The 42,701-nt window shown below is 63.7% G+C and carries 31 protein-coding genes, 2 pseudogenes and 1 riboswitch; of the genes and pseudogenes, 11 read left to right on the top strand and 22 right to left on the bottom strand.

The window, feature by feature from the left end; all coding sequences use genetic code 11:
- Positions 1 to 385 precede the first annotated feature (385 nt).
- The 4 genes from ACYVL5_RS20380 to ACYVL5_RS20395 all read right to left on the bottom strand — a co-directional run bounded on the left by ACYVL5_RS20380 (position 386) and on the right by ACYVL5_RS20395 (position 4,888).
- Positions 386 to 682, bottom strand: coding sequence for a DUF1540 domain-containing protein (locus tag ACYVL5_RS20380; protein ID WP_460597410.1), 297 nt, complete (start codon positions 680 to 682; stop codon positions 386 to 388).
- 161 nt (positions 683 to 843) lie between these two features.
- Entirely contained in the window at positions 844 to 2,295 is a 1,452-nt protein-coding gene (gene pyk / locus ACYVL5_RS20385; RefSeq protein WP_460597411.1) for a pyruvate kinase, read from the bottom strand.
- Between the two features lie 267 nt (positions 2,296 to 2,562).
- Positions 2,563 to 3,147: a DNA-3-methyladenine glycosylase I gene (locus tag ACYVL5_RS20390; RefSeq protein WP_460597412.1), complete on the bottom strand. Its 585-nt coding sequence runs from the start codon at positions 3,145 to 3,147 to the stop codon at positions 2,563 to 2,565.
- Positions 3,134 to 4,888 carry a putative bifunctional diguanylate cyclase/phosphodiesterase gene (locus tag ACYVL5_RS20395; protein WP_460597413.1) on the bottom strand — a complete coding sequence of 585 codons (1,755 nt, stop codon included), beginning with the start codon at positions 4,886 to 4,888 and terminating at the stop codon, positions 3,134 to 3,136. The genes ACYVL5_RS20390 and ACYVL5_RS20395 overlap by 14 nt, the downstream gene beginning before the upstream one ends.
- A 133-nt stretch (positions 4,889 to 5,021) precedes the next feature.
- Positions 5,022 to 5,097, bottom strand: a riboswitch (cyclic di-GMP riboswitch).
- 506 nt (positions 5,098 to 5,603) lie between these two features.
- On the opposite strand from ACYVL5_RS20395, the gene ACYVL5_RS20400 reads away from it, so the two are divergent.
- Positions 5,604 to 6,422 carry a flagellin N-terminal helical domain-containing protein gene (locus tag ACYVL5_RS20400; RefSeq protein ID WP_460597414.1) on the top strand — a complete coding sequence of 273 codons (819 nt, stop codon included), beginning with the start codon at positions 5,604 to 5,606 and terminating at the stop codon, positions 6,420 to 6,422.
- 96 nt (positions 6,423 to 6,518) lie between these two features.
- On the opposite strand, the gene ligD is transcribed toward ACYVL5_RS20400, so the two are convergent.
- From ligD to ACYVL5_RS20415, 3 genes are all read right to left on the bottom strand, one after another.
- Positions 6,519 to 8,135: a DNA ligase-like domain-containing protein gene (ligD, locus tag ACYVL5_RS20405; RefSeq protein WP_460597415.1), complete on the bottom strand. Its 1,617-nt coding sequence runs from the start codon at positions 8,133 to 8,135 to the stop codon at positions 6,519 to 6,521.
- Between the two features lie 94 nt (positions 8,136 to 8,229).
- Positions 8,230 to 8,487 (bottom strand): type II toxin-antitoxin system RelE family toxin, encoded by a 258-nt coding sequence (locus ACYVL5_RS20410; protein ID WP_460597416.1) that lies wholly within the window; start codon positions 8,485 to 8,487, stop codon positions 8,230 to 8,232.
- The gene (locus ACYVL5_RS20415; protein WP_460597417.1) at positions 8,487 to 8,729 is read right to left on the bottom strand and encodes a type II toxin-antitoxin system Phd/YefM family antitoxin; all 243 of its coding nucleotides are present in this window, start codon (positions 8,727 to 8,729) and stop codon (positions 8,487 to 8,489) included. Before ACYVL5_RS20415 ends, ACYVL5_RS20410 begins: the two co-directional genes overlap by 1 nt.
- A gap of 145 nt (positions 8,730 to 8,874) precedes the next feature.
- Between ACYVL5_RS20415 and ACYVL5_RS20420 the strand changes: the two genes are divergently transcribed.
- Positions 8,875 to 10,341, top strand: a complete 1,467-nt coding sequence (locus tag ACYVL5_RS20420; protein WP_460597418.1) for a phytoene desaturase family protein — start codon at positions 8,875 to 8,877, stop codon at positions 10,339 to 10,341.
- A 30-nt stretch (positions 10,342 to 10,371) separates the two neighbouring features.
- On the opposite strand, the gene ACYVL5_RS20425 is transcribed toward ACYVL5_RS20420, so the two are convergent.
- Together ACYVL5_RS20425 and ACYVL5_RS20430 are read right to left on the bottom strand one after the other, a co-directional pair.
- Positions 10,372 to 13,779: a PAS domain S-box protein gene (locus ACYVL5_RS20425; protein ID WP_460597419.1), complete on the bottom strand. Its 3,408-nt coding sequence runs from the start codon at positions 13,777 to 13,779 to the stop codon at positions 10,372 to 10,374.
- 239 nt (positions 13,780 to 14,018) lie between these two features.
- Positions 14,019 to 14,384, bottom strand: coding sequence for a DnaJ family domain-containing protein (locus ACYVL5_RS20430; protein WP_460597420.1), 366 nt, complete (start codon positions 14,382 to 14,384; stop codon positions 14,019 to 14,021).
- 424 nt (positions 14,385 to 14,808) lie between these two features.
- On the opposite strand from ACYVL5_RS20430, the gene ACYVL5_RS20435 reads away from it, so the two are divergent.
- Positions 14,809 to 17,376 carry a PAS domain-containing protein gene (locus ACYVL5_RS20435; protein ID WP_460597421.1) on the top strand — a complete coding sequence of 856 codons (2,568 nt, stop codon included), beginning with the start codon at positions 14,809 to 14,811 and terminating at the stop codon, positions 17,374 to 17,376.
- A gap of 196 nt (positions 17,377 to 17,572) precedes the next feature.
- Here the strand turns inward: ACYVL5_RS20435 and ACYVL5_RS20440 are convergent, their stop codons facing one another.
- Positions 17,573 to 18,766 carry a sensor histidine kinase gene (locus ACYVL5_RS20440; protein WP_460597422.1) on the bottom strand — a complete coding sequence of 398 codons (1,194 nt, stop codon included), beginning with the start codon at positions 18,764 to 18,766 and terminating at the stop codon, positions 17,573 to 17,575.
- 270 nt (positions 18,767 to 19,036) lie between these two features.
- On the opposite strand from ACYVL5_RS20440, the gene ACYVL5_RS20445 reads away from it, so the two are divergent.
- Positions 19,037 to 19,540, top strand: a complete 504-nt coding sequence (locus ACYVL5_RS20445; protein WP_460597423.1) for a ferritin-like domain-containing protein — start codon at positions 19,037 to 19,039, stop codon at positions 19,538 to 19,540.
- A gap of 445 nt (positions 19,541 to 19,985) precedes the next feature.
- The gene (locus tag ACYVL5_RS20450) at positions 19,986 to 21,269 is read left to right on the top strand and encodes a GGDEF domain-containing response regulator (protein WP_460597424.1); all 1,284 of its coding nucleotides are present in this window, start codon (positions 19,986 to 19,988) and stop codon (positions 21,267 to 21,269) included.
- A 155-nt stretch (positions 21,270 to 21,424) separates the two neighbouring features.
- On the opposite strand, the gene ACYVL5_RS20455 is transcribed toward ACYVL5_RS20450, so the two are convergent.
- From ACYVL5_RS20455 to ACYVL5_RS20480, 6 genes are all read right to left on the bottom strand, one after another.
- The gene (locus tag ACYVL5_RS20455) at positions 21,425 to 22,120 is read right to left on the bottom strand and encodes an ABC transporter ATP-binding protein (RefSeq protein ID WP_460597425.1); all 696 of its coding nucleotides are present in this window, start codon (positions 22,118 to 22,120) and stop codon (positions 21,425 to 21,427) included.
- A complete protein-coding gene (locus tag ACYVL5_RS20460; protein WP_460597426.1) occupies positions 22,120 to 23,301 on the bottom strand; it encodes an ABC transporter permease in 1,182 nt (393 codons plus the stop codon). The genes ACYVL5_RS20455 and ACYVL5_RS20460 overlap by 1 nt, the downstream gene beginning before the upstream one ends.
- Positions 23,298 to 23,939 carry a hypothetical protein gene (locus tag ACYVL5_RS20465; RefSeq protein WP_460597427.1) on the bottom strand — a complete coding sequence of 214 codons (642 nt, stop codon included), beginning with the start codon at positions 23,937 to 23,939 and terminating at the stop codon, positions 23,298 to 23,300. The genes ACYVL5_RS20460 and ACYVL5_RS20465 overlap by 4 nt, the downstream gene beginning before the upstream one ends.
- A complete protein-coding gene (locus ACYVL5_RS20470) occupies positions 23,936 to 25,639 on the bottom strand; it encodes an ABC transporter substrate-binding protein (RefSeq protein WP_460597428.1) in 1,704 nt (567 codons plus the stop codon). The genes ACYVL5_RS20465 and ACYVL5_RS20470 overlap by 4 nt, the downstream gene beginning before the upstream one ends.
- A 201-nt stretch (positions 25,640 to 25,840) precedes the next feature.
- The gene (locus ACYVL5_RS20475) at positions 25,841 to 26,275 is read right to left on the bottom strand and encodes a hypothetical protein (protein WP_460597429.1); all 435 of its coding nucleotides are present in this window, start codon (positions 26,273 to 26,275) and stop codon (positions 25,841 to 25,843) included.
- A gap of 21 nt (positions 26,276 to 26,296) precedes the next feature.
- Complete coding sequence (locus tag ACYVL5_RS20480; protein WP_460597430.1) at positions 26,297 to 26,809, bottom strand: nitrous oxide reductase accessory protein NosL; 513 nt, start codon at positions 26,807 to 26,809, stop codon at positions 26,297 to 26,299.
- 447 nt (positions 26,810 to 27,256) lie between these two features.
- On the opposite strand from ACYVL5_RS20480, the gene ACYVL5_RS20485 reads away from it, so the two are divergent.
- Positions 27,257 to 28,900, top strand: coding sequence for a methyl-accepting chemotaxis protein (locus ACYVL5_RS20485; protein ID WP_460597431.1), 1,644 nt, complete (start codon positions 27,257 to 27,259; stop codon positions 28,898 to 28,900).
- 237 nt (positions 28,901 to 29,137) lie between these two features.
- On the opposite strand, the gene ACYVL5_RS20490 is transcribed toward ACYVL5_RS20485, so the two are convergent.
- Entirely contained in the window at positions 29,138 to 31,963 is a 2,826-nt protein-coding gene (locus tag ACYVL5_RS20490; protein WP_460597432.1) for a PAS domain-containing hybrid sensor histidine kinase/response regulator, read from the bottom strand.
- On the bottom strand, positions 31,947 to 33,110 hold the full coding sequence (ercA, locus tag ACYVL5_RS20495) for an iron-containing alcohol dehydrogenase (RefSeq protein ID WP_460597433.1): 1,164 nt from the start codon (positions 33,108 to 33,110) through the stop codon (positions 31,947 to 31,949). The genes ACYVL5_RS20490 and ercA overlap by 17 nt, the downstream gene beginning before the upstream one ends.
- Positions 33,111 to 33,379: 269 nt before the next feature.
- On the opposite strand from ercA, the pseudogene ACYVL5_RS20500 reads away from it, so the two are divergent.
- From ACYVL5_RS20500 to ACYVL5_RS20510, 3 genes and pseudogenes are all read left to right on the top strand, one after another.
- Positions 33,380 to 33,949, top strand: a pseudogene (locus tag ACYVL5_RS20500) (cache domain-containing protein); the annotation flags it as partial.
- A 294-nt stretch (positions 33,950 to 34,243) separates the two neighbouring features.
- Positions 34,244 to 35,053 (top strand): annotated as a pseudogene (locus ACYVL5_RS20505) (methyl-accepting chemotaxis protein); the annotation flags it as partial.
- Between the two features lie 63 nt (positions 35,054 to 35,116).
- A complete protein-coding gene (locus ACYVL5_RS20510; protein WP_460597434.1) occupies positions 35,117 to 35,359 on the top strand; it encodes a methyl-accepting chemotaxis protein in 243 nt (80 codons plus the stop codon).
- 185 nt (positions 35,360 to 35,544) lie between these two features.
- Here the strand turns inward: ACYVL5_RS20510 and ACYVL5_RS20515 are convergent, their stop codons facing one another.
- Positions 35,545 to 37,443: an MASE3 domain-containing protein gene (locus ACYVL5_RS20515; protein ID WP_460597435.1), complete on the bottom strand. Its 1,899-nt coding sequence runs from the start codon at positions 37,441 to 37,443 to the stop codon at positions 35,545 to 35,547.
- Between the two features lie 112 nt (positions 37,444 to 37,555).
- Here ACYVL5_RS20515 and ACYVL5_RS20520 point away from each other — a divergent pair, with 112 nt between their 5' ends.
- A complete protein-coding gene (locus ACYVL5_RS20520; RefSeq protein WP_460597436.1) occupies positions 37,556 to 38,206 on the top strand; it encodes a response regulator transcription factor in 651 nt (216 codons plus the stop codon).
- A 159-nt stretch (positions 38,207 to 38,365) separates the two neighbouring features.
- On the opposite strand, the gene ACYVL5_RS20525 is transcribed toward ACYVL5_RS20520, so the two are convergent.
- A complete protein-coding gene (locus ACYVL5_RS20525; RefSeq protein ID WP_460597437.1) occupies positions 38,366 to 40,411 on the bottom strand; it encodes a methyl-accepting chemotaxis protein in 2,046 nt (681 codons plus the stop codon).
- Positions 40,412 to 40,639: 228 nt separating this feature from the next.
- Positions 40,640 to 40,867 (bottom strand): hypothetical protein, encoded by a 228-nt coding sequence (locus ACYVL5_RS20530; RefSeq protein WP_460597438.1) that lies wholly within the window; start codon positions 40,865 to 40,867, stop codon positions 40,640 to 40,642.
- Between the two features lie 355 nt (positions 40,868 to 41,222).
- Between ACYVL5_RS20530 and ACYVL5_RS20535 the strand changes: the two genes are divergently transcribed.
- Positions 41,223 to 41,429, top strand: a complete 207-nt coding sequence (locus ACYVL5_RS20535) for a hypothetical protein (protein WP_460597439.1) — start codon at positions 41,223 to 41,225, stop codon at positions 41,427 to 41,429.
- 38 nt (positions 41,430 to 41,467) lie between these two features.
- Here ACYVL5_RS20535 and ACYVL5_RS20540 read toward each other — a convergent pair whose 3' ends face one another.
- A complete protein-coding gene (locus ACYVL5_RS20540; RefSeq protein WP_460597440.1) occupies positions 41,468 to 42,415 on the bottom strand; it encodes a response regulator in 948 nt (315 codons plus the stop codon).
- Positions 42,416 to 42,701: the final 286 nt, after the last annotated feature.

Genomic DNA, 42,701 nt, shown 5'->3' on the forward strand with positions numbered 1-42,701 from the left:
GCCTGACTGGAACTGGAAACGATTCTTCACGGCAGCCTCCTCGGATGGAATGTGCCGTGATTATATGAACCACCTACGACGTAATATGTCGCGCTTGTCTTCCAGCGGAAGATTGGCGCTAATCAGGTAGTGTTATGGCCGTATCCGGCAGACAAAGGATACCGAAGATGCGCTAAATGTCGATCCTCCCAGTTCCCCCTCGTACCGTCTCGAGGCCCCCCGGGAAGGGGGCCCGAGCGGGGTGAGGGCGCATCCATCTTCCCCGCCCCCCGCTCGCCCGAAGGGACGAAGGGGGGGAAGGGGGCGATCATCACCTGAAAGTAGACGAGTGAAAGGCGGAAGGGGGAGGCAGGGTAGCGGGAGCGGGCTCCCAAAAGGGCGGAGGTTACCTCGACTTGTAGGTCATGCAGTCCGGGTGTGACTCGTGTACCCCCACCTTCACGCCGGGCGCGTTGCATTCGAGTGATTGGTTGAAGGTGCAGTTTTCGACCTTGCAGGCACCGATCCCCCCCTGCACGTCGAGCAGGCCACCCTTCTGGTTGCCGTGCAGGTAGGTGTCGCAGCTCGGGCACGGATCGGCAGGACCACCCACCGTGATGGCCAGGGTGTGGCAGGCGTTATGCTTGTTGTATGAGCAATCGGTTACGTCGCACGAAACGATCTTGACCATGTTTTTCTCCATCAGCGTCTCCTTATCACCGCCCCCTTCACGCATAAGAAGTTTTTAACATTTGACCATGGATAGTCAAGGCGGCTTCCCCGCCGCCGAACCGATTTCTCGATGCGGCGGCACCAGTTGTTGCGCGTGGCAGGGAGATCGGCTGATGGGCACGGCAGGCGGTCCTACCCCTCCACCTGCCCGTAGAAATCGGGCATGCCGAGGCGGTGCACCTTCAAGAGGTTGGTGGTACCCGGGGCGGATAGCGGGCTTCCCATGGTGATCACCACCACGTCCCCCTTCTTGAACCCGCCGCGGGAAAGGACCGCCTCCTCGACCGACCTGATCTGCGCCTCGGTATCCCCCTCGATGTCGACCCTGAGCGACCTGACGCTGGCGTAGAGGGCGAGGCGGCGGCGGACCTTGGTGTTGGGGGTCACCGCCACGATGGGAACCGACGGGCGGTACTTGGAGACCAGGGCGGCGGTGCTGCCGGTCTGGGTGAAGGCCAGGATGGCGGCCGCGCTGACGCTCTCGGCGACCCGGCAGGCAGCCTGTCCGATCACCTCCGAGAGGTTCGGCGAATCCTCGTCGGTGAAGGTGCGGAAGACCTGCTGCTTGAGCGCGGGGTCCCCCTCCACGTCCCCGGCCACCTGGGCCATCATGTAGACCGCTTCCACCGGATACTTCCCGGAGGCCGTCTCGGCGGAGAGCATGACCGCATCGGTCCCGTCGAGGATGGCGTTGGCCACGTCGGAAACCTCGGCCCTGGTGGGGCGGGGATTCAGCACCATGCTCTCGAGCATCTGGGTGGCGGTGATGACCGGCTTGCCGGCCTGGTTGCAGGCACGGATGATCCGCTTCTGGATGAGGGGGACCTTCTCCGGATTGATCTCGACGCCGAGATCGCCGCGGGCCACCATGGCGCCGTCGGAGACCTCCAGGATGGCGTCGAAGTTGGTCACCGCCTCCGGCTTCTCGATCTTGGCGATCACCCGCAGGTCGGAATTGCGCTGCTTGAGGATCTGCTTGAGCTCTACCACGTCGGCGGGGTGACGCACGAAGGAGAGGGCCACGTAATCGAGCTCCTGCCGGATACAGAAGTCGAGGTCCTCGCGGTCCTTGTCGGTGAGGGCGGGGGTGGAGACGTTGACACCGGGGAGGTTCATCCCCTTGCGGTCCTTGAGGATGCCGCCGGTGATCACCTGGCAGCGCACGTCCTGGCCGTCGACACCGAGGACCTTCAGCTCCATGAGGCCGTCGTCGAGGAGGATGCGGTCCCCCGCGACCACGTCGTTGGGAAGCCCGCGGTAGATGGTGGGGATGGTGTTCCCCACGCCGAGGACATCGCGGGTGGTGACCACCACCTCGCTGCCGGTGACGAGATCGAAGGCGCCCCCCTCCATGAGCCCGGTGCGGATCTTGGGTCCCTGCAGGTCCCCCAGGATGGCGACCGCGCGCTGGTGCTGGAGCGAGATCTCACGGATGGTGCGGATCACTTCCGCCTTGTTGGCGTGGCCGCCGTGGGAAAAATTGAGACGGAAGACGTTGACCCCGGCCTGCATGAGGGCGTTGAGCCTTTCCGGCGAGTCGGAGGCTGGACCTACGGTGGCGACAATCTTGGTACGTCGTAACATACTGTTATGTCCCTTCATAAACATAAATTGCGGCTTACGCCGCTGGTGAAAAAGTACCTGAATTTGAGAGGAGAGGCAAACGCTTAATTACGAAAAAGAGCCGTACGATGAGCACAGACTAATCCGCATCGACAAAGATACCGTATACATCGGTGCCCGGCACCCTGCTGTCAATGGCGGGCCGACCTGCACGGCCTGTCGGCGTCCCGACCATGGAGGCCCCGAATTGTGCCACGCGGGGACCCAACCGAAGCCCCCCGATTACAGTTATCGCCGCAGCTCTTTCCACCTGAAACAGTCGGTGGTGTGATCGTTGACAAGGCCGACGGCCTGCATGAGGGAATAGCAGATGGTGGTGCCGACGAAGCGGAATCCCCGCTTCTTCAAATCGCGGCTCAAGGCATCGGAGAGGGGGGTGGAAGCGGGGACTTCGGAGAGGGTCCTCCAGGCGTTTTGGACGGGGACGCCGTCCACGAAGCGCCAGAGGTAGGCGTCGAAGGAGCCGAACCCTTCCCGGATGGCGAGAAAGGCGCGGGCGTTGTCCATGGTGGAGGAGATCTTCAGGCGGTTGCGCACGATGGAGGGGTCCTCCATCAGGCGGCGGAAGTCGGCCTCGCCGAAGCGGGCCACCGCCTCGGGATCGAACCCGTCAAAGGCGCGGCGGTACCCCTCCCGTTTTCTGAGGATGGTCAGCCAGGAAAGCCCGGCCTGGGCCCCCTCGAGGGTGAGGAACTCGAACAGCCGGCGGTCGTCGTGAACCGGCACCCCCCACTCGAGGTCGTGGTAATCCCGGTACAGCGGATCGCTGCCCGACCAGGAACAGCGCGTGATTTCACCCTCAGGCAGTGGCACGGCGGTCCACCTCGACCCTTTTGCGCAGCTCTTCGGAAGTCATGGGAGGGGCGAGGAAAAACCCCTGGGCGCCGTCGCAGCCGAGCTCCTTCAAAAACTGCAGCTGTTCGGCGCTCTCCACCCCTTCGGCAACCACCTTGAGCTTCATGCTGTGCCCCATGCTGATGATGGCCTCCACGATGGCCGCGTCGTCGCCGTCGGCCAACGATTCCCCGATGAAGGAGCGATCGATCTTGATGACGTCGATGGGGAAGTGCTTCAGGTAGCTAAGCGAGGAATAGCCGGTCCCGAAGTCGTCGATGGCAAGCTGCATCCCCATCTCCTTCAGGGCCCGCAGCGACTCGATGTTGCGGCTTGCCTTGGACATGATGACGCTCTCGGTGAACTCGAGCTCCAGGGAGGAGGGGTGGACTCCGGTCTTTTCGACGATGCGCGCCACCGAGGAGAGGAAATCGGGGTGGCCGAACTGCCGGCCGGAGATGTTGACGGCCACCTTCAACCCGCCCAGGGTCTCGGCCCAGGCCTTGGCCTGCAGGCAGGCGGCGGTCAAGACCATCTCGCCCAGGTCCATGATGAGGCCGGACATCTCGGCGATGGGGATGAATTCGTCGGGGGTAACGGTTCCGAACTGGGCGCTCTCCCAGCGCAAAAGCGCCTCGACCCCGACCAGGCGGTCGCTCTTCAGGTCCCACTGCGGCTGGTAGTGGAGGGAGAACTCGCCTAAGGAAAGCCCGCGCCGGATGCTGTTCTCCAACGCCACCCGGCGCATCCTCCTGCTGTTGATCTCATGGGAGTAGAACTGGCAGTTCCCCTTCCCTTCCTGCTTGGCGTGGGACATGGCGGAATCGGAGCATCTCAGCATGTCGTCGACCAAGTGGCCGTCGTCAGGATAGAGGGCGATGCCGATGCTCGCGGAACTGGCGATCTCCACCCCGTCGATGGTGAAGGGGGTGGCGAAGAGCGCCTGGAGCCTGCCGGCTTCGATGGCGGCGTCCTCCTCCCCGGAGGTGGGAAGCATGACCAGGAACTGATCGGTCCCCAGGTGCCCCAAGCCGTGCACCTCGCGCAGATGCACGGTCAGCCGGCGCCCGACCTCCTTCAGGAGCTGGTCGCCGAAGGCGTGCCCCCTGGTATCGAGCAGGTACTTGAAGTTGTCGAGGTCCAGGAAGAAGACGGCCACTCCGCGCCCGTTGCGGCGGGCGAGGTCCAGGGCCTTCTCCAGCCGGGTGAGAAAGAGCGTCCGGTTGGGGAGACCGCTGATGGGGTCGTAGTAGGAGAGCTGCTCGATCTGCTTCTCCGAGGCCTTGAGCCCGGTGATGTCCTCGCAGGCGGTGACTACCGCGATGCAGCGGCCGCGGGCGTTGCGAAGCGGGGTGGAATTTATGACGACCGGAAAGCGGGCGCCGCTTTTCTTGACGTTTTGGCACTCGAGATTGGTGATGGAGGTGCCGGCCAGGGCCAGCTGGCGGAAGATGACGGCGTCGCCCGGCTGCGAAAAGAGGTCGGCATCCTCGCCGAGGAGCTCGGCGGAGCGGTAGCCGTGCATGGCGGCCTGCACCGCGTTCACGTACAGGATCCTGCCATGCATGTCGGTCACCGTGATGCCGGTCTGGATGGGGAGGCACTCGATGGCCTTCATGAGCATGTCGAGGCTCTCCTGGTCCTGCTGGAGTTCCTTGAGATGCTCGTAGGCCCCCAGCATGATCGGAGTTTCCAGGTGCAGATTCGCGGTGTCAGGCATCGAGGTGCAGCTCCTGTGGTATTGCAGCCGGAGGGAGGGGGGAAACATCTGCTGAGGTGGCTGCCGCGACCGATGAGCCGGCTTTAATGCTCCATCAAAAAAAAAGGGTCGCCGCAATCCTTGTCAGAGATATTTCGGCAACCCGGCTGTCTGCGTGAGACCCTATGGCTTTCCGCCCCACCCTCGCGAGTGGTTTAGTATTATCGTGTATCTATCTGTGATGTATGAGACTTCGATTGCTATGACATAAAATTACCCGGAAAGTATTACCGCTGTCACCATTGTCGAAATTCTTATCACTGCGTTAAACCAGAACATGTCCGAAAAGTCAAATGAATTAAACGCAAAAAGTGCGGCAAACCCGCTCCCCGCCCGGCCTTCGGCGACTCCCGCCCAGGTATTATCGGTAATACTTAATGATACCTTCTCATATTCCCCACCGCACGTTAATCGATTCTATTAAGTGCTTATAAACACAAAGAAATCGGCGAAAAAACTCCTAAAGTAATTTTTTGACGCGGCGATAAGCAGTCCTGTATCGACTGCACGACCATCTGTCACGGCGGATGACAACCAGAATGGCGGTCTCCGTGATTTTGTTAGTGTGGCCCAAGGTACGCGACCGGCTTTGATCCAGTTTCTTTGACAACAGGCGCAGCACCAACACCAACCTCTGCCAAGAATGGCAGAGCAAAACCAAGAAAGGAGTATCACCATGAGCGTCAGCGACATCTCTCTCACCGCAGGCATGAGGACCAACCTTCTCAATCTCCAGCAGACCAGCCAGCTTTTGAACAGGACCCAGCAGAGGCTGTCTTCGGGCAAAAACGTCAACAGCGCACTCGACAACCCGACCAACTATTTCGCGGCACAAAACGCCAACCAGCGCGCCAGCGACCTTGCCGACCGCAAGGACGGCCTGTCCGAAGCGGTCCAGACCGTTAACGCCGCCAACGCCGGCATCACCGCCATCACCGGTCTGATCCAGGCAGCCAAAGGTATCGCCACCTCCGCCCTCTCCACCTCCGATACCAACGTGCAGTCCAAGCTGGCATCCCAGTACGACACCATCCGCAGCCAGATCGACAACCTGTCGTCCGACTCCGGGTACCAGGGCCTCAACCTGCTGAGCTCGGTCAACACCCTGACCGTCAACTTCAACGAGAAGGCCACCTCCACCCTGCAGGTCATCGGCTTCCAGGCCAACGCCACCGGTCTCAGCCTCTCCGGCGCCAGCAACAACTGGCAGACCACTTCCGACATCACCTCCGACTCGGCGAAGATGGACTCGGCGATCACCACCCTGAGGACCAACACCCAGACCCTGGCCGCCAACCTGAACATCATCACCACCCGTCAGAACTTCACCGACAGCATGATCAACACGCTGCAGACCGGTGCGGACAACTTGACCCTGGCCGACATGAACCAGGAAGGCGCCAACATGCTGATGCTGCAGACCCGTCAGTCTCTGGGCACCACCTCGCTCTCCATGTCTTCTCAGGCAGCCCAGGCAGTCCTCAGGCTGTTCTAAGCGCACGGAACGCAGATGCACCGATAAAAGGGTCCAGCCAGGAGGCTGGGCCCTTTTTCGTTTTCCTCACCTTTATTTCGGGCAGCGGCCCTCACTTCATCCCCCCTCGCCCCCATCGGGGGAGAGGGCCAGGGTGAGGATGGGCTCCAGCCGTACCTCGGCAGCGCTCTTGTCCATCCTGAGCCCCTTGAAGGAGGCATGACGCAATAGGCCACTCCCCGAGATCTCCCCGAAGGCCACCTCCGCCACCAGCTCAGGCCGCAGCCAGTGCGGGTTGCGGTATTCGATCCCGGAGGGGGGATTGTCGAAGGCCGGCTCCGGCTGCTCGTACTTTTCCAGCGTTTTCAAAAGCTCCCCGCTCTCCGACGGCCGGTAGCCGGTCTTGATCTTGCCGGCGAAGACGAGCCTCCCCTCCTGGTCGAAGTACCCCGCCAGCAGGGAACCGAACGGCCTTCCGGCACCTGATTCGGTGTATCCCCCGACCACGAATTCCTGGCGTTGGGCACAGCGGGTCTTCACCCAGTCCCGGGAGCGCTGGGAGACGTACTGCGAATCGACGCGCTTGCTGACGATCCCCTCGATGTTGCGGTCGCAGACGGCCTGGTAGAAATCCTCCCCCTGCCCCGTGACGTGATCGACGTACCGGATGGAACTGTCGGGGGGGATCAGTTCGGCGAGGAGCATCTTTCGTTCGGTGAGAGGAGCGCCGCGGATGTCGTACCCCTCGTAGTTGAGGAGGTCGAAGACCAGGTAGACGACGTTGCGGTCGTTGCCACCACGGAAGGCGTTCTGGAGGGCGTGGAAATCGGATTTTCCTTCGGAGGTGAAGACGACGATTTCGCCGTCGAGCCATCCACGGGAGAGCCTGAGCTTCCCGGCCGCGGCGGCCAGGGTGGGAAGCCGGTCGGTGAAATCGTACCCTTTGCGGGTATAGAAGCGGATCCCCTTCCCGTCGCGGTCGATACGGCACCCCATCCGGTAGCCGTCGTACTTGATCTCGTGCAGCCAGCCATCGCCGGGGGGAGGGCGGTCCACCAAGGTGGCGGCCTCGGGCTCGACGAAGTCGGGGAGGCTTGCTCCGGGGGGATGGCCGAAACCGGGGGGACTTTCCGGCGGGATCTCGCCCGCCTCGCTGCTCCAGAGCCGGTCGCGGTCGGCGGCCACCTCCTCGAGCGTGCGGCCGCTCACCACGCTGGTCGCCTGGGCCAGCACATCCTGCTGGGTGGCAAAGTCGTCCGGGTCCTTCACCAGGATCCATCTCTTCGACCCCGGCTCCTCGCGGGTCAGCGTCCAACTCCCCTTCAGCCGCTCGCCGTGCAGGATGAAGTGGAGCCGTCCGTGGTAGTAGGCGCCCTTTCCCCCCTCCAAAGGCTCCCAGGTCCCGCGGTCCCAGATCAGCACCGTACCGGCGCCGTAGTTCCCGGCGGGGATGACACCTTCAAAACCGGCGTATTCGATCGGATGATCTTCGACCTGGTTGGCCAACCTATGCTGGCCCGGATCGAGGGAGGGGCCTTTGCTGAGGGCCCAGCTTTTGAGGGCGCCGTGCAGGCGGAGGCGTAGATCGTAGTGCAGGTGCGAAGCGGCGTGCTTTTGGATCACGAAGAGGTTTTCGTCTCCCCCTTCGTTGCCCAAGGGCTCCGGGGTGCGGCTGAAATCCCGCTTCCGGCGGTACTCTTCCAGCGAGGCAAGTTTGGTTGATGGGTCACTCATGGCGTTTCACCGGCTCACCACGATTATACAACGGAAGAAGCGGCGGCCGGCGGGCCGGGATCGTAGGGTGAGCGTGGGGCACGAGGCGCTCGCCCTACGCTTTTTTGTACACCTCATCGTCGTTACGTTTTCCGCCCACGATGAGGCGCAACGCGCCCTCATTGACGTCGTAAACGACACGGTATTCACCGATATCGACGCGCAGAAATTGGTACCCCTTGAGTTGTTTGGAGTCGTGAGGAGTCGGATCTTGAAGCAAGGAGAAGATTTTTTGAACCACCTGCCGAAATTGCTTAGGGGGGAGTCGATCGAGGAATTTCTGCGCGTCCCGCGTCAATTCCAGACGCAGCATTACAACTTCTCCTTGATCCACGTCACAGCATCAGGTTCCGCTACCATCCCGCTGCCCAGCGCCTTTAAAGCCTGGTCGCCCCAGTAGCGATCCTCGAACTGAAGCAGGCGTTCGTACTCAGCGTATGAAATGAGAACAGCCACCGGCCGATCCTTTTTCTCGATCGCCACAGGCTCCTTCATCGCCATCTCCAGCAATTGACCGAACCGGTTCTTGGCTTCCGTCGCTGCAATCCCCTTCATAGCAACCTCCCTATTAGCTGTTCAAGCTAATCTGGTTATACCACTACCTTGACAGGCTAGGAAGGGAGTTCCAGCATATAGCCATAGGGCAAAAGATGGCGGGATGACTCGGTATGATCCAAGCGGCGGATAGCGGAGGCGTGCCATGACGGAGAAAGCGGCAAGCGGTGAGAGTCGCGGGCGTGAAGTGATCGTGGTGGGAGCGGGGCCCAACGGTCTGGCGGCGGCGGTCGAGATGGCGCGGTCCGGGTTCCGGGTCACCGTACTGGAGGCGGCGGACACCATCGGGGGCGGCACCCGGACCATGGAACTCACCCTACCCGGCTTTTGCCACGACGTCTGTTCGGCCATCCATCCCCTGGCCGCCAGCTCGCCGTTTTTCAACCAGCTCCCGCTGGCGGACTTCGGCCTCAGGTGGATCCATCCCGCGGCGCCCCTCGCCCATCCCTTCGACGACGGCACCGCGGCCATGCTGGAGCGGGACGTGGCGGTGACCGCCGGGACCCTCGACAAGGAGGATGCCGACGCCTACCATCACCTCTTCTCGCCCCTGGTGGCCGGTTGGGCCGATCTCGCCCCCGACATCCTGCGGCCGGTCGTGGGGGTCCCGAAGCATCCGGTCCTGATGGGGCGCTTCGGATTGAACGCCATCAGGCCGGCCGAGGGACTGGCCCGTGACGTCTTCAAGGGGAGCCGCGGCCGGGCCCTCTTCGCCGGGCTCTCCGCCCATTCCTTTCTTCCGCTGGACAAGCCGGGAAGCGCGGCGTTCGGCCTGGTTTTAGGGATACTCGGTCACGCGGCCGGTTGGCCGGTGGCGGCAGGGGGGTCGGCAGCCATCTCCCGGGCGCTCGCCGATTACCTGGTCTCTCTCGGCGGAGACGTCCGTACCGGCACCAGGGTCGCCTCCGTCCTCGACCTGCCACCGGGGGCCCTGGTGATACTGGACGTGACCCCGCGGCAGCTGTTGGAGATCGCCGGGAGCGGGTTCGACGACCGCTACCGCCGGCTGCTGGCGGCCTACCGCTACGGGCCGGGAATTTTCAAGGTCGACTGGGCCTTGGCGGGTCCGATTCCTTGGCGGGCAGGGGAGTGCGCGAGGAGCGCCACGGTGCACCTGGGGGGGACCCTGGAGGAGATCGCGTCATGCGAGCGGGAGATCTGGGAGGGGAAGCACCCGGTGCACCCGTTCGTGCTGCTGGCCCAGCAGAGCCTCTTCGATCCGGGACGCGCGCCGGAGGGGAAGCATACCGGCTGGGCCTACTGCCACGTCCCCAGCGGCTCCACCTTCGACATGACCGAGCGGATCGAGGCCCAGGTGGAACGCTTCGCTCCCGGCTTCCGCGAGCTCGTCCTGGCCCGGCACGTGCGGAACACGGCCGGCTACCAGGAGTACGACCGGAACTTCGTCGGCGGGGACATCAACGGCGGCGTCCAGGATCTCCGCCAGATGATCGCCCGCCCGGTGGCGGGGCCACGCCCCTACGCCACCCCCGATCCCGGCATCTTCATCTGCTCATCCTCCACCCCTCCCGGCGGCGGCGTCCACGGCATGTGCGGCTACCTGGCAGCCCGCTGCGCGATAGACAAAGAAGCCCACGGCAAAAAGGGGTAGCGGGAAGCGGGATGACAGCTCTCCGGCACCTCAGCCGTCCAGGATACTGCGGACCTTGGTGGCCAGCTCCGGGAGCGAGAACGGTTTCTGGATGAAGTGCACACCCGGCTCCAAAACCCCATGATGACCGATGATGTCTTCGGTGTACCCCGACATGAAAAGGCAGCGGACCTCAGGGCAGATTGAATTCACCGCGTCGCACAGTTCCCTCCCGTTTACCTCCGGCATCACCACGTCCGTTATCAGCAACCGTATCCGGTGGGAATTCTGGCCGGCCAGCGTCATGGCCTGGTCGAAGTTCCCCGCCGCCAGGACGAGGTATCCCTGCATCTCAAGGGTCTTGCCGACCACGCTGAGGATGGCGGCATCGTCCTCCACGAGCAGCACCGTTTCCTTGCCGAACGGGGCCTCCTTGACCGTGGTGTCGTCCCCATCGGCCGCGAGCCCGCCGGAATACCTCGGGAAGTAGAGGGAAAAGGTGCTTCCCAGCCCCGGCTCGCTGTAGACGTTGATAAAGCCGCCATTTTGTTTGACGATTCCAAAAACGGTGGCGAGCCCCAGCCCGGTTCCCGACCCCTGGGCCTTGGTGGTGAAAAACGGTTCGAAGATGCGGGCCTGGACATCCCTGCTCATCCCGCAGCCGTTGTCGCTCACCGCGATGCGGACGTAGTCGCCGGGAGTGGCCTCGAGGTGGCTGACGCAGTAGGTGGCGTCTATGGAACGGTTGGCGACCTCGATGGTGACGCGGCCGTTCTCCACGATGGAATCCCGGGCGTTCACGCAGAGGTTGGCCAGGAGCTGGTCGACCTGGGACGGGTCCAGCTTGACCGGCCACAGATCCCCCTTCGATTGCCAGTCGAGCCTGATGTTTTCCCCGATCAGCCGGGTGAGCATTTTGAGCATGCCGCTGATGACCACGTTGAGATCCAGCGCCCGCGGAGTGATCACCTGCTTGCGGGCGAAGGCCAGCAACTGGCGGGTCAGGTCCGCCGACTGCTCGGCAGCCTTCCGGATCTCCTGGAGCATGGCCTGCCACCGGGGAGGATCCTGTTCCACCTCGGCAAGATAGGTACAGCCGAGGATGACGCTCAGCTTGTTGTTGAAGTCGTGAGCGATCCCCCCGGCCAGGCTGCCGATCGATTCCATCTTTTGTGCCTGGTGGAGCTGGGACTCGAGCTCCCTTTTCTCGGCCTCCGCCGCCACGCGTGAAGAGATGTCCGCGAAAGAGACCACCGCCCCCGTGACCTCTTCGTCGTCTAAGAGGGCATAGGCAGAGTACTCGGCGGGGAAGGAGGAGCCGTCGGCGCGCCAGAAGACCTCGTCATCCACGCGGCACCCCTCCCGGGGGAAGTTCCTTTGGAATACGGGACACTCTTCCTCGGGGTACGGCGTGCCGTCGCTTCTTTTATGGTGAATGAGAAGGTGCATGTTCTTGCCGAGACAGTCACCCGACCGATACCCGAGCATGTCGAGAGCGGAGTTGTTGATGAAGATACAGTCGCCGGCCCGGTCGATGCCGTAAATCCCCTGGTCGGTGCTCTGCAAGAGGCTCAAGACCAGGTCCTTGCTTTTCCGCAACTCATCCTCGGCCTGCTTGCGCAGCATCGCCTCGCCGATATTCTCGGCGATGTCTTCGAGGATGTGGATCCTCTCGACCGAGAAGCTGTCCTTGCGGCGATCGTTCAACTGCAGCAAGCCGACGACCACTCCCTTGGCCTTTATCGGGATCAGGGCGACCGAGGCGTATCCCTGGTGTATGCATTCGTTCCTGGGATTGTCCCGGGGGTCTTCGTCGGCAGGTACGTCGAGAAAGGGTGCCGAGTCGTTGGTCCACGAACTTCCACGCTCGGTGAAGAGAGGGTGGGAGGGGTCGGTTTTTCCTGAGATGACGAGGCCGCAGGTGCACTCCAGGCAGATGTTCCCGTCGCAATCGCGGCATACTCCACCCTCGCGGGTTCTGGCCACCACCGAGTTCTCCTTCCGCACGAATTCGGGGGCGAACCCCTCCTGGTAGAAGTACGGATAGTCGTCCTCGCTTTGCAGCCTGATGCCGACCGCGTCGACGCCGGTGGCTGATTTCACCAGCCGTATCACCTGCTGGATGGCGGCTTGCTTGCTCTCCATGTCGTTGAGGGCGAGGAGGATATCCTGCCCCATGCGCCGGTAGGCCTCCGCCTGCCTGCGTGTGCTGATGTCCCTGGCGATCTTGGAGGCCCCGATGATGGCGCCCGAGGCATCCCGGATGGGGGATATGGAGACCGATACCGGGACGATCTCGCCGTCTTTTCTTCTCCGGTAGGTCTCGAAGTGCTCGATGATTTGGCCGTCGCCGATCTTGGCGAGAATCTGCCGCTCCTCGTCCCAGCGCTCCGGCGGGATGAGCACCGTCATCGACTGCCCGACCATCTCGAGCTCGGTATAGCCGAAGAGCCTCTCCGCGGCGGGGTTCCAACTGGTGATGATCCCGTCGATGGTCTTGCTTATGATGGCGTCGTTGGAGTACTCCACGATGGCGAGGATCTGCCCTTGAAGCTTCTCGGTCCGCAGCCGCTCACGCTCCGCCTCGGCCAGTTTCGACTGCGTTTCCGCCAGGGACTTCATGACACTGGGCCCCGACGAGCGATCAACCGGAATGGTCGAGGAAAAGTCACTTTGCCCCATCCTGGCGATATGGAAAGAGACCTCGTCCGGCGTCCCCCCCAGCGTTTCGTACACCGCCCGATAGGTACGCCACAGCATGAAGAGCAGCCCCCCGGTCACGCAGATGAACAGGTAACGCAGGAACCGCGCCCAGTTTGCGGCCTTGGTGATGGCGCCTGTCGTGCGCCGATCGACCATGAGGTAAAAGTCGTCAATGGGCCTCATGATACGGGCCTTCCCTTCATGGTAGCGCGGGTCATGCAGCATCAGGCGGGCGGCGACACGGTCGGCTTCCGCACGTGGCCCGGTCGATTCGGCCAGTCGCATCGCCTCGAGTTCCAGGGTTGCCAACCGGTCCGAATTGACCTTGGCCTCGGTCAGTTTCGCCATCTCCGCGTCCGAAAAGCCATTTTCGCGCATCAGCTCCAGCAGCGGGACCGACAGCGAGGAATTGGGGCGAGGCGCCTTGCCGTCACCGACCACGAGATCCCAGTAGATCCTGTTGTAGGCCTTCGGACGTGGCTTCACCCCGTTGCGGATGTCGAGGATGTCCCGGTAGATCCGTTTATACTGCGGGTCGAGGGTCAGCACGTAGGTGCGGGCAAACAGGGTGAGGTCATCCGAAGTCTGACGCAGTTCGTCGGCGAGGACGTAGGAATCGTAGCGCTCGGTGTTCGCGCGGTCGATTTCTTTTTCCGCATTGACGTACAGGATGAAGGCGACGATGAAGGGTATCAACAGGATCAGCGTCAACTGAAGGTTGCGGGTAAACCGACCCATGTTTTTTAAGGTGGGCATGCCGATGTTCCTCGCTGAAACAATCAACCGGCAGTTCGGCATCGATGAGAAAGTACGTCAGAAAGAAGAAAAGAGATGGGAGACTTCCAAAGGGAGCCCCGCAAGGTTGGATCGATCTTCGAGGGGAAAGGGTAACATCAATAAGCTGCAGGATCTGTCAGGAAACCTTGACACCCGTTAAGATTAGTTCCTGCCAATGGCGTTCCATGTAACAGTCCCCCGGGAGCCGGGGTGGGTGGTCACTTCGTCTTGTCCAGCATCTTCTCCTGGTACTGCGACAGGAGATCGAGGGAGATGGGGCGTTTGCGCATCATTTCCAGCTTCATCAGCTTGAAATTGAGCTCCCGCACCCTTTTGGTTTTCTCGGGGGAATCCTCCATCTCCAGTACGAGCCGCCTCAACGAGGCCACCTCGTTGGTCAGCTCCACCTCGGGAGGGACGCAGCCGGCGTTCTTGAGGATCTTGTACGCCATCCTCAACTCCTCCGGGACGGCGGAGAGATCCTCCTCGACCAGGGGCTTCCCCTTCCCCGGGAGGTTGTCGAACTCCCCCCGCTCCATCGCTTCCTTAATCCTTCTTTCCGCTATGCTCGCCAAGATGTCCATATCGGGATATTCGCATGCGTCCGGAAGCCGCGTCAATCCCTTCCTGCCACCCGGAAAGGTGAAGGGGGAAGAGCGGCCGGTGCCGCAATTGGTCCGCGAGTCCGGTGATTTGGCGGGCAACCGGGTCACATTTTTGACATCCCTGGCCACCGTTTTAGCAACATTTTGACTGACCGCGTCCGGGCGTACCGGGGAGTTTCGGTGACGCGGCGCCCCCTTCGGCAGGCACGGGCGCTGCGGGAGTTGCATCTTCGACGTTCGATCAAGGGGTTACCTCGCCGATGCGGCCGGCACCCTCTGCCTCCGGGTCAGCCGCGGCCCAACGGACCGGGCACCCTTCAGTGAAATGGCAGAGTACTTGCAACGCCGGCAGAGCCTTTTCATTCCAAACCATCGCCAGCAGACGCAGTTTCAAGGGGGTACCGTGGCAGGACGAAGCATGGTCCAGTTCGACGAGGGGGATACGGAAGCATCTCCTCTCGATTCCTCCGGAGGGCGGAGCGCTCCCCCCGCCACCTCGGAATCCGAGGTCTGGGCGGCGACCTTTGACGCCATCCCGGACCTGGTCGCCATCATCGATACCGACCACATCATCACCCAGGCCAACCAGGCGCTGGCACGGCATTGCGGTGTCCCGCGCGAAGAGGTGATCGGCAGGACGTGCTACGAGATCATCCATGGCACCGCCTGCCCTCCCCCCAACTGCCCCCATCACGTCTCAGTCCGGCTCGGCATCTCCCATCGGGCCCAGGTCGAGGCACCCAACTCGGACCAGGTTTTCGAGATCACCGTCTCCCCCATCCTCGACGCCGACGGGGGCGTTTCCGCCTGTGTCCACCTTGGGCGCGACATCACCGCCCGCCGGAAAGGGGACGCGTTCCGCCAGATGGGGCAGCAGATCCTGCGGGTCCTCAACGACACCGAAGGGCAGCGGGCGGCCCTGGGTGCGGTGGTATCCCTGGTGAAGAGCTCCACCGCCGTAGACGCGGTGGGGATCCGTCTCCAGGACGGAGACGACTTCCCGTTCTTCCACCAGGAGGGCTTCAGCGATTCCTTCCTCGGCACCGAGATGACCCTGCTCGGCAAGAACCGCGCCGGGGGAACCTGCCTGGGTCCCGACGGAAAACCTTCCCTGCAGTGCACCTGCGGAACCGTACTCTGCGGCGCGCAGGAGGGAACCGACTTCTTCACCCCCGGCGGAAGCTTCTGGACCAACGACACCCTTCCCTTTGTGGAGCTGCCGGTGGAGAAGGATCCCCGCATCGCCCCCAGAAACGAATGCATCCACCACGGCTTCCGGTCGGTGGCGCTGATCCCGATCCGGGCCAAGGGGCGGATCGTCGGCCTGTTGCAGTTGAATGACCGCCAGACCGGACGCTTTTCGACCGAGGCGATCGAGGCACTGGAGGACGTGGCCAAGAACATCGGGGAGGCACTGCTGAGAAAGCAGGCCGAGGAGAAGTTGAAGGCGAACCAGCAGTTCCTCTCCACCCTCACCGACCAGCTCCCCGGCCTGGTCGCCTACTGGAACCGGGAGCTCCGCTGCACCTACGCCAACCACGCCTACGAAAAGTGGTTCGGCCGGCCGCGCAATGAGGTCATGGGGCTTACCCTTCCGGAACTCCTCGGGGAGGAGGCCTTCCGTTTACACGAGGTGAAGGCGCGGGCCGCGCTTAAGGGGGAATACCAGCTCTTCGAGCGTTCGCTGACGAAGCCGGGGGGAGAGACCGGGCACCTTTGGGTCCATTACATCCCCGACGTGGTCGACGCGAAGGTGCTCGGCTTCTACGTCCTCGGCACCGACGTCACCGAGCTCAAGCAGACCGAAGAGGAGAAGGACCGCCTGGAAGTCCAGCTCCAGCAGGCGCAGAAGCTGGAATCGGTCGGCCGGCTGGCGGGCGGGGTGGCCCACGACTTCAACAACATGCTGGGGGTCATCCTGGGGCACGCCGAGCTCGCCCTCATGAAGCTCGAGCACTTCGAGCCCCCCCAGGACGACCTGATCGCCATCAGAAACGCCGCCGAGCGCTCGGCGAACCTGACCCGGCAGCTTTTGGCCTTCGCCCGCAAGCAGACCATCTCGCCGCGGGTGATGAACCTCAACGACACGGTATCCGGGATGCTGAAGATGCTCCAGCGCCTGATCGGCGAGGACATCGAGCTCACCTGGCAGCCCTCCCCCGACCTCTGGCAGGTCAAGGCCGACCCAAGCCAGGTCGACCAGATCCTCGCCAACCTCTGTGTCAACTCCCGGGACGCCATCGCCGACACCGGCCGCATCACGATCGGGACCCAGAACTCGGTCATCGACGAGACGTACTGCAAGATGTACCCGGACGCCACCCCCGGGAGCTACGTGCGGCTGTCGGTCAGCGACGACGGCTGCGGGATGGACCAGCAGACCAGGGAGCGGATCTTCGAGCCGTTCTACACCACCAAGGAGGTGGGGAAGGGAACCGGGCTGGGGCTCGCCACCGTCTTCGGCATCGTCAAGCAGAACCAGGGGTTCATCACCGTCTTTTCCGAGCCCGGGCACGGGACCGTCTTCTCCATCTACCTTCCCCGTTTCCAGCCGGTGGAGGCCCACGCGGAGGTCCCCGGCCAGGCAACCGAAATGGCCGGCGGTAAAGAGACCGTGCTGGTGGTTGAGGACGAACCGACCATCCTGAAGATGACCGAGATGATGCTGGAACACCAGGGGTACCGGGTGGTGACCGCCGGAACTCCCGAGGAGGCGATCCGGTTCGCTTCGCAGCGACGCGACCCGATCCACCTCCTGATCACCGACGTCATCATGCCGGCCATGAACGGGAACGACCTGGGCTCCCTGCTCCGCACCCTCTACCCCGACATCAAGTGTCTCTTCATGTCCGGCTATACTGCGGATGTGATCGCCCAGCACGGGGTCCAGGAGGGGAAGGTGAACTTCATTCAGAAGCCATTCTCGCTGAAGGACCTCTCCTCCAAGGTGCGGCAGGCACTCGACGGGTAAATTTTTTCATATCCCCTCGCCCCCATCGAGGTAGAGGGTCAGCTTTTCCATCTCCCCTCGCCCCCATCGGGGGAGAGGGCTAGGGTGAGGGGGCGGTTCAGGGCGAGGGGATATCGATACAGGAATAAGAACGGGGGCTGGAGATCGCGGATCTTCAGCCCCCGTTTGTTCTCGGGAAGGTCGCAGCTGGCCGCCGCTAGGCGGTGGGGGCGGACTTGCTCTTGGTGAGCTCGTGATAGGGGGTAAGGGTGGCCCGGGAGGCGAGCCCCCGTTCCCGGAAGATGCGGCTCATCTCGTCGCCGCTGCTTTTGAAGATCTCGACCGGGGAATGCTCTTCCCCCAGGTGGTGACGAGGATGACGGATCACCTGCCCCCCCAGCACGCATACCACGTCCTTTTCCTGGACCACCAGTACCTCACGGCAGCCGGCGGCTGCCTCCGGCTGCGGCCGCGGAGACTGCTCGGGCGCCTCGAAGACCGGGAAGAGCACCCGGAAGGTGGAGCCCACCCCCTCCCGGCTCTCCACCGCCAGAAGGCCGCGATGACTCCTCACGATACCGGCCACGGAGGCTAACCCCAGGCCGCGCCGGGCTTTCTTGGTGCTGTAAAACGGTTCGAAGAGGCGGCGCATGGTTTCCGGGGACATTCCCGGACCCGAATCGGACACCTCGACGAAGACGAAACGCCCCGGCGCGGTGACGGACGGGGCCACCGTGTGACGACGAAGCTCGTCCTGGTCACAGTAGGTGACGCCGGTCCTTACCGCGATGCGGCCGGGACCGTTGCCGATGGCGTCGGTGGCGTTGGCGAGCAGGGTCCTGATCACCTGCAAAGCCTGGGCAGGGTCGGCGTTCACGACGGGCATGGCCCCTCCCGAACGCACCTTGACCTCGATCCCCTCGGTGCCCCGTGAAGCGAGGGAATCGGTGTAGCCGACCACCAGTTCGTTGAGGTCGACGGCACACCCCTGGAAGGCTCCCTTCCCGGTGAAGGCGCGAAGCTCCTGGATCAGGGCTCCCACCTGGCGGCCGGCGGTCACCGCGCGTTCGAGGTAGGCGGCAACCTTCCGCTCGCTGTCGGGGAGTTGGAAGAGGGCCAGGTCGAGGTTGCCCAGCACGGCGGTCATCAGGTTGTTGAAGTCGTGGGCAACGGCGGCAGCGAGACGCCCCACCACCTCCAGCTTCTCATCCTTCAGGCGGGCGCGCTCCTCCTCGATACGTCGTTCCTCACGGCGAAGCTCATCCCGCTTCCGGTCGAGCTCGACGTCCAACAGGGAAAGCTGGTGCAGAAGCCCGTTGACCTTGGCGACCAACTGGGTATCGCCAACCTGCTGCCCGACAATCTCCTCCGCCTGGCTCCAAAGCTCGGCGTAGGCTGCCACTTCTACCATACCCCATCCTCCTTTTGCGGTTCCTCGACCGGGTACTCCCCCGGCCAGGATCCTAACCAGAGCAAGTTCTGCAGAATGTATACCAGACACCTATCGGATGAATTAGCCACCCCCTTTAGCGCATTCTGAAACGATAATGTGTTTTCTTTGAAATTTCTGTCAGAAGTGCCGTAACCGCACGCGCGTTGACAGTAGGGGCTTTTACCCTAAAATCTAGGAAGGCCTTTTTGAGGCCAGGGGACTTCACCGAACAGACTGAAGGAGGAACTGATGGGATCCAAAGGGCGTGAAATAATTGGAATGGATGTCAATGAGCTTCTGGAGCTCTTGAGGAAAGCTTTTTGTGATGAGTGGCTCGCCTATTACCAGTACTGGCTGGGTGCCAAGCTGGTGAAGGGGCCGATGAAGGACGCGGTGGGGGCCGAACTGCTCCTGCACGCCACCGAAGAGCTCGCCCATGCCGACATGGTGGCGTTGCGCATCATCCAGCTGGGCGGCACTCCCGTGACCAAGCCCGAGGAGTGGTACCAGCACACCAACTGCGGCTACGACGCCCCCGACGATCCGTTCGTGAAGGTCATCCTGGAGCAGAACATCAAGGGAGAGCAGTGCGCCATCGGCGTCTACAAGCGCCTTTTGGACATCACCCGCGAGAAGGACCCGGTCACCTACAACATGGTGCTCACCATCCTGCAGCAGGAGGTCGAGCACGAAGAAGATCTCCAGGCGCTCTTGGAGGATTACGAACTGCTGGTGCGGGCCATGAAGGAATGAAGCCCTCCCCCCGCTGAAGATCAAGGCCCTCGGTCCGCCGGGGGCCTCTTTTTGGCCGACGCATCGCCCCGCCTTTCTTGTTGTCCGCCGCTTCCTCTTATAAAACAGTGCATCCTACCTTTGAAAGGGTGATTATCCCCAAAGGGATTTCGTGGTTGATCGCGCTCATTTTAACTTGAGGAGATTCAAAGAAGCTGTTAAAGAAACAGTTACGTGAACCGATGAGTGTACATGCGTCGTCGTTGAAAGAGAAAAACTGCTGAAAGCGGAAAGGTAAGTACAGATACAACGGTTTTGGTAGTTGGCAGACGATCCCTTCGCAGATAAATTCCAAACACAAAAGAGGTGCCCAAAGGAGGATGAGCAGATCTTCCCCGCGGACGCCTGCACGGCCTGATTCACCCGCAAGGGGACCCTTTTTCACCGAAAAGGAGGACAACAGAGGATGTCACAGGGCGAAATGCCAAGCCTCCCGGTACGCGTCCTCTGCGTCGACGACGAACCGGCCCACCTGGAGCTGCTGAAGCGCCTGCTGAAGCCGATGGTGCAAGAGATCATCCCCGCGGAGAACGGCGAAGATGGCTTCCGGGCCTATCTCCAGGGATCCCCCGACATCGTCATCACCGATCTCTTCATGCCGGGGATCAACGGGCTGGCGCTTTGCCGGATGATCCGGGAAAGCGGCGCCAAGACCCAGTTGATCCTGCAGACCAGCTTCAGTTCCTCGGAGGCGCTGGCCGAGGCCATCGACGTCGGGGTCAACCAATTCCTTCCCAAACCCTTCACCCGGGCAAGCCTCTACCGCGCCCTCGCCCGCTGCCACGAAACCGTCGACCTCGAGCGCCGCCTGAGCGAAGAGCATCACCGGGCCCAGATCCTGGCGTCGGCGCTGGAACAGAGCAAGACCGGGGTGATCATCCTCGGCCCCGACGGGGTCATCGAGTGCGTGAACCTCGCCTGCACCCTGGTGGCCCCCTGCCATCCCGAGGAACTGGTGGGGCGTTCCGTGAACTGCCTGCATCTGGCCCCCGACCTTCCGAGCTGGCTGAAACAGGTGGCCGAATGCGGCTCGCCGGTCGAGGTGGAGGTCCCCTACGGCCAGCCCCTCTCCCGGCCGGGTTGGCTGCGGCTCAGAGTCTCGCGGCTGGTGGGGCGCCAGGAAAGGACCAGGCTCTGCCTCACCATCGACGACATCAGCGACCGCAAAGAGGCCGAACACCGGCTTCTCTACCAGGCTACCCACGACAGCCTCACCGGCCTGCACAACCGGAGCTATTTCGAGGAGGAATTGCACCGGGTCGCGGTGGGGAGGAACTTTCCGGTGACGCTGATGATCGCCGACCTCGACGGGCTCAAGCAGGTCAACGACGGGCAGGGGCACGAGGCCGGGGACCGGCTGATCCTGGAGGCGGCCAGGCTTCTTCGGGGCGCCTTCCGGGCCAGTGACGTGGTGGCGAGGATCGGGGGGGACGAGTTCGGGGTCATCCTTCCGGGGGCAACCGGGGAGGTGGCGGAGGGATCGCTTCGCCGGGCCATCGACCTGGCGGCGCAGATGTCGCAGGAGGGAGAAGGCAGCGGCCTCAGCTTCTCCTTCGGCTGCGCCACCGCGAGGACGGCGGCGGACATCAAGGAAATCTTCCGCGAGGCGGACTCCCGGATGTACAGGCAGAAGACGGGGAAACGGCCGCGGCACCTCGCTCACCCGGGCTCATCAACCTTCGCCAGCTGAAAACCCTCCCTCACCCGTTTTCATCTCCCCCTCGCACCTTCTTCATCTCCCCCTCGCACCTTCTTCATCTCCCCTCGCCCCCATTGGGGGAGAGGGGCAGCTATTTCCTCTCCCCTCGCCCCCATTGGGGGAGAGGGGCAGGGGTGAGGGAAGGTTCACGCCTCTTCGTAGGCCCTGCCGTCGCGCATCTCGATGCGACGGTCGGCCAGGGTGGCCAGGGTGGGGTTGTGGGTGACCATCACGATGGTGAGCCCGGAGGTCCGGTTCAGGTCGGTGAGGACCTCGCCGATCTCGCCGGACCGCTTGGTGTCGAGATTGCCGGTCGGCTCGTCGGCCATCAGGATCTCCGGACGGTTGACCAGCGCCCGGGCGATGGCGACCCGCTGCATCTCGCCGCCGGAGATCTGCCGGGGCAGGTGGTTAGCCCGGTGCTCGATCCCCAATAGTTTCAGGAGCCTTTCGACCTCCCCCTCGGCACCGGGCTTCTTGTAGAAGGCCAGCGGCAGCTCGATGTTCTCCCGCACGGTCAGGGTCGGGATCAGGTAGAAGTTCTGGAACACGTAGCCGAAAAGCTCCCGCCGCACCAGGGTGAGCGCCTTTTCGGATAGCGGCTTGCCATGCCCGAAGATCATCCTCCCGCAAAGATGCAACTCGCCGCTGGTGGGATTGTCCAGGCAGCCCAACAGGTTCACCAGGGTGGTCTTTCCCGAGCCGGACGGCCCCATGAAGGAGACGAACTCCCCCCGCCGGATGGTGATCTCCACCCCGTCCAGGGCCGGGATCTCCTCGCTCCCCCGCCGGTAGACCCTCCCCAGCCCCCGCGCCTCCAGTACCTTTTCGGCCTCGCCCATCATTCGCTCCTGATCGATTCCAGCGGCCGGACGCTCCCGGCCCGCCATGCGGGGTAGAGCCCGCTCAAAAGCCCGACCACCAGGATGATGGCCAGGGTCAGAAGGGAAAGCCTGGCATCGATGGTCACCAGCGCTCCCCCCGGCGCATAGGGGAGCAGCCGCCGCACCAGCACCCCGGTCAGGTTGGCGAAGATCACCGCCTGCACGATGCCGAGCGCCCCGCCCCCCAGGCAGAGGATCAGGGTCTCGCACCAGACCAGCCGGAAGATGTCCCCCGGCATGGCTCCCATGGTCTTCAGGATCCCGATCTCCTGCTTTCTTTCGTACACCGACATGAGCACGGTGTTGATCACCCCCACCATGGCGATCAACAGGGCGATCACCGCGATGGAGAGGACCATCACCCGCGCGGTCCCGATCAGCTTCATGATGGTCTGCTTGACCTGGGCGAAACTCACCACCTGCACGTCGGGGAGCTGGTAGAGATCGTTCTCGAGCTTGGCCAGGTCGGCGTCCTTCTTCCCCTTGATGCCGACGGTGGTGATCTTGTCGGTCTGGGAGATCTTCTGCAGGGTCTTCAGGGGGACGAAGATGGTGCCGTCGTCCTGGGTGCCGGTCCGCTCCAGTATCCCCGCCACCTTGAGGGGGACGTTCTTCTCCGGGACCATGATCTGGTCCCCCACCTCGCGCTGCTCCAGCTCGGCGGCCTCGTACCCCATGACCACCTCGTCACCCTGGGGATCCTTGAACCACCCCCCCCTCTTGAATTTCAGGAACGGCTTCATGGCCGGGAAGCTCGCGGGATCGACACCGAAGTAGCCGGCGATCCCGCCGCTTTCACCCTTGTTGGGGTCGAAGAAGGCCTGCATCAGGATCGGGGTCACCGCCTGCACCTCGGGGCGCTTGGCGATGTCGCGCATCACCTTCTCGTCCATGTAGCGGATCCCCTTCCCCCCTTGCAGCATCAGGGTGGCCGACTCGTAGGGGCACCCCTTGGCCATCACCATGAGCTGGTACCCCATGTTGTCGATGTCGCGGTTAAGGGCGGTCTCGTACCCCTTGTTGAAGCCGAAGAGGCTCACCAGCACCCAGGAGGAGAGCATGATCCCCGCCAGGGTCAGGACGGTGCGGATCCTCTTTCTCAGGAGGTTGCGGTAGGCTATCCCGAACGGAGTGATCACTTCCCTACCCCCTTGCCGGTGTATCCGAGCTCTTCCATGAGCACCAGGTTCTTCTTGAGCCCCCGCAGCACGCCGTAGAAATCGGTGTCCCCCTGGGCGGGATTCTTGAGCTCGGCCAGCCTTCCGTGCCCCTTGCCGGTGGCGGGATCGAAGCTGTCGAAATCCTTGAGCGACACCCCGACGAACTTCTTCGCGAAGCTCCCCTCCCGCAGCTTGCCGGCCGAGGGTCCGGAGATCTTCTGGATGTAGAAGGTCTTGATCTTCCCCGAGAGGTCCATGGCGACGAAGACCTGGATCCCGCCGAACTGCCCCTTCTGGTTGACGCCGTGCACGTAGCCGACCTTCCTTGCCCCCTGGTAGACCTCGTAGATGGTGAAGGGGAGATCGACGGGAGCGTAGAGGGCCAGGTACTTCTCCCCCAGCCGCGCCTCGATCTTTTTCAGGAGGGGGGCTCCCCCCGCCTTGTAGATGCTCGTGTAGACGGTCTTGTAGCTGGTGGCGCCGGGATAGAGACGGTAGACGTCGCGGTCGGCGTCGTTGAGGTCGCACCCGACGGCGGCCAGCAGGGTCCGGGGAGCCAGCGCCATCAAAAAGAGGGCGATCAGGACGAGGAGACGGAAGTTCTTTCGCATGGTCATTGCTCCCACCCGCTCTTCTTCACCAGCCGCGGGTTGTCACCCTTCTCCAGCTGGACGATGTAGCAGCCGCGGGCCCCGTAGCGCTGGGTGGGGCCGAAGCCGAGCCGTCCGTAGAGGGGGAAGGTCTGCTCCATCATGGCCCCCACCACGTCGAGGAAGGCGTCGCGGTAGAAGTTGTCGTTGAGATCGATCAGCGCCTGGGTCATCAGTTCGGTGAGGGCCCGGCTGTGGGCGGCGGCGCTCTCCACGCCCCCCTGCAGCGGGAGCTGGGAGCGAAGCAGGGTCTGCCGGGCATCGCCGGTGAAGGTCACCGGGGTCATCGCCCCCCGCTTGGGCTGGTACGGCGAGAAGGAGAAGGGATAGGTGATAAGGGTCGTCTCCCTCGCCCCCTCCGGAATCTTCCAGGTAGCCTCCCCCAACAGGCGGGAGGAGAGGACGACGAGCTCGGGCCGCTTCTTCGCTGCGGCGAGTTGTTCCAAGGCGGGAAGCGCCTCCGGCCCCGCCCAGACCAGCAGGACCGCCGAGCGGTCCGCTCCGGCGATCTTCTCCAGCAGTTCCCGGGTGACCGGCGCCTTCTCGGCCAGGGGGACGGTCACCAGCGCCTTTTTCCCGGCGGCCCAGCTCTGCAGGAAGCCGGCGGCCAGCGCCTTTCCCTCCGGGCTCTGCCGGACCAGCTGGATCACCTTCTTGGAGGCGAGATCCTCGCGGCTTATGAGGTAACGGGCGGCGCTCTCCCCCTCCTGGTAGTACCCCTTGGAGGGATAGAGGGTGTACCAGTCGCTCTCCGAGATCACCGGGAGGTCGGTGATCGGGAGCAGGCAGGGGAGCCCTTGCTCCTCGCAGAAGCGGTGGATCGGCTGCCAGTCGCGGTGGCTGATTCCCCCCACCAGCGCGAAGACCGGCTCCTTGCGGTAGTACTCGTCCAGCTGGGCGTGCCAGGTGGCCGGCTCCCCCTTGAGGGTCCAGACCGAGAGGGAGAGCTTGGTGACCGACATCTCCCGGTTGGAGAGCATGTTTTCCGCCATCAGCCGCGACTTGGCGGCGTTACGGCCGGCGAAGGCGCGGGACTGGCTGTTCTTGAGCTTCACGTACTGGGTGAGAGGCCCCAGGAAGGCCGCCCGCTCGTTGTCGGGGACCTCGTCGGTGATGACGGTGGCGAACTTGACGGTATTGTCGGCGAAGCCGGGGGAGTAGCGGGAGGAGAGGTATTTCAGGTACCCCACCAGCAGCGCGGCGTCCCGGTCGCTCAGGGGGTAGCGCGGCATGGTCTCGCTGAGCGTCCTCCCCGCGGGGTCCACCCCGCTCCTGATGGCGGTGACCAGCGAGGCATCGGTGTAGGCCGGGCGCAGGGTGGAGATCGGGAACCCCGCCTTGAAGAGGACGTCGCGCTTTTTGAAGAGCTTCTCACCGGTGATGGGAGGGGTAAAGACGTTCTCCTCGTAGGAGCCGACGCCGCTTCGCAGGTGACAGCTCACGCAGGCGAAGGAAGTCCCTGGGAGGGAGCTGTCCCCCTTGACCAGGGCGCGGAGGGGCTCCCCGGAGGGAAGGACCCCGCTCCGGTAGATCTTCTCCCCCTGCCGAAGTGCCTGCGGTCCCTGCTGAAGGGGGTCGGCGGCGTTGGCAGCAACGGGAAGCACCAGTGAGAAGAGAGTGAGGAGAAAAGCGGCGACCGCTCGGCTCGTTGTGGCTTGAAAAAGCATGAAGGAATCCTTTCTGATTCGCGAAGTGCAGCGGGTGGCCGGAGGCCATCTTACTTATACCCTCGCCCCCGTTGGGGGAGAGGGTGGCCGAAGGCCGGGTGAGGGCGGATTTCGAATCTCCCTCACCCCTGCCCCTCTCCCGGAGGGCGAGGGGATATGGAAAGCTTGCCCCTCTCCCGGAGGGAGAGGGGTTAAGGGAACTTAGAGGTCGAAGAGGTACGCCCCCCGGAGGACGGTCTTGCCGTTCTTGCCGAAGGTCAGACGGATCTCCCAGTCGCCGGGCATCGGGAGCCGGATCGGGAGGAGGTAGACCCCCTTGTTGGATAGGACGAAGGGCTGGTCGCCGCTCGCGTGGGCGCCCCGCATGGAGGGCATGTCGGCGTCCCCCTTCACGGTGAACGAGGTGTCGCGCTTGCCGTCCAGGGTGAAGATCTCCACCCGCATGATGGAGGTGCCGATCTTCGGTGCCGCGGCAAAGCCGTAGGTGAAGACGTGGTTGGCATCCAGGGGAATCCTGGTCCCCGGCTTGGGGAGCTGCTTGTAGGCCTGCGGAGGGGCCGCGGGGGTGGCGTGGCAGGGAGTGATGGTGCCGGCGGCCAGGACAAGGGCCAGGACGGCGAGGATCAGGGTGCGCATGGTCGGTCTCCTGTCGAGCGGCTAGTCGCCTTGGGGGGCGTGGTGGTGCCCCTTCATGTGTTCGAATTCCTTCATGGTGGAGGAGTCGTCATCGATCTCGGTGCGGGCGGCCCGGCTGGCGGCGGCGAAGTCGGTGACGGTCCCGCCGTTCTCCTTGACGAACCGCTCGGCCTCAGCCTTCTCCGCGAAGGCCCACTTGGCGGTGCCGGTCATTACCCCCCGTTTGCTCCCGCCGATCACCCAGACCGCGCTCTCGGCCGGGATCAGTTTCTTGCTGTTGTAATCGGCCACCTTGAGGGTCGCCTTACCCTTCCCCGCGCCCTTGGCGAGGGCCGTGGTGGCACAGTGGAGGCTGCAGGTGGCAATCGTGGTGCCGTCCGCGTACTCAACCACCATCCGGCTGTGGCTGAACGCCTTCCGGCTCATGCCGCATTCGGCACAGCGGGGTGAATTGGCCACATCGTCGGGGGTGGCAGGCAGAGCCGGAACGGCGAGACACAGTAGCAGGCCAAGGAGCAACAGGGTAAAACGCATGGGTTCCCTCCAATAAAACAAGAAGACGTTGTCAGTGCAAGTCGTAACCATCTGATGATACTGATAAATGATACTATCCAACCCGGACTCCCACAAGTATGGGAGCACTTATTCTTTGTCAATTAAAACAGCTTTGACAATCCTCCCCATCCTGTCACTGCAGGGGGCGGGAAAAAACCGCTGCCAATCAGCGACGCTATCCTACTGTGAGATAAGGATTTTCGAAGTTAACTATGGCAACCGGCGGCCGATACATTGGTTAACGCAATTTTATTCGCAGTTACCTGTCGTCCCCCGGGTTCTACGGGAGAACCCCCCGGTGGCCGGAGAAGAGAAGCGGTCTCGGCCAGGCTCTTTCCAACCTCACCTTTTTGCGGTCACTACCGTCCATCCGGACCGCGCCCCCTCCCGTTCCCCTCCGGCCGACCTCTTTTTAAGGAGGAAGTCATGAAATTCTGGATGGATCTCAACGTAAAGACCAAGGCGATGGTGCTGGTGGCCGTCGCCGTGCTGACCCTGGCCGGCATGGCGGGAGCCGCCCTCGTTGCCATGGGCGGCATGGCGGACAACGAGAAGGAGATGAACGCCTCGGTGGCCCAGATCGCCCTGCTCAACGACCTCAAGTACGACCTGGCCATGATCAGGCTCGACCTGGTCTACATGATGACCCTCGACGACCGCAAGCTCCTGGCGGAAAAGGTCCAGGACATCGTCAGCCGCAAGGCCTCCATCGAAAAGGGGGTCGCCGCCTTCCTCAAGGAGCCGATCGACCGGGAGGAGAAAGGGCTCATCGAGGAGTTCCACCAGGGATGCCTCGCCTACCTCGAGCAGGGGGCCAAGCTGCAACAGATGGCGGAGCAGAGCGTGGGGAACCCCGAGGCGCACCGGGAGACGGTGCTCTTCGCGGTCGGCTCGGTCGCCCCGCTTAGCCAGAAACCGGCCAAGATCATTGCCGACCTGGTGGCCCACAACGTTGCCGGGGCCGCAGCTGCCCACCAGGAGGATATGGCCGGTTACCGGAGATCCCTGATCGCCATGGTTTCCATCGCCGCCGGGGCCGCTCTCTTCATGGCGCTGATCGGCCTGATGATCGCCAACTCTATCAGCCGCCCCCTGAAGAAAGTCTTCGACACGCTCGCCCAGGTGGCGGGGGGGAATCTCGCCGCCCGCTCGGACATCGCGACCCGTGACGAGATGGGAATGCTGGCGGGAGAGGTGAACCTGATGGCGCAGCGGCTCATGGAGACCATGCAGCAGGTCTCCCGCAGCAGCGAGGAGCTCTCCTCGGCGGCCACCCAGTTGCAGGGGACCGCCGAGGAGATCGCCAACGGAGCCGAGGACGTCGCCTCCCAGGTGGAGACGCTCTCCACCGCCAGCGAGGAGATGTCCGCCACCTCCGGGGACATCGCCCAGAACTGCCACCGGGCGGCCGACGGCAGCGACATCGCCATGGAGCGCGCGCGGGCGGGGGCCGAGGTGGTGGCCAAGACGGTGAAGGTGATGGAAGAGATCGCCCTGCGGGTGAGGGAATCGGCGGCCAACGTCTCCAGCCTGGGTAAAAGAAGCGACCAGATCGGCGAGATCGTGGGGACCATCGAGGACATCGCCGACCAGACCAACCTGCTCGCCCTCAACGCCGCCATCGAAGCGGCGCGGGCGGGCGAGCAGGGGCGGGGCTTTGCGGTGGTGGCCGACGAGGTGAGGGCCCTGGCGGAGCGGACCACCCGGGCGACCCGGGAGATCGGCGAGATGATCAGGAGTATCCAGGCCGAGACCCGCGACGCCGTCGAGGCCATGGAAGAAGGGGTCCAGCAGGTGGAGAGCGGCACCAGCGAAGCGGCGCGCTCCGGCGAGTCGTTGCAGGAGATCCTCAACCAGATCGGCGAGGTGACCATGCAGGTCAACCAGATCGCCACCGCCGCCGAGGAGCAGACCGCCACCACCAGCGAGATCACCAGTAACCTCATGCAGATCAACCAGGTGGTGCAGCAGACTTCCCACGGCTCGCACCTCTCCGCCACCGCAGCCAGCCAACTGGCCGGCCTGGCCGACGGCCTGCGTACCGTGGTCGGCCAGTTCAGGATGGGGTGAGGTTGATAACGGAAGCGAAGAAGCCGTGCCGCGGCGGACCGGGTGGCCGGCGGACCGGGTGGCCGGTGGCCGGTAGCCGGTAGCCGGTGGCAGGTGAGCCGGTAAGGCAGGTGAGCCGGTAAGGCAGGTGAGCCGGTAAGGCAGGTGAGCCGGTAAGGCAGGTGAGCCGGGGAGGCAGGTGAGCCGGGGAGGCAGGTGAGCCGGGGAGGCAGGTGAGCCGGGGAGGCCGAGGGGCTCCTAGCGCTTGAGGAGCTCGCCGAGCTTCTCGAACAGGCGGGCCGCGTCGAGGGGCTTCTGCAGGTAGTGCGTCCCCTCCTCGACGACGCCACGCTTGACGATGATGTCCCTCGGGTAGCCGGACATGAAGAGCACCCGGATGGAGGGGAAGAACTCCCGCACCACGGCCGCCAGCTCGCGCCCGTTCATCCCCGGCATGACGACGTCGGTCAACAGGAGGTCCGGCGTGAGGGGGGGGTGGCGGCAGAAGTCGAGGGCCTCCTCGGGGTTGTGCGCCTGGATCACCTGGTAGCCGTGCCCCTCGAGGAGCTGCGAGGTGGTCGAAAGGAGCATCTCCTCGTCCTCGACCAGCAGGATGGTCCCCGCGGGCACCACCTCCCGGGCGGCCTGCGTCGCATCCTCTACCTCCACCCTCCCGGCCCGCGGGAGGTAGACCCGGAAGGAGGTCCCCACCCCTTTCTCGCTGTAGACGTGAATGAAGCCGTTGTTCTGCGAGACGATCCCGTAGACGGTGGCGAGCCCCAGCCCGGTCCCCTCCCCCACCCCCTTGGTCGTATAGAACGGCTCGAAGATGTGCGAGAGGGTCTCGCGGTCCATGCCGCATCCGGTATCGCTCACCGTGAGCTGGACGTAGTCGCCGGGGCGCGCGTCGGGGCAGCCCCGGCAATAGTCGGCGGTGATGCTGACGTTGCCGGTCTCCAGCAGGAGGGTCCCCCCGTCCGGCATGGCATCGCGGGCGTTGACGGTGAGGTTCATCAGGATCTGGTCGACCTGGGAGGGATCGATGGTCACCGTCCAGAGGCCGTCGGCCGCGTTGAGGGCGAGGGAGATGTCCTCGGTCACCAGCCGCTCCAGGAGTTTCTTCGACTCCCTGGCGGCCTCGCTCAGGTTGACCGGCCGGGGAGAGATCAGTTCCTGGCGCGAAAAGGTCAAAAGTTGCCTCGTGATGGCGGAGGAGCGCTCGGAGGCGCGGGCGATCAGGTCGAGGTACTCCCGGACCGGGTCCCCCGGCGCGAGGCGGTTGCGGGCGAGCGCCACCCCCCCCAGGATGACGCTCAGCATGTTGTTGAAGTCGTGGGCGACCCCGCCGGCGAGCCTCCCGATCGACTCCATCTTCTGGGACTGGCGAAGCTGCTCTTCGAGGAGTTTTCGCTGGGAGATGTCGGTCATCACGCAGACCCGCGCCGGGACCTTTTCGAAGACGAGGTCGTGGGAGACCACCATCACGCTGATCAGGGAGCCGTCCTGGCGGCGGTGGCGCCACTCCCTCGCCTCCTCCCCGGCCGGGGATGCTTGGGACGCCTCCAGCTCGGCCAAAAGGCGCCCCCGCTCCTCCTCGGGACAGAGGTCGGTGATCTGAAGGGAGAGGGCATCCTCCTCGCGGTAGCCGTAGAGGGAGAGAAAGGGGTGGTTGACCGCCATGATCCGGAGGTCGTCCTGCCGGTAGATCACCATCGGGGTCGGGATCTGCTCGAAGAGATGGCGGTAGCGGAGCTCGCTGGCCCTGATGTCCTCCTGGGCCTTTCGCAGCGCCGTGATGTCGCGGGCGATCCCCAGCACGCCGACCAGCCTCCCGGCGGCGTCGCGCATCGGGGTCTTGATGGTCTCCAGGAGCTCCCGGTGGCCGTCGCTGGCAAAGACCACCTCCTCCTCGTTGACCGTCGGCTTCCCGGCGGCGATCGCCTTGAGGTCGTTCATCCGGAAGAAGTCGGCCAGCTCGCGGTCGACGAAATCGTAGTCGGTCTTGCCGAGGATCTCCGCCTCGGAGGCCCCGAAGAACTCCTCGAAACGGGTGTTGCAGGAGAGGTATTCCCCCTTGGGGGACTTGAGCCAGACGAGGTCGGGGATGGTCTGCAAGAGGGTGTGCAGGCGGGCGCGTTCGTTTTTGAGGTTGCGCTCGGCGAGCTTGCTGGCGGTCACGTCGCGGGCGATGAAGTAGAGGCACTCCTCCCCCTTGACGGTGACCGGCACGAGGTACATGAGCCCGGCCCGCTTCTCACCGCTCTTGGTCCCCAGGGTGAATTCGAAGTCCCTGACCACCCCTTTCCTGCGCACCACCGCGAGCGCGCCCGCCCGCGACTCCGGATCCCACAGCCCGATCTCCAGCGAGGTCCGCCCGATCACCTCCTCGGGCTTCCACCCGGTCCACTGCTCGAAGGCGGCGTTGACCTCCAGCATCAGGCCGTCCCGCAACCGGGTGATGCCGACCATGTCCGGCATCAGCTTGAAGAAGCCGGCGTACTTCTGCTCGGAAAGCTGCAGCTCCCGCTCCGACTCCTTTCTCCTGGTGATGTCGGTAGCGATCCCGAGGTAGCCGGTGACCTCGCCCTCCTCCATCATGGGGGTCACCACCAGCTCGACGGGGAGGCAATGGCCGTCCTTGTGCCGGTACTGCCACTCGGTCCTCGGGACGTCGCTCCCGGTGGCGAGCTCGACGAAGACCTCGAACCCCTCCACCGCGACGCCCCGCGTCCTGGCGAGCTCCCGTCCCGCCGCCCGCACCTCCTCCTCCAGGAGAAAAAGGAGCGGGGTGGCGCGCCCAACCACTTCGTCGCTGCGGTAGCCGAGCATCCGTTCGGCGCCGCGGTTGAAGAGGGTGATGGTCCCGTCCCGGTCCCCGGCGATGATGGCGACCTCGGTGGCCGCGTCCATGATCCCCTGCAGGAAGGAGTTGGCGCCCGCCAGCGACTTGCGCGCCTTCTCGAGCTCCTGCAACTGCTCCCGCAGCTCCGGATAGTAACTCTTCCGGGCCGAGTGCTCGCCGAAACCGATGATCCGGTCCCGGAGCTCGTCCCAGCCCTCGGGTGGGTCAGAGCGCCGCCGCATAGAGCTCCTCGATGTCGCGGTGGGTGGGGCGGCGGGGGTTGGTGACCATGCAGGCGTCGGCCATCGCCTTGTCGGCCAGCTCGGCCAGGTGGGCGGCGGAGACCCCCTCGCCGGAGAGCGTCCCGGTGAGCCCGAGGGCCCCCCGCAGGGTGGCGATCGCCTCCACCAGGCGCCCGCACGCCTCGGCGTCGTCGCAGCCGGCAACCTCGGCCCCGAGGAGGGCGGCCACCTTCCGGTAACGCTCGGGAGCGGCGGGGAAGTTGAAGGCGACCACCCGCTCGATGAGCATGGCGTTGCAGGCGCCGTGGGGGGAGTCGAGCATCCCCCCGAGGCTGTGGGCCATGGCGTGCACCGCCCCGAGGCTCGCGTTGGAAAAGGCGAACCCGGCCTGGGTGCTGGCGAACATCATGGCGTCGCGGTGGACGAGCGAAAGGGGATCGGAGAAGGCGCCGAGCAGGTGGCCGCCGACCTGGCGGATCGCCTCGCGGGCGTGGAGGTCGGTGAAGGGGGAGCTTGCGTTGGAGACGAAGGCCTCCACCGCGTGGACCAGGGCATCCATCCCGGTGCAGGCGGTGAGGTCGGGGGGCATGGTGACCGTCAGCGAGGGATCGACCAGCGCCACGTCCGGGACCAGCGACTTGCTGACGATGGCCACCTTGCTGCGGCCCGCGGTGTCGGTGATGATGGCGAACTGGGAGACGTCGGCGGCGGAGCCGGCGGTCGACGGGATGCAGATCAGGGGGGGCATCGGCTGGCGGATCTGGTCCACCCCGGCGTAATCGAGGACATGGCCGTCGTTGGTGCAGACGATGCCGATCCCCTTGGCGCAGTCCATCGGGCTTCCCCCACCCACCGCCACGATCCCGTCGCACCCGGTCTCCTGGTAGCGGCCGGCCCCGGCCATCACCTCGTGATCCTTCGGGTTGCAGGTCACCTCGGTAAACCTGACGGTGGTAACCCCGGCCCCCGCCAGGGCGGCGACCACCCGGTCGGTCCAGCCGACCGCCTCGACACCCGGATCGCTCACCACGAGGACCTTCTTGAGACTGAAGCTGTTGGCGTAGTGCCCCACCAGCCGGTGGGCATCGACGCCGTACACCAGCTCAGGAATCACGAACTTCCTAACACCCGCACCACTTGGTTCCATACCCGCCTCTTCCGCAAATTAACACTCTCAAACCAGGCGCAAGTCGATGATATTCAGCTTCTAATTGTACCTAAAAAAACACCGGTTCACTCAATGCCGGCACAAAATTCGGCTCTCACCTCACAGTGCCGGATCTTTGCCATCGCGAGACGCTGGCCAACTCATCTGCGGAAACCGAGATGGCATTAATTTCACCTCAAGTATCTGTAACAGAAGCCGATACGGTAGGCACCGAACAGGAAAATAGTTAAGCGAAGAGGGTCACGCAGATGACGTTTCGTAACAAGTTGCTCATCCTGGTGCTGGCTAGCAGCCTTGGCCTGTCCATTCCCATCGGGGTCATCTCCCTGCAGCGGCTGCAGGAGAGTTACGCCCAATCGGATGCCGCCTTCCGGACGAGGCTCTACGCGGATTTCGATCTCAAGGTGAAAGACGAGGTCCTCACCGCGGTCACCATGCTGCAGGACCTCGAAGACCGCCGCCAGCAAGGGGAACTGACCCTGGAGGAGGCGAAGAGGCTGGGGGCCAACGAGCTCAGGAAGCTCAGGTACGGCAAGGACGGCTACTTCTGGGCCGACACCACCGAAGGAGTGAACGTGGTGCTGCTCGGCAAGCCGGCCGAGGGGAAGAGCCGGATCGACCTCAAGGACGCCAAGGGAAAGCCGCTGATCAGGGACCTGATCCGGATCGCCACCGAAGGGGGAGGCTTCTACGACTATTACTTCCCCCGCCCCGGCAGTGACACCCCCTACCCCAAGCGGGCCTACGTCGCCCACTTCAAGCCGTTCGACTGGGTGATCGGTACCGGTAACTACGTCGACGACCTCGACGCCATCGTCCGGGAGAGCGCCGACCGTAACCACCGCGCCATGATGAACGGGATCTACCTCATCGCCGGGGTCACCGTCCTGATCCTCCTCGTCACCGTGGGGGCGGTGGTATTCACCGTCCGCCAGCTGATCCGCCAGATCGGCACCGAGCCGCGGGAGCTGGAGGAGATCGCCGAGAAGGTGGCCGGCGGGGACCTCACCGTCGACCTGGTGGAGGGGAGAAGCGGCATCTACGAGGCGATGAGGAGAATGATCGCCGACCTAAAGCAGGTGATGGAGCGGGTGAACCGGGGTGCGCAGGAGATCTCGGCGGCCGCCGTCCAGCTCGATGCCACCGCGCACCAGACCGCGGAAAACTCCCGGGAGGTGGTGAGCCAGGCCGAGACGGTCTCGGTGGCGAGCGAAGAGATGTCCGCCACCAGCTCCGACATCGCCAACAACTGCCATGGGGCGGCGGACAGCTCGCAGCGGGCCACCTCGTCGGCCGAGGCGGGGGCGGGGATCGTGGCCGACACGGTCGAGGGCATGAACCGCATTGCCGACCGGGTGAAAAGCTCCGCCGGCGTGGTCGAACAGCTCGGGACCCGCAGCGACCAGATCGGGGAGATCGTGGCCACCATCGAGGACATCGCCGACCAGACCAACCTCCTCGCCCTCAACGCGGCCATCGAGGCGGCCCGTGCCGGTGAACAGGGGCGCGGCTTCGCGGTGGTGGCCGACGAAGTCCGGGCCCTGGCGGAGCGGACCACCCGGGCCACCAAGGAAATCGGCAGCATGATCCGGAGCATCCAGCAGGAGACCCGGACCGCGGTCCAGGCCATGGAGGAGGGGGTGGCCGAGGTACAGCGGGGGACCACCGAGGCGGCCCGTTCAGGGGAGGCGCTGAAAGAGATCCTCGACCAGATCAACGAAGTCACCGGCCAGATCGGGCAGATCGCCACCGCCGCCGAGGAACAGACCGCCACCACCCGCGAGATCGCCGGCAACATCCAGCAGATAACCGAGATCGTCCGTTTCAGCGCCCGTAGCTCCGAGGAACTCTCCGGTGCCTCGGCGCGGCTTTCCGGGCTGTCGGTCGAGATGCAGGAGATGGTGCGGCATTTCAGGGTTTGACGCGGCCGAAATGGCCGCTAGACTCGTCAAGGGCGCAGCGATGCCCTTTAGGAAAGGAGAGGTATGACGATCGGCATGGACGGAAACGGACCACACGGCGGGGAATCGCTGAACGAGATGATGGCCTCCATCGAGGAGGTCGCCGACCAGGCGAACCTGGTGGCGCTCCACCTAGCCATCGAGGCCGCGCTGGCGGCCCTGCAGGGAGCCGGGTCGCCGGCCCTGGACGACGAGGTAAGGAACCTCGCCGAGCAGACCATCCGCGCCACCGACCAGGTCAGCAACATGGTGCGCATCCTCCGCTAGCCACACCACATTCACCCAAAGGGGACCGGCTCCGCCAGGTGCCTGTCCCCTTTTTCCGGTTCGGTCTTCCAACCTCGCCCAAACCTTCCCTCACCCCTGCCCCTCTCCCGGAGGGAGATAAGCATCATCCCCTCGCCCTCCGGGAGAGGGTGGCCGAAGGCCGGGTGAGGGAAGATTCTCCCCCCCTACTCCGGCAGCGGGACCGAGATCACCGCTTGCGTCCCCTCCCCCGGCCGCGAAGTGATGACGAACGATCCCCCCAGGTGCACGATCCGCCTCCGCACGTTGAAAAGGCCGAAGCAGCGCCCCTTGGCGGTCGGAAATTCGTCGATCCCGCCGGGCTCGAACCCCTTCCCCCAGTCCTCCACCTCGATGAAGAGACGCCCCCCCTCGCGCCGGATGCTCAACCGGGCCGTATCGGTCTGCGCGTGCTTGGCGACGTTGATCAAAAGCTCGCGCGCGGCGAAGTACAACACCGACGCCACCTCCTTGGCCACCCCCTTTTCCCGGCCGTCATCCACGAACTCCACCCTCACCCCGTAATCGGACTCCACCTGTTTCGCCTGCCACTCGAGCGCCGCCTCGAGCCCCGCCATCTCGAGGACCGGGGGGCTGATAAGCTGGGTGAGTGACCGCACGCTCCCGATCACCCGGTCCACCGTATCCCCGACCTCCACCAGGGTGGTGGCCGCCTTCTCCGGAAGGGGGACTTTTCCCATGAGGGCGATCTTCAGACGCAACAGGGCCAGGTCCTGGCCGATGTTGTCGTGCAGGTTGGTCGCGATCCGCATCCGTTCCTGCTCCTCCGCGATGGAGAGCTCCAGCGCCAGGTCGGCCACGCGCTGCTGCTTCTCGTGCAGCGCCTGCTCCGCCTTTTTCCGTTCGGTGATGTCGCGGGTGAGGGAGAAGAGGAGGTTCCTGCCGGCGATCTCCACCACCCGGCTGCTCACCTCCACGGGGATCCGGCTCCCGTCCTTCGCCATGATGACCGTCTCGAAGAGGGCCTTCCCCTCCTTGCGCAGCTTTTCCATGGTCCCGGGAATGTGGCCGCGGCACTCGGGGGCATCCAGCTCGAGGGGGGTCAGGCTGGCGAGCTCTTCGCGGCTGTAGCCGAGTACCTCGCAGGCGGCCCCGTTCACCTCCACGAAGGGTCCGGGATTGCCGTTCTCCAGGATGGGGTGCACGAAGACGAAGTCGTTGGCGGACTCGATCAGCGCCCGGTACTTCTCCTCCTTGGCCCGCAGCTCGGCGGTCCGCTCCTTCACTTCCCGCTCCAGGTTGTCGTGGGCCCGCGCCAACTCCTCCTTGGCCTTGCTGAGCTCCCAGAAGATGACCTTGAGGGGCTCCTTCATCCCCACCACCACGATGGCGCGACAGATGAGATAGAAGGCCACCATCTTGAGGAGGTGGCCGGAGAGATCGGCCATCCCCCCGGACTCCGGGTAACTGACCAGGCAGAGCTCAGCCACTATGGTGCAGACCATGGAGGCCACCAGCATGGCGGACACCGGGGCGGCCAGGTGGTCGCGCCGGCGCGCAATGAGCACCGCGGCGGCCGCCAGCATGGCCACCACCAGGTACTCGGAGCCGATCTTGAACGGGGTGATCCCGGTCCCGGGTTGGTAGCACTCCGGAAAGCGGCCGGTGAAGATGAGGGTGACGACCACGGCCTCGACCAGCAAGAAGACGGCGAAGAGCGCATGGTTGCCGATCCGGCGGGAGACCATCAACGGCGCCAGCAGGCAGGTGGCTCCCTGCAAAAGCCGGGCGGAGATCCAGAACTGCATGGCCAGGTTGGCGGTCGAGCCGTGGAAAAGGATCACGTTGGCAAAGGCCAGCGCGTGGAGGAGATCGCTCAGGCCGGCGAAGGCGTAGCCGATACCGAGAGCGCTCAGGAAGGTTCCCGTAAGGAAGCGGCTGGAGTTCCAGGTGAGAATGAAGAGGGAGAACCCGATCGCCACCGTGGTGATCTCGACCAGGGTGTGAAAGAGGGTGTAGCTGTTGAGGTAGGCGATCAACAAAACGACGACGGCGGCACCCACCGCCCAGAGCGAGGAGCCTGCAGTGGTTTCCTGGTCCGCCATCGAGCCTCCTGGGAGCAAATTTCATGTGGAAAGGGGTGACTACGTTTTAATCAAATGGTACAGTATCAGATCGGCCACATCAACAGGTGATTCGATGGACGGGGGTAGCTCTATGAAGATAACCGTGCTTTTGGCGGACGATCACACGATTCTGCGGCAGGGATTGCGGGCCTTGCTGGAGCCCGAAGAGGACATCGAGGTGGTGGCGGAAGCGTGCAACGGGCGGGAGGCGATCGCCATGACGCGGGAGCTGGCCCCCCGGGTGGTGGTCATGGATCTCACCATGCCCGAGGTGAACGGTGTCGACGCCATCCGCCAGATCGTGACGGAAAACCCCGCCGTCAAGGTGCTGGCCCTCTCCATGGTCCACGACCGCGGCTGCGTCATGGAGGCGCTCAAGGCCGGGGCGACCGGCTACCTCTTGAAGGACTGCGCGGCGGAGGAGCTGGTGGGGGCCATACGGAAGGTGGCCCAGGGCCAATCCTACCTCGGGCCGAAGATCGCCACGCTGGTGATCCGGGATTTCGTGGAAGGCGACGGCCGGCAGGCTCCCCCCACCCCGGAGCTCCTCAGCCCCCGGGAGCGGGAGGTGCTCCGGCTGATCGCCGACGGCTGCAGCACCAAGGAGATCGCCTTCTCCTTCGGGGTGAGCGTCAAGACGGTAGAAACCCAGCGCTCGAAGGTCATGAAGAAGCTCAAGCTATTCACCGTCGCCGATCTCACCAAGTTCGCCATCCGCCAGGGGATGACCACCGTCAACTAGCCAAGAAGTCCCCCTTTGAAAAAGGGGGATTTGGGGGGATTTTCCCCCGCCGCCAGCCGCTGAACAAATTTCCCCTTTCCCCTCAAAGGGGGGCCAACAGCAAAAAGGGGCACCCCGCGAACGAGGTGCCCCTTCTTTATTGCCGGATCTTCCGACCGATCAGTAGCTTTCGAAGGACTCGTCCGAGGCCGCCATCTCCAGCACAGCCCCCGACGAGGTCAGCCGCTGCTGCCCCTTGGGCGACGGCTTTTTCACCGCCGGCTTGGCCTGGGCCTTGGCCGCCGGCCGCCTGGCGCCGCGCTCTCCCCCTTCCGCCACCGTGAAGAAGGCGATGGTCTCCTGCAACTGTTCCGACTGGGAGGAAAGCTCCTCGGCGGTCGAGGACATCTGTTCGGCTGCCGCGGCGTTCTGCTGGATCACCTGGTCGAGCTGCTGGATCGCCTTGTTGATCTGCTCGGCGCCGGAATCCTGCTCCTTGCAGGCGGCGGAGATCTCCTGGACGAGCTCGGCGGTGCGCTGGATGTCCGGGAGCATCCGGTTGAGCATGTCGCCCGCCTGTTCGGCCACTTCGACGCTGGAGGAAGAGAGCTCGGAGATTTCGGCGGCCGCCTTCTGGCTCCTTTCCGCGAGCTTTCTCACCTCGGAGGCCACCACCGCGAATCCCTTGCCGTGCTCGCCGGCCCGGGCCGCCTCGATGGCGGCGTTCAAGGCGAGGAGGTTGGTCTGGCGGGCGATCTCCTCGATGATCGAGATCTTGCCGGCGATGTCCTTCATGGCGGAGACGGTAAGGGCCACGGCCTTGCCACCCTCCTGGGCATCGGCGGCCGATTTCACGGCGATCTTCTCGGTCTGCAGGGCGTTGTCGGCGTTTTGCCTGATGTTGGAGGACATCTCTTCCATGGCCGCGGAGGCCTCCTCGGCGGCAGCGGCCTGCTCGCTCGCCCCCTGCGAGAGCTCCTCGGAGCCGGACGACATCTGCTGGCTCCCGGTGGCGACGTTGTTGGAGGCCGACTTGACGTCGTTGACCACCTCGGAGAGCTTGGAAACCATCTGGGAGAGTGAGCGCATCAGCTCGTCGTTGGCGGAGCGCTCGAAGAGCTTGACGGTGAGATCTCCCCCCGCCACCTGGCCGGCCGCCGTGGTGATGGTGTTGGTGGCCTGGATGAGCTCATTGAGGTTGTGCTTGATGGCGTTGAAATCCCCGCGGTACTCCTCGGTGATGGCCGGGGGCATGTCCCCTTTCGAGATGCGGTCGACGTAGTCGGCCGCCATGTTGAGGGGGCCGATCACGGCGTCGAGGGTGCCGTTGACCCCTGCGATGACCTCGCGGTAGGCCCCCTGGTGACGGCTCGCATCGGCGCGGACCGAGAGATTCCCTTCCCGTCCCGCCTTTCCGAGGACCATGGTATCGTCGACCAGCGCCTTGATGCTTACGATCATGGTCTGCATGGCGCCGAGGAGATCGCCGGTCTCGTCCTTGCTGGTTTCCCCGATGGTGACGGAAAGATCCCCCTCCGCCAGTTTCTGCGCGACTCCCACGCCGTGCTGAAGCGCCCGGCTGATGGTCCTTGCGACCAGCATGGCCAGGACCAGACCGATGAGGACGGCGGCGACCATGACGCCAACAAGCGTGGTACGTGAGCTCGTGTAGGTGGAGGCCGCCTTAACGGTGGCCGCATCGGCCCCCTTGTCGTTGAGGGAGATATCCTGGTCGATGAGGTCCATGGTGTCGTTGAAGGCTTTCGCGGATTCACCGCGGATAAGGTCAGTGGCCTCTTTGTTCTTGTTCTGGCGGGAAAGGTCGAGGAGCTTTTGATGGACATCCTGGTACTGGGACCAGCGGGCGGAGATCTGCTGGTAGAGCTGCTTCTCCTCAGGGGAGCTGATGAGCTTCTCGTAATCCGCTGCGTTCTTTTTGAATTCAGCCAGATCCTTGTCCATCCGTTTCTCGAACTTACCCATCTCTTCCTTGGTGGTGGAGAGGATGTGCTGGAACTCGGAACGCCGGAAGTCACCGGCGACGTTCTCGATGCGGCCTAAGACCCTGACGCTGGGGAGCCAGTTGGTCGCTATGTCGACGGTGGAAGCATTGACCCGTGACAACTGCATGATAGAGAAGCCACCCAGAATGGTCGTCAAGACAAGAACGGCACCGACCACACAGAGTATCTTGGCGTTAATCCTCAGGTTGGCAAACCACCTCATCACGAGTCCCCCTTAAGCAGGTTAGTTGTGCAACTGTGTGTCGTATCGACTGCGGCTCGCTCCGACTAAAGATAATTTTTTATCGAATGTACTAATAAGGGAAAGGCTGATTAAGCGTTTCCAAGCAGTCTAAGATGAGGAGAGAGAGGAGTTGACGACAAGTGGGAGTAGCGGCCGATGTCCCGGTGGAGAGAGACGCGGAGGGGAGACGGGGAACGTCCCCAGCCGCTAGGTAGCGACCAGGGAGTTTCCGCAGTAGGGGCAGACGGTGCAGGCGGGATCGACGTAACGAAGGCAATATTGGAAGGTGCACTGCTTCGGTTTCTTCTTCAGGACGAGCGGGCCCATGATCCTTTCCGCCGCCTGCTTGACGGCGAGACACTCGATGGCCTCCTCCATCTGGAGGCGGCGTTTTTCCACGTTCTCGGCTTTCTTCTGTTTACCGCGTTTCGACATGTTCGACGATTCCTTTCGCCCCGGGTCACCGTCCATAGCCCCTGGGCAGGGGTGAGGGAGATTTTTCCAGAGGCGGGTGCTAGCGTTGCGGGCGATGATATTACACGATCGGCGGGAACTGCGACAGAAAAACCGTGATGGGCGAGGGAGCCGGAAAAGGAGTTGGCGACCTGACGATTGGATAAAGCTGTAAAGGAAGCCGACACGAACTCTCACAAACTGTACGGGACTCCTTACAGCTTCCCGCACGTCAGGGTGAAAACATCGCTCTATCAGGGGGATCAAGGAGGGAACGGGAGTTGCAGCTCGTGCATCATCCGAAATCGCGTCATTCGATCAAGCAAGGAGGCCCTCCATGAAAAAAATCATCATGGTTGCCTTGTCTGCTGTCGTGATTTCCCTGTCGAGTGCCTCTGCCATTACCATCAGCGAGGGAGAACTCGACTCCGACGTCACCGGGCTTTCCGTTTTGCGGAGCGTTCGGCAAACCGAGCCCTCCTCCTGGTTTCTTATGGCCGCCGGAGGCTTCCTGGCCTTCACCGTCTACGCGACGAGGAAGTGACCCCGCCCCCGTGCCCGACCGCCGCTGAAAAGGCCCGCTCAGTTCAACTTGATCCCGGCCACCTGGGTGTCGGTCCCGGCATTTTCCAGTGCCTTTTGGGCCAGTTCCACCATGACCTCGACCGAGACGTCCTGCCTGTCCTGCTGACCGTTGTAGCCGACGATCCCGAACAGGGAGACCACCTTGAATTGCTGGTCGTTGAACTCGACCACCTGCTGGTTGAGCCTCAGTTTCAGCCTTTTCGCCATGGTGGAGGCTCCCTCGACATCGGTCTCCGGCAGAAGCACCATGAACTGGTAGTCGTTCCAGCGCGCCACCCAGTCGATCTCCTGGCGGACGGAATCCTTGAGAACATTGGCGGTGGCCTGCAAAAGCTTTTCGGTCACGAAGATGCCGTGCCCCTTGCGGAAGGCCTCCAACTGGTGGAAGCCGACGACCATGACGGAGAGCGGACGCTGGTAGCGGTTGGCCCGCTTGATCTCCATCAACAGCCTCTCCTCCATGAACTTGCGGTTGTGAACAGAGGTGAGTACGTCGATCAATGATGCGGTCTGCAACTGCTGCACATGCGCCTCCCTGATTCCTTCCAATTCAATGATCCTCATGGCAGTCCTGATCCTCGCCTGGAGTTCCGGCTTGTGAACCGGCTTGGTGAGATACTCGTCCGCCCCGGCAGTCAGTGCGGCGATCAGGTCGTTCTTACTGTCCTGGCTGGTAAGCATGATGATGTACGTGTAACCGGTCGCCGCAAGCCTGGCGGTATCGGCCCGGACCGCTTCGCACAGTTCCAGCCCGGTCATGTTCGGCATGACCCAGTCGGTTATGATGATGTGGAAGCGGTTGGCGCGATAGAGCTGGAGGGCCTCCTGGCCATCCTCCGCCTCGGTCACCGCGAACCCCATCGCCTTGAGGAGGTCGGTGAGAATATTGCGGATCAGGGCGTTGTCATCGGCAATGAGAACTGAATAACTTGCGGCGGGATTCAAAGCAAACTCCTCCACCCTACGGGGTAAGACCAACCGATCGTCGGCCAGAATCAAAATCACCTTCTTCCCCTTATCGGCAACAGCCTGGCCGAGTTGAGCGCCGATCAGCGTGGGCCGGGAAAAGACGCCGCGGGGCAGCCGGGAGGCGGCAAAAATAAACCTGATTAGCGCCAATCTTCCGCTGGAAGACAAGCGCGACATATTACGTCGTAGGTGGTTCATATAATCACGGCACATTCCATCCGAGGAGGCTGCCGTGAAGAATCGTTTCCAGTTCCAGTCAGGC

This window comes from Geomonas sp. Red276 (assembly GCF_054784495.1).

Bases quoted from the DNA above. Each gene is read 5' to 3' on its own strand.
- ACYVL5_RS20380 (WP_460597410.1), bottom strand. From the start codon at position 682: ATGGAGAAAAACATGGTCAAGATCGTTTCGTGCGACGTAACCGATTGC.
- pyk (WP_460597411.1), bottom strand. From the start codon at position 2,295: ATGTTACGACGTACCAAGATTGTCGCCACCGTAGGTCCAGCCTCCGAC.
- ACYVL5_RS20395 (WP_460597413.1), bottom strand. From the start codon at position 4,888: ATGCCTGACACCGCGAATCTGCACCTGGAAACTCCGATCATGCTGGGG.
- ACYVL5_RS20400 (WP_460597414.1), top strand. From the start codon at position 5,604: ATGAGCGTCAGCGACATCTCTCTCACCGCAGGCATGAGGACCAACCTT.
- ligD (WP_460597415.1), bottom strand. From the start codon at position 8,135: ATGAGTGACCCATCAACCAAACTTGCCTCGCTGGAAGAGTACCGCCGG.
- ACYVL5_RS20410 (WP_460597416.1), bottom strand. From the start codon at position 8,487: ATGCTGCGTCTGGAATTGACGCGGGACGCGCAGAAATTCCTCGATCGA.
- ACYVL5_RS20415 (WP_460597417.1), bottom strand. From the start codon at position 8,729: ATGAAGGGGATTGCAGCGACGGAAGCCAAGAACCGGTTCGGTCAATTG.
- ACYVL5_RS20420 (WP_460597418.1), top strand. From the start codon at position 8,875: ATGACGGAGAAAGCGGCAAGCGGTGAGAGTCGCGGGCGTGAAGTGATC.
- ACYVL5_RS20425 (WP_460597419.1), bottom strand. From the start codon at position 13,779: ATGCCCACCTTAAAAAACATGGGTCGGTTTACCCGCAACCTTCAGTTG.
- ACYVL5_RS20430 (WP_460597420.1), bottom strand. From the start codon at position 14,384: ATGGACATCTTGGCGAGCATAGCGGAAAGAAGGATTAAGGAAGCGATG.
- ACYVL5_RS20440 (WP_460597422.1), bottom strand. From the start codon at position 18,766: ATGGTAGAAGTGGCAGCCTACGCCGAGCTTTGGAGCCAGGCGGAGGAG.
- ACYVL5_RS20445 (WP_460597423.1), top strand. From the start codon at position 19,037: ATGGGATCCAAAGGGCGTGAAATAATTGGAATGGATGTCAATGAGCTT.
- ACYVL5_RS20450 (WP_460597424.1), top strand. From the start codon at position 19,986: ATGTCACAGGGCGAAATGCCAAGCCTCCCGGTACGCGTCCTCTGCGTC.
- ACYVL5_RS20455 (WP_460597425.1), bottom strand. From the start codon at position 22,120: ATGGGCGAGGCCGAAAAGGTACTGGAGGCGCGGGGGCTGGGGAGGGTC.
- ACYVL5_RS20465 (WP_460597427.1), bottom strand. From the start codon at position 23,939: ATGACCATGCGAAAGAACTTCCGTCTCCTCGTCCTGATCGCCCTCTTT.
- ACYVL5_RS20470 (WP_460597428.1), bottom strand. From the start codon at position 25,639: ATGCTTTTTCAAGCCACAACGAGCCGAGCGGTCGCCGCTTTTCTCCTC.
- ACYVL5_RS20475 (WP_460597429.1), bottom strand. From the start codon at position 26,275: ATGCGCACCCTGATCCTCGCCGTCCTGGCCCTTGTCCTGGCCGCCGGC.
- ACYVL5_RS20480 (WP_460597430.1), bottom strand. From the start codon at position 26,809: ATGCGTTTTACCCTGTTGCTCCTTGGCCTGCTACTGTGTCTCGCCGTT.
- ACYVL5_RS20485 (WP_460597431.1), top strand. From the start codon at position 27,257: ATGAAATTCTGGATGGATCTCAACGTAAAGACCAAGGCGATGGTGCTG.
- ACYVL5_RS20490 (WP_460597432.1), bottom strand. From the start codon at position 31,963: ATGCGGCGGCGCTCTGACCCACCCGAGGGCTGGGACGAGCTCCGGGAC.
- ercA (WP_460597433.1), bottom strand. From the start codon at position 33,110: ATGGAACCAAGTGGTGCGGGTGTTAGGAAGTTCGTGATTCCTGAGCTG.
- ACYVL5_RS20510 (WP_460597434.1), top strand. From the start codon at position 35,117: ATGACGATCGGCATGGACGGAAACGGACCACACGGCGGGGAATCGCTG.
- ACYVL5_RS20515 (WP_460597435.1), bottom strand. From the start codon at position 37,443: ATGGCGGACCAGGAAACCACTGCAGGCTCCTCGCTCTGGGCGGTGGGT.
- ACYVL5_RS20520 (WP_460597436.1), top strand. From the start codon at position 37,556: ATGAAGATAACCGTGCTTTTGGCGGACGATCACACGATTCTGCGGCAG.
- ACYVL5_RS20525 (WP_460597437.1), bottom strand. From the start codon at position 40,411: ATGAGGTGGTTTGCCAACCTGAGGATTAACGCCAAGATACTCTGTGTG.
- ACYVL5_RS20530 (WP_460597438.1), bottom strand. From the start codon at position 40,867: ATGTCGAAACGCGGTAAACAGAAGAAAGCCGAGAACGTGGAAAAACGC.
- ACYVL5_RS20535 (WP_460597439.1), top strand. From the start codon at position 41,223: ATGAAAAAAATCATCATGGTTGCCTTGTCTGCTGTCGTGATTTCCCTG.